This is a genomic window from Alphaproteobacteria bacterium (assembly GCA_040905865.1).
Taxonomy (GTDB): Bacteria; Pseudomonadota; Alphaproteobacteria; order UBA8366.
In genome coordinates this window covers 57,672-114,498 of sequence record JBBDQU010000040.1, presented here as the reverse complement: position 1 = coordinate 114,498, position 56,827 = coordinate 57,672, and the positions used below count along the sequence as shown (strand labels likewise).

General features: G+C 63.4%; 51 protein-coding genes and 1 tRNA gene (1 of these 52 running past the window's edge). 21 read left to right on the top strand and 31 right to left on the bottom strand.

Going from position 1 to position 56,827, the window contains the following annotated elements:
• Positions 1-28: 28 nt before the first annotated feature.
• The 7 genes from WD767_08375 to WD767_08345 all read right to left on the bottom strand — a co-directional run bounded on the left by WD767_08375 (position 29) and on the right by WD767_08345 (position 5,674).
• Entirely contained in the window at positions 29-565 is a 537-nt protein-coding gene (locus WD767_08375) for a DUF2937 family protein (GenBank protein MEX2616095.1), read from the bottom strand.
• A 233-nt stretch (positions 566-798) separates the two neighbouring features.
• The gene (locus WD767_08370) at positions 799-1,224 is read right to left on the bottom strand and encodes a VOC family protein (GenBank protein MEX2616094.1); all 426 of its coding nucleotides are present in this window, start codon (positions 1,222-1,224) and stop codon (positions 799-801) included.
• Between the two features lie 29 nt (positions 1,225-1,253).
• On the bottom strand, positions 1,254-1,538 hold the full coding sequence (locus tag WD767_08365; protein MEX2616093.1) for an FAD-binding protein: 285 nt from the start codon (positions 1,536-1,538) through the stop codon (positions 1,254-1,256).
• A gap of 5 nt (positions 1,539-1,543) precedes the next feature.
• Entirely contained in the window at positions 1,544-2,335 is a 792-nt protein-coding gene (locus WD767_08360) for an SDR family oxidoreductase (GenBank protein MEX2616092.1), read from the bottom strand.
• A 99-nt stretch (positions 2,336-2,434) separates the two neighbouring features.
• A complete protein-coding gene (locus tag WD767_08355; GenBank protein ID MEX2616091.1) occupies positions 2,435-3,481 on the bottom strand; it encodes a 2-oxoglutarate and iron-dependent oxygenase domain-containing protein in 1,047 nt (348 codons plus the stop codon).
• A 24-nt stretch (positions 3,482-3,505) separates the two neighbouring features.
• Positions 3,506-4,678 (bottom strand): LLM class flavin-dependent oxidoreductase, encoded by a 1,173-nt coding sequence (locus WD767_08350; GenBank protein ID MEX2616090.1) that lies wholly within the window; start codon positions 4,676-4,678, stop codon positions 3,506-3,508.
• A gap of 30 nt (positions 4,679-4,708) precedes the next feature.
• On the bottom strand, positions 4,709-5,674 hold the full coding sequence (locus WD767_08345) for a 2-hydroxyacid dehydrogenase (GenBank protein MEX2616089.1): 966 nt from the start codon (positions 5,672-5,674) through the stop codon (positions 4,709-4,711).
• A gap of 183 nt (positions 5,675-5,857) precedes the next feature.
• On the opposite strand from WD767_08345, the gene WD767_08340 reads away from it, so the two are divergent.
• Positions 5,858-6,808 (top strand): NAD(P)-dependent oxidoreductase, encoded by a 951-nt coding sequence (locus WD767_08340; GenBank protein ID MEX2616088.1) that lies wholly within the window; start codon positions 5,858-5,860, stop codon positions 6,806-6,808.
• A 19-nt stretch (positions 6,809-6,827) separates the two neighbouring features.
• Here the strand turns inward: WD767_08340 and WD767_08335 are convergent, their stop codons facing one another.
• From WD767_08335 to WD767_08325, 3 genes are all read right to left on the bottom strand, one after another.
• Positions 6,828-8,171: a hypothetical protein gene (locus WD767_08335; GenBank protein ID MEX2616087.1), complete on the bottom strand. Its 1,344-nt coding sequence runs from the start codon at positions 8,169-8,171 to the stop codon at positions 6,828-6,830.
• A gap of 93 nt (positions 8,172-8,264) precedes the next feature.
• Complete coding sequence (locus tag WD767_08330; GenBank protein MEX2616086.1) at positions 8,265-8,558, bottom strand: hypothetical protein; 294 nt, start codon at positions 8,556-8,558, stop codon at positions 8,265-8,267.
• Between the two features lie 45 nt (positions 8,559-8,603).
• Positions 8,604-10,226 carry a choline dehydrogenase gene (locus WD767_08325; GenBank protein MEX2616085.1) on the bottom strand — a complete coding sequence of 541 codons (1,623 nt, stop codon included), beginning with the start codon at positions 10,224-10,226 and terminating at the stop codon, positions 8,604-8,606.
• 96 nt (positions 10,227-10,322) lie between these two features.
• Here WD767_08325 and WD767_08320 point away from each other — a divergent pair, with 96 nt between their 5' ends.
• Together WD767_08320 and WD767_08315 are read left to right on the top strand one after the other, a co-directional pair.
• Positions 10,323-13,451 (top strand): efflux RND transporter permease subunit, encoded by a 3,129-nt coding sequence (locus tag WD767_08320; protein ID MEX2616084.1) that lies wholly within the window; start codon positions 10,323-10,325, stop codon positions 13,449-13,451.
• Complete coding sequence (locus WD767_08315) at positions 13,448-14,695, top strand: MFS transporter (protein ID MEX2616083.1); 1,248 nt, start codon at positions 13,448-13,450, stop codon at positions 14,693-14,695. The genes WD767_08320 and WD767_08315 overlap by 4 nt, the downstream gene beginning before the upstream one ends.
• A 37-nt stretch (positions 14,696-14,732) precedes the next feature.
• Here the strand turns inward: WD767_08315 and WD767_08310 are convergent, their stop codons facing one another.
• The 5 genes from WD767_08310 to WD767_08290 form a co-directional block, all read right to left on the bottom strand.
• On the bottom strand, positions 14,733-15,053 hold the full coding sequence (locus WD767_08310) for a hypothetical protein (protein ID MEX2616082.1): 321 nt from the start codon (positions 15,051-15,053) through the stop codon (positions 14,733-14,735).
• Between the two features lie 76 nt (positions 15,054-15,129).
• Positions 15,130-16,353, bottom strand: a complete 1,224-nt coding sequence (locus WD767_08305) for a CCA tRNA nucleotidyltransferase (GenBank protein MEX2616081.1) — start codon at positions 16,351-16,353, stop codon at positions 15,130-15,132.
• A 10-nt stretch (positions 16,354-16,363) separates the two neighbouring features.
• Positions 16,364-16,660: a DUF6111 family protein gene (locus tag WD767_08300; GenBank protein ID MEX2616080.1), complete on the bottom strand. Its 297-nt coding sequence runs from the start codon at positions 16,658-16,660 to the stop codon at positions 16,364-16,366.
• Complete coding sequence (locus tag WD767_08295; GenBank protein ID MEX2616079.1) at positions 16,657-17,289, bottom strand: CoA pyrophosphatase; 633 nt, start codon at positions 17,287-17,289, stop codon at positions 16,657-16,659. The genes WD767_08300 and WD767_08295 overlap by 4 nt, the downstream gene beginning before the upstream one ends.
• 7 nt (positions 17,290-17,296) lie before the next feature.
• Positions 17,297-17,860, bottom strand: coding sequence for a DUF1285 domain-containing protein (locus tag WD767_08290; GenBank protein ID MEX2616078.1), 564 nt, complete (start codon positions 17,858-17,860; stop codon positions 17,297-17,299).
• Between the two features lie 63 nt (positions 17,861-17,923).
• On the opposite strand from WD767_08290, the gene WD767_08285 reads away from it, so the two are divergent.
• From WD767_08285 to WD767_08265, 5 genes are all read left to right on the top strand, one after another.
• On the top strand, positions 17,924-18,934 hold the full coding sequence (locus tag WD767_08285) for a MoxR family ATPase (GenBank protein MEX2616077.1): 1,011 nt from the start codon (positions 17,924-17,926) through the stop codon (positions 18,932-18,934).
• A 37-nt stretch (positions 18,935-18,971) separates the two neighbouring features.
• On the top strand, positions 18,972-19,862 hold the full coding sequence (locus WD767_08280) for a DUF58 domain-containing protein (GenBank protein MEX2616076.1): 891 nt from the start codon (positions 18,972-18,974) through the stop codon (positions 19,860-19,862).
• A 4-nt stretch (positions 19,863-19,866) separates the two neighbouring features.
• Complete coding sequence (locus WD767_08275) at positions 19,867-22,581, top strand: DUF4159 domain-containing protein (protein ID MEX2616075.1); 2,715 nt, start codon at positions 19,867-19,869, stop codon at positions 22,579-22,581.
• 3 nt (positions 22,582-22,584) lie between these two features.
• Entirely contained in the window at positions 22,585-24,678 is a 2,094-nt protein-coding gene (locus tag WD767_08270) for a hypothetical protein (protein ID MEX2616074.1), read from the top strand.
• Positions 24,679-24,909: 231 nt separating this feature from the next.
• Positions 24,910-25,125, top strand: coding sequence for a ribbon-helix-helix domain-containing protein (locus WD767_08265; GenBank protein MEX2616073.1), 216 nt, complete (start codon positions 24,910-24,912; stop codon positions 25,123-25,125).
• 30 nt (positions 25,126-25,155) lie between these two features.
• On the opposite strand, the gene WD767_08260 is transcribed toward WD767_08265, so the two are convergent.
• Together WD767_08260 and WD767_08255 are read right to left on the bottom strand one after the other, a co-directional pair.
• A complete protein-coding gene (locus tag WD767_08260) occupies positions 25,156-28,566 on the bottom strand; it encodes an AsmA family protein (GenBank protein MEX2616072.1) in 3,411 nt (1,136 codons plus the stop codon).
• A 144-nt stretch (positions 28,567-28,710) separates the two neighbouring features.
• Entirely contained in the window at positions 28,711-30,108 is a 1,398-nt protein-coding gene (locus WD767_08255; protein ID MEX2616071.1) for an FAD-linked oxidase C-terminal domain-containing protein, read from the bottom strand.
• A 335-nt stretch (positions 30,109-30,443) separates the two neighbouring features.
• Between WD767_08255 and WD767_08250 the strand changes: the two genes are divergently transcribed.
• Together WD767_08250 and WD767_08245 are read left to right on the top strand one after the other, a co-directional pair.
• Complete coding sequence (locus WD767_08250; protein ID MEX2616070.1) at positions 30,444-31,397, top strand: TAXI family TRAP transporter solute-binding subunit; 954 nt, start codon at positions 30,444-30,446, stop codon at positions 31,395-31,397.
• A 112-nt stretch (positions 31,398-31,509) separates the two neighbouring features.
• Positions 31,510-33,399, top strand: a complete 1,890-nt coding sequence (locus tag WD767_08245; protein ID MEX2616069.1) for a TRAP transporter permease — start codon at positions 31,510-31,512, stop codon at positions 33,397-33,399.
• 4 nt (positions 33,400-33,403) lie between these two features.
• Here WD767_08245 and WD767_08240 read toward each other — a convergent pair whose 3' ends face one another.
• From WD767_08240 to tldD, 3 genes are read right to left on the bottom strand one after another with little or no spacing between them, the layout of a single operon-like run.
• Positions 33,404-34,072 carry a DUF6134 family protein gene (locus WD767_08240; protein MEX2616068.1) on the bottom strand — a complete coding sequence of 223 codons (669 nt, stop codon included), beginning with the start codon at positions 34,070-34,072 and terminating at the stop codon, positions 33,404-33,406.
• A gap of 5 nt (positions 34,073-34,077) precedes the next feature.
• Positions 34,078-34,503 (bottom strand): hypothetical protein, encoded by a 426-nt coding sequence (locus WD767_08235; GenBank protein MEX2616067.1) that lies wholly within the window; start codon positions 34,501-34,503, stop codon positions 34,078-34,080.
• A gap of 7 nt (positions 34,504-34,510) precedes the next feature.
• Entirely contained in the window at positions 34,511-35,944 is a 1,434-nt protein-coding gene (tldD, locus tag WD767_08230) for a metalloprotease TldD (protein MEX2616066.1), read from the bottom strand.
• A gap of 303 nt (positions 35,945-36,247) precedes the next feature.
• Here tldD and WD767_08225 point away from each other — a divergent pair, with 303 nt between their 5' ends.
• Together WD767_08225 and WD767_08220 are read left to right on the top strand one after the other, a co-directional pair.
• Complete coding sequence (locus tag WD767_08225; protein MEX2616065.1) at positions 36,248-36,505, top strand: hypothetical protein; 258 nt, start codon at positions 36,248-36,250, stop codon at positions 36,503-36,505.
• Between the two features lie 120 nt (positions 36,506-36,625).
• A complete protein-coding gene (locus WD767_08220) occupies positions 36,626-37,093 on the top strand; it encodes an RT0821/Lpp0805 family surface protein (GenBank protein MEX2616064.1) in 468 nt (155 codons plus the stop codon).
• 14 nt (positions 37,094-37,107) lie between these two features.
• Here WD767_08220 and WD767_08215 read toward each other — a convergent pair.
• Positions 37,108-37,195: transfer RNA gene (locus WD767_08215), tRNA-Ser, on the bottom strand.
• 130 nt (positions 37,196-37,325) lie between these two features.
• On the opposite strand from WD767_08215, the gene WD767_08210 reads away from it, so the two are divergent.
• Positions 37,326-37,661 (top strand): hypothetical protein, encoded by a 336-nt coding sequence (locus WD767_08210; protein MEX2616063.1) that lies wholly within the window; start codon positions 37,326-37,328, stop codon positions 37,659-37,661.
• 1 nt (position 37,662) lies between these two features.
• Here WD767_08210 and lepA read toward each other — a convergent pair whose 3' ends face one another.
• From lepA to WD767_08195, 3 genes are all read right to left on the bottom strand, one after another.
• Positions 37,663-39,465: a translation elongation factor 4 gene (gene lepA, locus WD767_08205; GenBank protein ID MEX2616062.1), complete on the bottom strand. Its 1,803-nt coding sequence runs from the start codon at positions 39,463-39,465 to the stop codon at positions 37,663-37,665.
• A gap of 83 nt (positions 39,466-39,548) precedes the next feature.
• Positions 39,549-39,845, bottom strand: coding sequence for a hypothetical protein (locus tag WD767_08200; protein MEX2616061.1), 297 nt, complete (start codon positions 39,843-39,845; stop codon positions 39,549-39,551).
• 270 nt (positions 39,846-40,115) lie between these two features.
• Complete coding sequence (locus tag WD767_08195) at positions 40,116-40,592, bottom strand: pyridoxamine 5'-phosphate oxidase family protein (GenBank protein MEX2616060.1); 477 nt, start codon at positions 40,590-40,592, stop codon at positions 40,116-40,118.
• Positions 40,593-40,784: 192 nt separating this feature from the next.
• On the opposite strand from WD767_08195, the gene WD767_08190 reads away from it, so the two are divergent.
• The gene (locus tag WD767_08190) at positions 40,785-42,185 is read left to right on the top strand and encodes a sodium:proline symporter (protein MEX2616059.1); all 1,401 of its coding nucleotides are present in this window, start codon (positions 40,785-40,787) and stop codon (positions 42,183-42,185) included.
• 6 nt (positions 42,186-42,191) lie between these two features.
• On the opposite strand, the gene phoB is transcribed toward WD767_08190, so the two are convergent.
• The 5 genes from phoB to WD767_08165 all read right to left on the bottom strand — a co-directional run bounded on the left by phoB (position 42,192) and on the right by WD767_08165 (position 47,463).
• Positions 42,192-42,884 carry a phosphate regulon transcriptional regulator PhoB gene (phoB, locus tag WD767_08185; GenBank protein MEX2616058.1) on the bottom strand — a complete coding sequence of 231 codons (693 nt, stop codon included), beginning with the start codon at positions 42,882-42,884 and terminating at the stop codon, positions 42,192-42,194.
• Entirely contained in the window at positions 42,881-43,627 is a 747-nt protein-coding gene (gene phoU / locus WD767_08180) for a phosphate signaling complex protein PhoU (GenBank protein ID MEX2616057.1), read from the bottom strand. Before phoU ends, phoB begins: the two co-directional genes overlap by 4 nt.
• A 246-nt stretch (positions 43,628-43,873) precedes the next feature.
• Positions 43,874-44,971 (bottom strand): ATP-binding protein, encoded by a 1,098-nt coding sequence (locus WD767_08175; GenBank protein MEX2616056.1) that lies wholly within the window; start codon positions 44,969-44,971, stop codon positions 43,874-43,876.
• A 94-nt stretch (positions 44,972-45,065) separates the two neighbouring features.
• Positions 45,066-46,079 (bottom strand): amidohydrolase family protein, encoded by a 1,014-nt coding sequence (locus WD767_08170; GenBank protein MEX2616055.1) that lies wholly within the window; start codon positions 46,077-46,079, stop codon positions 45,066-45,068.
• 19 nt (positions 46,080-46,098) lie between these two features.
• A complete protein-coding gene (locus WD767_08165) occupies positions 46,099-47,463 on the bottom strand; it encodes an MmgE/PrpD family protein (protein ID MEX2616054.1) in 1,365 nt (454 codons plus the stop codon).
• A 368-nt stretch (positions 47,464-47,831) separates the two neighbouring features.
• Here WD767_08165 and WD767_08160 point away from each other — a divergent pair, with 368 nt between their 5' ends.
• The 3 genes from WD767_08160 to WD767_08150 are packed head-to-tail and all read left to right on the top strand — an operon-like array spanning position 47,832 to position 50,383.
• Positions 47,832-48,575: a dienelactone hydrolase family protein gene (locus WD767_08160; GenBank protein ID MEX2616053.1), complete on the top strand. Its 744-nt coding sequence runs from the start codon at positions 47,832-47,834 to the stop codon at positions 48,573-48,575.
• 12 nt (positions 48,576-48,587) lie between these two features.
• A complete protein-coding gene (locus WD767_08155; GenBank protein MEX2616052.1) occupies positions 48,588-48,911 on the top strand; it encodes a DUF6295 family protein in 324 nt (107 codons plus the stop codon).
• 38 nt (positions 48,912-48,949) lie between these two features.
• On the top strand, positions 48,950-50,383 hold the full coding sequence (locus tag WD767_08150; GenBank protein ID MEX2616051.1) for an amidohydrolase family protein: 1,434 nt from the start codon (positions 48,950-48,952) through the stop codon (positions 50,381-50,383).
• Between the two features lie 4 nt (positions 50,384-50,387).
• Here WD767_08150 and WD767_08145 read toward each other — a convergent pair whose 3' ends face one another.
• Complete coding sequence (locus tag WD767_08145) at positions 50,388-51,152, bottom strand: slipin family protein (protein ID MEX2616050.1); 765 nt, start codon at positions 51,150-51,152, stop codon at positions 50,388-50,390.
• A gap of 2 nt (positions 51,153-51,154) precedes the next feature.
• Positions 51,155-52,648, bottom strand: a complete 1,494-nt coding sequence (locus WD767_08140) for a nodulation protein NfeD (protein MEX2616049.1) — start codon at positions 52,646-52,648, stop codon at positions 51,155-51,157.
• 225 nt (positions 52,649-52,873) lie between these two features.
• Between WD767_08140 and WD767_08135 the strand changes: the two genes are divergently transcribed.
• The 4 genes from WD767_08135 to WD767_08120 all read left to right on the top strand — a co-directional run.
• Positions 52,874-53,734, top strand: coding sequence for an SDR family oxidoreductase (locus WD767_08135; GenBank protein ID MEX2616048.1), 861 nt, complete (start codon positions 52,874-52,876; stop codon positions 53,732-53,734).
• A gap of 80 nt (positions 53,735-53,814) precedes the next feature.
• Positions 53,815-54,372, top strand: a complete 558-nt coding sequence (locus WD767_08130; protein ID MEX2616047.1) for an RNA polymerase sigma factor — start codon at positions 53,815-53,817, stop codon at positions 54,370-54,372.
• 91 nt (positions 54,373-54,463) lie between these two features.
• The gene (locus WD767_08125) at positions 54,464-55,531 is read left to right on the top strand and encodes a FecR family protein (GenBank protein MEX2616046.1); all 1,068 of its coding nucleotides are present in this window, start codon (positions 54,464-54,466) and stop codon (positions 55,529-55,531) included.
• A 205-nt stretch (positions 55,532-55,736) separates the two neighbouring features.
• On the top strand, positions 55,737-56,827 hold the beginning of the coding sequence (locus WD767_08120) for a TonB-dependent receptor (protein ID MEX2616045.1). It continues 1,348 nt past the right edge of the window; 1,091 of the gene's 2,439 nt are visible here — the first part of the coding sequence; its start codon is at positions 55,737-55,739; its stop codon lies off the right edge, out of view.

The following is a 56,827-nucleotide window of genomic DNA, read 5'->3' as shown; positions in this document are numbered from 1 at the left end:
TTATCGCCGATTCAGAGCCCCGATGCACCTATCCTTCGTGAGAAATTCGGACTAATCGCGGAAAATCCGGATCCCGGCGGGGCGGTTTCGGCGCGGGCGGCGGGCGGCGGGCGACCATCGCAAAGGGCGATTTCACGAGTTCCCACAGGAGCCACCCCAGTACGATACCCGCGAAGCCATACACCAGGCTGGGCAAATCCAGCGGCAGCGCCGGCACGAAACGCTGCGCCGTGGCGGCGGCAATGTCGTAGTCGAAATGCCGGAAAAACACGAAGGGTTTCGTAAACCCGCCGGCCTGGTCGATGGCCCGGTAGGCCTGATCCAGCGCATCTATGCGCGCTTGGGTCAGCGCGGTAACCTGACTGCGTAAGGCCTCGTCCCGGATCACCGCACCCGTCTGACCGTTCAGCAGGGCGCCCTGCCCATGGCGCGCCTCGTCCAGATGCCCGCCAAGCCGCTGCAGATAGGCATGGATGAAGGCGAATATCTGCGCTGCCGCGAGGCCGAAAACCGCGGCGATCAGTGTGCCGGCCAGGTTGTCGATCTTCGCCAGGAACCAGTTCATTCTGCCTCGTCATGATCAAGCGCATTTGCCATATAGCACATCAGGTTTGAATGGAACCGCAACAGGCTCCATTCAAACCTGCGAAGGTGTTATTTTTTCAACAAGATAGATCGGATTCACACGTTGGTTGGATCGCCAGAGGCGATTCCAGGCAAACACCATCCGATCCAGTCCGCGCACCGATCTATTCCCGGAATGCGGCAAAATAGCGGCGCGCGCCGGTCAGTATCAGATCAGCACTGCATGATCTCGATGCTCACGCCGTCCGGGGCCGAGACATAGCACAGGCGCATGCCGTTCACGCCTTCCTTCAGCGGCACGGGAAACTGTACGCCCTTGGCTGCCAGTTCGCCGCAATAGGCCTTCAGGTCGCCTTCATACAGAAATCCGAAATGGTCGGTGCCCCATTCGTTATGGCTGGCGTAGTCGGCAAATTCGCCGATCGGGTTGGTCTTCGTCGGGGCCTCGCCAGGGCGTTTGCCGCGGATGATGATATTCGCCCCGCCCAGTTCGACGAAGATCTGCGGCGCGCCGCGCGCCATCGTGTCGGCGGCGATCACCGCGCCGAAGGTGTCCACATACCACTGCGCCGATTCATGCGGGGTTTCACTGATGATATGCACATGGTCGAATTTAAATGCCGGGTTGCTGCCACTCATGGTCTTTCTCCTCCGTTAATCCGTCACCCTCAGCCCCAAACCGTTTCCGCCACCGCTTCGCGTGCGGCGATGCGGCCGAAGGCGAGGCATTCGCCGATATTGCCCGTGCCCTGATACAGGTAGCTGTATATCGAACCCAACTCGCCCGCGCTGTACAGCCGGGGGATCGGCGTGCCGCCTTCGCGCCCTTCCGGCGCCTTTTCCAGGATTACGACATCCGCGCCCGGTTCGCAGGCGGTGACCGATGCGGCCACGCCCGCCGCGCCGAAGCCGACGACGACGATATCGGCTTCGATATCCCGGTTGTCCGGCATGGGCATCAGCTGGCGGGCAATGCGGCGGTCGAGCCGCCATCGACCGGCATGGTGATGCCGGTGATGTAGGACGACGCGGCGGAACTCAGGAACAGGCAGGCATCGGCGATATCGGCCGGCTGCGCGATGCGGCCCATCGGCGAAGTACCGGTCAGGCGGTAGCCGTGATTGCCGGCGGTCCGGCCCATGTAGGGGGCGACCATCGGCGTATCCACCGTAGCCGGGGCGATGGCGTTGACGGTGATCCCGCTTGCCGCCAGTTCGACTGAAAACACCCGCACCAGATGCGACAGCGCGGCCTTCGAGGCGGCATAGGCGCCGCTGGACGCCTTCGGCCGGATCGCGGCGGCGGAGGAGATGGCGGTAACGGCGCGCCGCCGCGCCGGCCCGCCCTGCAGCAGGGGCAGCGCCGCCCGCATGGCGATCCAGAAACCGCGCATGTTGACGGCGAAGACATCGTCGAAATCGCTTTCCGACATATCGGTCAGCTGTCCGACCCGCAGGATGCCGGCGGTAAATGCCAGATGATCCAGACCGCCCAGTTCGGCCGCCGCCATTTGCAGGACGGGTGCCACGGATGCGCTGTCGCGCACATCGGCGGCGGCGGTCAGCGCCATCGCCGCACCCGCGGCGCGCATTTCATCGGCTAACCCTTCAAGAAGCGTTGCATTGACGTCAAGCGCCGCAACACGGGCGCCCCGCGCCGCGAAGGCCAGCGCGGTTGCCCGTCCGATTCCCGACGCGGCGCCAAACACGGCCACCGGCCGGTCACGGAATTCCTCATTCTCAGCTCGCAAAATCGGCTCCCCAACCCTTTGTTTCTGCCGCCAATTATGCGGGGCAGGCGCGGCGCGCACAAGCGGGCCGGGGGCGGTGGTTTTCAAACGGCGGAACGCCTACTTGTAGCGATGCCGGATTTCACCCTGGCCAAAGCCGTCCTGGTGGAAATAGTTGGCCCTGGAGTATTCGGTGATGAGTTCCCGATAGGGCGTCGGCTCATATTTTGCCGGGTTGCCGGCATCGATGCAGGAATCGGCGACGCGGATGATGCGGTCCACATTGGGGCTGTGAAAATAGGCCATGGCGTAGCGGTCGGTTTCGCCGTCCACGATGACGCCGTGCGGCGTGGACAGGAACCGGTCGTTCGACATGCGCCGCAGGATATTACCGATATTGACCAGGAACGTGCCGGGCAGCACCGGCGGTTCCAGCCATTCGCCCGACGGCAGGCGGATCGCCAGCCCCGGCACGCTGTCGCGCGCCAGGATGGTCAGGAAGGAATTGTCCGTATGCGGCCCGGTGCCGAAATCATTGTCCTCGATCCGGGTCGGCGGGTAGTGCAGCATGCGCAGTTTCGCATTGTTTTCATCGGCGAAATCGTCGTCCAGCCAGTCCCGCGGCATGCCCAGCGCGACGGCGAATGCGGGCACCAGTCGCTGCCCCAGCGCGTTCAGGGCGTTGAAATAGGCCATTACGCCCGCGCGGAATCCCGGCAGGTTCTCCGGCCAGTAATTGCCGCCGCGCAGGGGCGTCTTGTTAATGACGTCGGGGTGCTCCGGCCCCCGGTCATGGGTCACGAAATAGGATTCGTTCTGGTTCGGCCGGGTTGCCTGATGCACGGTGGAGTGCCGCTGCATGCTGGCGTTGATCGGCAGGTAACCGATGTTGTGCGCGTCCTGCGGAATTTTCCGCTTTTCCGCCAGCGGCAGGGCGTGGAAGCGCCGGGACTGCGCGAAGGCGTTGTCGATCAGGTCATCCGGCACACCGTGATTTTCAATGTAGAAAAACCCGGTGGCCTCGCAGGCGCGGCGGATGTCATCCGCCAGCCGCTCCAGGGCGCCGTTCTCGCCCCGCAGAAACGGCGCGAGATCCAGCACCGGCAATCCCGCCAGCGCCGCCGCCGGATCCCGCGGCGCATTCTCCCGAAACAGATGTGTAGCCATCTCCCGCTCCGTTTTCAGTTCCTGTCAATCGATCCGCAACCCGGCCTGCTTCATCAGCGGCAGGACGCGCGCGGCGAAATATTCCATATCCGGTTCGTAGTCGAAGAAGTTGATCTGCACGCCATCGCAGCCGGCCGCCTTCAACTTCACGAATTGTTCGACGACCTGTTCCGGCGTGCCGAAGACATGGACATTGCCGCCGATGATGCGCTGCTGGCGCTGATGGCCCCGCCAGGACTGCGCGTCGCTCTGCTTCTGGCTGCCGACCATCGCGTCGACGGCTTCGGCGTCCTCGCCGTCCAGGATCGCCTGCACGATCTGCCGGACTTCGGCTTCGGTGTCGCGGCAGATCACATGCGGGTTGATGATCGTGCGGACCTCGCGCCCCTCCGCTGCCGCCAGTTCCTTGATCCGCTTCGTATGCGGCGGCAGGGATTCGACGGCGGCGTCGATATCCGCGCCGCCGGGGCTGGTGATGAAGATCAGGTCGGAATGCTTCGCCGCATAGGCAAGGCCGACATCGGAGGCGCTGGCATTGACCATGATAGGCCGGCCGTTGACCGGCTTTGGCGAGGCGTAGGCGTCCTTCAGCCGCCAGTATTTGCCGTTCCAGGTAAGATTTGTGTCTTCGCGCCACAGGGCTTCCATGATTTCGGTGAATTCCTCGGCCATGGCGTAGCGGTCGTCATGCGGGATCGGAGCCAGCCCGAACATGCCGACCTCGTTCGGGCGGAAGCCGGCCACGAGGTTGAGCCCCCAGCGGCCGCGCGACATGTGGTCCAGCGTCGCCGCCATCTTGGCCAGTTGCAGCGGGTGCCAGCCATACAGCACATGCACCGTGGAAATCAGGATGATGTTGCGGGTCAGGGCGGCCACGCCGGAGGTGACCAGCAGCGGATCGATGGTGTTCTTGCGGTATTTGATTCGCCCGCCATGGCCGTCCGCGCCCAGCCACTGCGCCAGCCCAAAGGCGAGATCGAAGCCGATTTCCTCCGCCCGCACCACCAGCCGGGCGTTATAGTCGAACGTCCAGTCCGTCCCGCGCGGCGCGGATGACGGCGTCCAGCCGCCATTCTGGATCGGCAGGAACAATCCCATCATGAGCGGTTGCCGCATGGCGCGCTGCAGGGCGCTCAACCCGTCCCTGGCCGCGAGATCCGGCGCGGTACTGGGAAGGACGGGCGAAACGGCGTTCATGCTGGCTGCCTCTTCAGGTTTCCCGGCGGTTTATTCCGACAGTTCGGGCGCAATCCACAGCGGTTCCTCGCCCCGGGCGACGCGCTGCACGTTGTCGAAGGAATTGCGCACCCGCGCCGTGTTGCTTTCGAAGGTCGGCCCGGCCAGATGCGCGGTCAGGATAACGTTGTCCAGCGTGAACAGCGGGTTGTCGGGCTTCGGCGGCTCCTGGTCGAACACGTCCAGCCCGGCGGCGGTGATGGTGCCGTCGGTTAGCGCCGTGTACAGCGCGTCCTCGTCGATCACGGGGCCGCGCGCGGTGTTGACCAGGATCGCATGGGGCTGCATCAGCTTCAGTTCCTCGGCCCCGATCAGGTGATGGGTGGAGGCGTTCAGCGGCGTGTGCAGCGACACGATATCGGAGGTGCGCAGCAGTTCCCGCAGCAGCCGGAAGCGCACGCCCAGCGCGTCTTCCTGGTCGGCGGTCAGCCGCGCGATGTCGTAATAGTTGACCTGCATGCCGAAGGCCCGGGCCAGCCGCGCGGTCTTCTTGCCGATGGTGCCCAGCCCGATGATGCCCAGAGTCTTGCCGCCGACCTCATGCACGCGGGGCGTGCTGTTGCCGCGCCAGTTGCCGCTGGACACGCTCTTGTGCTGGCGGACGAGCTGGCGGGAGACCGCCAGCATCAGCAGGATCGCATGTTCCGACACCGCCGGGGAATTGGCGCCGCCATTGTTGCACAGCGGCACGCCAGCGCGTTTTGTCGCTTCCAGGTCGGCGCTGTCATACCCGGCGCTGAGCAACTGGATCAGCTTCAGCTTCGGCCCGTCCCTGAACAGCTGTTCATCGACAAGGCTGTCGACGAAACCGACCAGGTATTCGGCATCCTTCATCGCTTCCTTGTATTCCGGGCTGCGCGCCGGCACGATCGACAGTTCGAAGCCGGACGGCGCCATCTCGCGCGCCACATCGGCCGCATCCGGAAAATTGGTGACAAAAACGATCCTCGGATCCATGGACTTCCCCCAAATGTTGATTTTGTTTCCGCGCACGATGAAACTCGGTCGCAACCCTAAAGACAGGCGCGGCTTCCGCGCAAGGGGAACGGTGAATAGTCACCCCTGCTGTCGGCGCATCCGCCCTTGACTCCGTTGCGGAAGGCATGCGGCAGTAGGAGCCAATTTCGGGGAGGGGAATGCATGCCGATACTGGTAACGGGGGCCGCCGGGCTCATCGGGTCGCGCATCGTGCGGCAACTGCTGGATCGCGGCGAGACAGTCATCGGCTTCGACCGCACGTTACGGACCGGGCGGCTTGACGACGTGATGTCGGAAGGGAGGATTATTGCGCTGGAGGGCGATATCACCGATATAGCCGCTGTCACGACGGCGATTGCGGAAAATGGCGTCGACCGGGTCATCCACACTGCCGCCGTCCTGCCGCCAGTGACCGAGGAAGACCCCGTCCTGGGTTACAGCATCAATATCGGCGGCACGAACAACCTGTTCGAGGCGGCGCGGCGGAACGGGGTCCGGCGGGTGGTTTATCCGAGTTCCATTGCGACCTATAGAGACCAGTCCGATTATGGCGACGTCGTGCTCGACGAAGAGTCCCGGCAGCAGCCGTTCTCCCTGTACGGGGTTTCCAAGCTGGCCAATGAATTCGCCGCAAGGGCGTTTACGGCGCGGCACGGGTTGGACTGCCGGGGCCTTCGGATCGGCACGGTGTTCGGTCATGGCCGCGCGACGGGCCGCAGCGCGGCGGCCTCCGCGATGATTTCACGCGCCGCGGCCGGCGAGGCCTATGTCAGCCCGGTTCCGCCGGAACAGACATCCGCCTATATCTATGTCGACGATGTCGCGGCATTGATGGTCCGCACGGCCTTCGCCGAAATACTGACCCGGGATGTGTATTGTGCCAGCGCGCACACGGCGTCGCTTGGCGAAATTGCGGATATCGTCCGCGAGTTGCTGCCGGATGGAGACATATCGTTCAGCCCCGAGGCCAGGGGATTTGTGCAGGTCAACCGGATTAGCGGGGCGCGACTGGAGCGCGACGTGGCTTATACGCCTCCGCCCCTGCGGCAGCGGATCCGCGACCAGATCGACATGGTGCGCCGCCAACGGCAATTGCCGCCGTCCGGCGAATAGTCCCTATCGTTTCGTTTCCTCAGATCAGGCACATATCGCCGCTTGGGCCGAGATCGTCGTCCGCCTGCGCCAGCAGCCCGTACCAGTCCTTCGGCACATCAATCGCCGCGGTGGCGACTTTCGGTGTCGCGCCCTGCATCCAGAAATTATGCGTCGGATGCGCCCCGCCCGCGACCGCCAGGACGATCTGCGACGGATCGCGGCAGATCGGCCACATCGGATCGTTCGAGGATGCCACCGTTGCCGGATCGACCCCGGTTTCGATCCATTGCAGCAGGCCGGTGCGGACGACCTCCTCATGCGGGATTTTCGAGTTATCCCACAGGAACTGCTTGATCTTCTGCTTGGTCCAGCCGAGCGACGCCAATTGCCCCGCCACGACCCGCGGCATCAAAAGCGCGCCCGGCGTGCCCTTGGCATGGCCCCAGACGTAATGCGCCGACGGGCTGCGCAGATAGGCTGCCACCCGGTACAGGCTCTGCAGCGCCTCGTCTTCCAGCGTTTCCTTGCCGACGCCGCGGCGCACGATATTGGAAGCCCCCGTCGATACGAGCACCGTAACGCCGTTCCTGCCAGGCCCGACACCGCCGAAATCGGCGCCAACCGGCCCCCAGCCTTCGGGCAGGCCTTCCTCGTCCTCGGCGATGACCACATTGGTCGTGCGCATCGCGCCATAGATCGACATGGTGCCGACCCCGGGCAGCGCCCCGCCGACATTCTGCTGGATCAGCCGGATGGCGCGGCCGATGGCGACGCCAGCCGGATGCTGCGGGTCGGGACCCAGCAGGCCAAAGCCGGAATTGAGCCGGATATCCTTGCCGATCGGCCCGTTGACGATCACCACCGGGTAGGTGCTGCCGGATGTCGCCTGGAACTTGTCGTGCTCCATTTCCGGATCGAGGATGCATTCGATCGCCGCGATCATGACCGGCAGGTATTCCGGCCGTCCGCCGGACATGGCCAGCGACACCGCGAGGGTTTCCACCGTGGCGATGCCGCCGCGCGGCATCACCTTGCCGATCAGAGAATCCCGTGGCCGGTCGGTCCCCTGCAGGATCCAGGACACCCGCTCTTCAGTCGGCGGGTTCAGGGGCAGGCCGTCGCCCCAGGTGCTGGTGATGAACTGCCGGTTCATCTTGTCATAGGCGGCTTCGTAGCCATTGGCTTCGATCCGCACCCTGGGCGGGTACTGGATACCGGTTTCGGTACTCGCGGGCTTCCACTCGGTCAGCCCCTCGGCGAATTTATGGACGTCGCGTTCGACCGGCGAAATATCGCTGTCGACGAGGAAGGGCGAAATCGGAAAGATCACCATGGACGCATCCTGGTCGAAGCCTAGTCCGGCCACGGAATTGCGCACCACGCCCACGAAATCCTCGCGGGTCAGAATAACGGTCGGGATACCCCTGCTTTCGATACGAGCGGCGACACGGCCGCATGCTGTCGCGCAGGCGCCTCAGGAGGCGTTTCCGACAATGACCGCTTCGACGCCCCGTTCGATCAGCATGTCCACGGTTTCCTCGGTATCCATCTGCCGCGTTCCCATCGGGAATTCGGTTTCGGGTATGAAGGTCGCGTCCGGGTAAAGCGCCTGCAGCTTCTCACGGATCATCGGCAGCATGCGGTGCGCCTGCCACATATCGTCGCTGAGCAACGCCACGGTCTTGCCATTCAGCGACTGCAGCCGGGGCGCGTGCAACACGCTGACCTCCGTCGCGCCGCTGGGATCGAATACTTCCAGTGCGTCCATTGTCCCAATCTCCCTGTGGTCTGACCTGACTATAGCCAAAGCCGGCTATGCCGCGCTACGGGCATCCTCCAGGATCATGTCGGCGGCTTTTTCGGCGATCATGATCGTCGGCGCGTTCGTATTGCCGGAATTCAGCGTCGGCATGATCGAGGCATCGACAACCCGCAGCCCCCGCATGCCGTGTACGCGCAGCCGTTCATCGACCACGGCCATGGAATCCGGGCCCATCTTGCAGGTGCTGACCGGGTGATAGACGGTCAACCCCGTATCGCGCGCGAACTGCAGCAACTGTTCATCGGTCTGCGCGGCCGGACCGGGGGCGAATTCCTCGATCACCAGCTTCTTCATGGTCGGCGTCGACATGATCTTCCGCGACAGCTTGAGCCCGTCCACGATTGTCTGCTGGTCGGTCACCGTCGACAGGTAGTTCGGATGGATCGCCGGATCGACGGACGGGTCCGTCGACCGTATCACCACATAGCCGCGCGATTCGGGGCGCAACTGGCAAACGGATGCGGTAAACGCGGCAAACTTGTGCAATGCCTTGCCGACGCCGGTAATGCTGAGCGGGATGACGTGGAACTGCACATCCGGCGTTTCGAGATCCGGCCGCGTCCTGGCGAACATCCCCACATGGCCGGCCGCGATGGTCATTGGCCCCTTGCGGAACAGCGCGTATTCCAGCCCGATGCGCATCTTGCCGAGAATGCTGTTGACCTCGTTGTTGAGCGACGGTTCGTTGGTCTTGTAAACGGAGCGCGCCGCAAGGTGATCCTGCAGGTTCATGCCGACTCCCGGCAGTTCGTGCACGATGTCGATGCCGAATTCCCGCAGCACTGGCGCCGGCCCGACGCCGGAAAGCTGCAATACCTTGGGCGAGGCAACGGCGCCGCAGGACAGCAGCACCTCGCCGCCATCCTGCGTGACGCGCGCGACGCGCTTCTGCCCGCCAACCGAAAACTCGACGCCGGTGGCGCGTTTGCCGTCGAAGATCACCCGGTGGACCAGTGCTTCCGTCGTGATGGTCAAGTTGCTCCGGTGCTTCACGGGATTCAGGTAACCGACGGCGGCGCTGCAGCGGCGTCCGTTGCGGGTCGTCAACTGATAAAAGCCCACGCCCTCCTGGTCGCCCGAATTGAAATCATCGGTCCGCCGAATGCCGACCTCTTCCGCCGCGGCGATGAAGGCGCTGGAAAAGCCGCGCGTGAAGGAGATATCCGACACCGCAATCGGTCCCCCGACACCGTGGGTTTCGCTTTCCCCGCGCTGCTGGTCTTCCGACTTCCTGAAATAGGGCAGAACATCCTCCCAGGACCAGCCGGCATTGCCAAGCTGCCGCCACTGGTCGTAATCGCGGCTCTGTCCGCGGATATAGACCAGCCCATTGATGGAACTGGAGCCCCCCAGCACCTTGCCGCGCGGATAGGGAATGGATCGGCCGTTCAGCCCCGGGTCGATTTCGGTTTCGAAGCACCAGTCCGTTTTCGGGTTCATCGCGGTCTTGAAATAGCCGACCGGAATGTGAATCCACGGATAGCTGTCCCTGGTGCCCGCTTCCAGCAGCAACACCCGGTTCTTCGGGTCCGCCGACAACCGGTTCGCCAGCACGCATCCCGCCGACCCCGCACCGGCGATGATATAGGTATATTCGTCTTCGCTCGCAGCCATTCAGTTCCTCCCGCAATGGCGTGTCACAACAGGATAGCATCCCCGTCGCAAGTTCATCCATGCGACACCTGGGCCCGCCGGTAGTATATATTTGCCATGGACCTGATCCGGTACTCAATCGAGCGACCGATCGCAATCTTCGCGGCGGTGGCGTTAATCATGTTGTTCGGCTGGCTGGCCCTGTTATCGATCCCGATACAACTTTCCCCCAGCATCGCACAGCCCGCCATCCACATATGGACGGCATGGCCCGGCGCCGCGCCGGCAGAGGTTGAACGTGAAATCGTCAACCCCCAGGAAGAGGCGTTACGCGGCCTGACCGGGCTGGAAAGCCTGATCAGCACCTCTCAGGAAGGCGCCGGCAATGTCCGCCTCGGCTTCCCCGTCGGGCATGATATGGAAAAGGCGCTGCTGCTGGTCGCCAACCGCCTGGACAGGGTCACCGATTATCCGGAGGAAGCCAGGGCGCCGTCGTTCCGTGCCGAGGAGCCGCGCGGCAGTTATATCGCCTGGCTATATTTACGGACGGCCGAAGGGAACGCCCGCCCGATCGGCGATTACGGCGACTTTGCCCGCGATGTCATTCGCGAGCGGCTGGAACGGGTTCCGGGCATTCGACATATAGCCATAGGTGGCGGACGGAACCGGGAAATTCGGATCGCTTTCGATCCTGCCAGACTGGTTCGGTATGGCTTCACGATCTCCGAACTTCTCGACCGGCTGCGGTCGGCGCGAGTGGCGATTACGGCCGGCGACATTATCGAAGGAAAGCGCCGCTACGTCGTTCGCGCGGAATGGCAGTTGAATACAATTGAAAATATCAACCGCATCGTTCTGCGCAGCGCGACGGACGCCGCCGGCGGCGGGATCGGCCGGGTGACGGTCGCCGACGTCGCCGATGTCGCCTTTCACTACCGCCAGAAGGAATCGATTGTCCGGATGAACGGCCGCCCGGCAATCGATATCGGAATCCAGAACCAGACGGACACCAATGTCATCGAGACCATGCGGGAAGTCCGGGAGGCCATCGCGGAGCTTCAGTCCGGCCCCGTCGCCCGGGAAGGCCTGGTCCTGGAACAGAAATATGGCGAAACGGGCTATATCGATTCGGCCATCGACCTCGTGCTGCGGAATATCTGGCTGGGCGGCACGGTTGCCGTCGTAATCCTGCTGCTCTTTCTGCGCTCCGCCCGTGCGACGGTCATCGTCGCACTGGCCATTCCGACATCCGTCGTGGCTTCGTTCGTGGCGATGGCGGCATCGGGCGGATCCATCAATGTACTGTCGCTGGCCGGGATCGCCTTTGCCGTTGGCATGGTCGTAGATGCGGCAATCATTGTGCTGGAAAACATATACCGGTTGCGGCAACAGGGGGAATCGGCGCGTCAGGCGGCGCTGCACGGCACGCACCAGGTCTGGGGCGCTATCTTGATATCCTCCCTGACAACGGTGCTCGTCTTCATTCCCCTGCTGCTCATGGATCTCGCCGTGGGCAAGCTGTTTCGCGACATCGCAGTCGCCATCACGGTTGCCGTCAGCATGTCCCTGCTGGTTTCGGTCACGGTTATTCCCGCCCTCGCCAGCCGGATGCTGACGGGCGACAGCCCGCCGAAGAAACGCAATGTCTTCATCATTGACGACCTCGCCCGCGCCTTCGTCGCCGGAACCATCCGGTCTACCCGGATAATCGTCAACAGCCGCCGCAGGGCCATCGCCGTCGCGACCGCGATCACGGCAAGCTGGTGGCTGATGCCGCCGCTCGAGTACCTGCCGGAAGGCGACCGGAACCTGATTATCGGCGTTGCCGCGCCATCATCGGGCTACAATTTTGAAACCGCGCAACTGCTGGGAGACAGGATCGAAAAGAAACTGCTGCCGTTGCTGGCGACGAAGACGGCACGGGCGCCCCTTTCGCATGACGCCCCTGCCGCGGACTATGTTGCGCTCAATATCCAGCGCGACAGAATTCGCGTCATGGCACGAAGCGTAGAGCCGGACCGCGCCGGAAACCTGAAGTTCCTGATCCGGGACGCCATGCTGGGCATCCCGGACGTCACGGCGTACTCATACAGACCATCGCTGTTTCCCAATGTCGATGGCGGGCGCACCATCCGGCTGACCGTCAGCGGAACGGAATTCGAAACCATCTTCAACGTCATAGAGCGCGCCCGAAACCATGTGTCCGAAATCCTGCCCCAAAGCGGCGGGACGAACACAACCACGACCCCGCGGCTCGTGTTTGGCGCGCCGGAAATCCGCGTGCGGCCCGATGCGGCGCGTTTGGCGGATAACGGCATCAGCGCCCGCGAACTCGGCCTTACGATCGACGCCTATAATGACGGTATCCGGGTGGATGAAATTTACGTCGATGGCCGGCTTATGAACCTGACCCTGGCGGGTCAAACGGCAGAATTGCCGCGTACCCAGGGCATTGGAGACCTGCCGATCATTACCCGGAACGGCAGTATCGTGCCCGTATCGCTGCTGGCGACAGTAGGGTTGACCGCCGGCCCGACCGCTATCCGGCATGAGGAAGGGCTGCGCGCGGCGGTCCTCCGCATCGGCCCGCCACCGGAAATCGCCATGGAAACCGCCCTGGACCTGCTGCGCGGCAAGGTCGTAGACAGGTTGCGCGCGGATGGACTGCCGGACGATATACAGCTTCGGCTTGGCGGCGTCGCAGACGCACTTACGGCCGCGGCCGCGGAAATCCGGCTCGACCTGGTTTTCGCCTTTGTCATCGTCTTCCTGGTGATGGCGGTGCTGTTCGAGAATTTCATATATCCGCTGATCATCGTCCTCTCGGTTCCGGTCGCGGTTGCGGGTGGGTTTGTCGGCTTTACGATATTGAATTTGTACAGCTTTCAGCCCATGGATATGCTCACGCTCCTGGGCTTCGTGATCCTGGTCGGTATTGTCGTCAATAATGCGATACTTCTGGTTCACCAGACGCTTCATCACGTCCGGGTCGATAAAATGCCGCCGACCGAAGCCGTCGTCGAGGCGACCGGCAATCGGATCAGGCCCATTTTCATGTCGACCCTGACGAGCATAGGCGGCATGCTGCCGCTTGTCCTGTTTTCGGGGGCGGGTTCTGAACTGTATCGGGGATTGGGGTCGGTTGTGGTAGGGGGGCTGTCACTTTCGGCGGTATTGACGCTGGCTATCGTACCGCCGCTGCTTATCGTTGTTGTCGGAACGCTGGAGCGCAGAGGCTTCCGGTGACCAAACCTGTGTCGCAGAAGGATACGGCGGAGTCCGGTGTCCGCAGCCTGTTCGGCGACTCCAATTTTGTCCGCCTGTGGCTGACCGGCAGCGCGTCCGGCAGCATGCGCTGGCTGGAAACGCTGGCGGTCAGCGTCTATGTGTTCGAGGTTACCGAATCGGCCTTCCTGGTCGCGGTGATGATGGCGGCCCGGATGGCGCCGATGCTGCTGGGCGCCGCGGTCGGCGCGCTGGCCGAGCGGTTCAACCGCCGGACCATCCTGCTATCCGGCCTGGCGATCATGACGACGGTATCGGCCATAATGGGCGCCCTCGCCCTCAGCGGGGCGATAGAAATCTGGCAAATCGCCATCGGAGCTTTCCTTACGGGGCTGTTTTTTGCCTCCGAATTTCCGGTCCGCCGGACGATCCTGGGGGAAATCGCCGGGCAGGAACGGATCGGCGCCGCCCTGTCGCTCGATTCCGCATCGAACAATGCCACCCGCATGATCGGGCCGGTCATCGGCGGCATACTGTTCGAAACGGTCGGTTTGCATGGCGCCTATTTCATGGCCGCAGGCTTTTATGCAACCGGCTTTTTGCTGATTACCGGGGTCCGCTACAGGCGGGTGAGCCCCACCAGCGCAATCGGGCTGTTTACCTCGATCGCGGAAGGCCTGCGCTATATCCGAACGAACCGGCGGCTTGTCGGTATCCTGCTCGTCACCGTTTTTGTCAATCTGTTCGGCTTCCCGTTCACCAGCATGGTGCCGGTCATCGGCAAGGATGTCCTGGGACTGAGCCCGATCCCGGTCGGGTTCCTGATGTCGGCCGAAGGGATGGGGTCGTTTACCGGCGCCCTGCTGCTGACGGTCGCCGCACGCCCCCGGTATTTTGCGCGAATCTATATGGGCGGTGCGGTGATTTTCCTGAGTATGACGATCATGTTCTCCCTGTCGTCCCAGTTCGGCATTTCGATGGCGTTGCTGTTGACCGCGGGATTAGGCGTGTCCGGATTCGCTGCAATGCAGAGCGTCCTGATTTTTTCCACGGCGCCGCCGGAAATCCGGTCGCGCGTGATGGGCGTCCTTACCATGTGCATCGGCGCCGGACCAATCGGCGTCCTGCATGTTGGACTCATGGCAAAATGGTTCGGCGCGCAGAATGCGCTGACCATCATCGGGCTGGAAGGCCTGGCCTGTGTCGTTGCCTGCGCCCTGATCTGGCCGGAACTCTGGCGACGGAACCGGCCCGCCGCGCCCTGATGCGGAGAACTGGCCTTTACAGGAAAATAATCCGGCGTCAATTCCAGTTCTGCATGATGTATTCCATGGTCGCCACTCGGTTATACGCCTCCACATCGAAAACCCGGTCGACGTGGAAGAATTTTGACATATGCGGAAAGGATGTATCCATCACCCGCGCCAGATAGGGTTGCGACAGGAAGTACGGGAAAGTCGCCGGCTTGCGGTGCCGGATCCGGTAGCTGTATTTGCGCAACCAGATCGGACGGTAGCTCGACTCCAGATATGACAGCCGGTATTTCAGGGTGGGCTCCTGGTCGAATGCGAAGCCGTAATCGCTTTTCACGGAAGCCAGCATCGGGTGCAGTATCCGGATCATTTCCGCTTCCATCCGTCCCATGGATTTGTATATCAAGGGTATGGTGTAGGTTGGCCGCAGAAGCCTGGACCGCGCGTCAGCGGCGCGACGCAATTTCCTGGTCGAGCCGCGTCAGACAGGCCTGCCGGTCCGCCTGGAAATCGCCGGCGATCCACCAGTCCTCCACCGCCGTCAGCAGCGCGCCGATATCGGGTCCCCGCGGCACATCCCGCGCCAGGACATCCTTGCCCGTCAGCGGGAACACGACCGGCCGCCAGTCCTCAGCGGCCGCCAGGAGATCGCGCCAGTCGGCGTCCACCGGATCCGGTGCATCGGCCCAGCCCAGCAGAACCCGCTCGCGAAACACCGATACGCCGAACCGGTACAGATAGCGGCGGCGCGCGGCGGGATCGAGCGGCGGCACAATATCCAGCCGTACGCTCATCGCCAGATAGTCGCGTTCCGCATTGGACAGGCGCAGGCGGCCGGCAATGGCCTTGACCCCCTCAAGACCCACCCGCAGCAATGCCGCCAGACGCCGCAGCGGATCGGCCGGCGCCATTATCGCCTCGATTCGCAGCAGCCGCGTCAGGCGGTCGATATTCGATGCCTCGGGCAGGAAATGCGCCAGGACGCCAAGGTCGCGCATCAGCGTCAGCGTCGCCACCGGGTCAGGTGCGTCCAGCAGCTTCAGCAATTCCGCGCGAACACGCTCCGCGGACAGGGTCTTCAGCATCGGCGCCATGTTCCGGCAGGCGGCGAGCGCCGCGTCATCCGGCGGCATCTTTCCGTAATGGGCCTGAAACCGGAAGAACCGCAATAGCCGCAGCACGTCTTCCGTGATCCGCAGGACGGGATCGCCGACAAACCGCACCCGCCCGGCCAGCAGATCCGCGCGGCCGCCGAAGGGATCGTGCAGCGTGCCGTCGGCTTCGAGCGACAGCGCATTCATCGTCAGGTCGCGGCGGGCGGCGTCCGCCTCCCAGTCGCCGGTAAAGGCAACCGTGGCGTGGCGGCCATCGGTTTCGACGTCATGCCGCAGCGTCGTGACCTCGAATGCCACGCCGCCGATAACGGCCGTGACCGTGCCATGCGCCACGCCCGTCGGCACAGCCGCGTAACCCGCCTCACGCATCAGGGACATCACCCGTTCCGGGGGGGCATCTGTGGCGATATCGATATCGCGAATGGGGCGATGAAGCAAAGCATCGCGCACGCAACCGCCGACGAAACGCGCCGCCGCGCCGCCATCATGCAGCACCTTCATGACAGCAAGCGTTTCCGGCGCGCGCATCCAGGATTGCGGTTCAATCCTGTCCACGGTCAAGGGATCAACGCTCGATCCGGCCCGGTACGAGGACGCCGTTTTCCATATGCGGGGTCCGGTAGGTACCGCCGACATTCGAACCGTCCAGATCCATGCTGAAAATCGCCAGCAGGACGAAGACAATGGAAACCAGCACCGCCCCCGAAATGATCAGCCATGTCCAGGGCAGTTCCTGCCACTGCGGTATCCTGCGTCCTTCCGCTTCGGCCAGCTGGTGGCGCCGGTAGAACCAGTGCCAGATGTAATACACCACGAAGGGGGTCAGCAGCGGCAGGACTATGGTGAGGACCTGACGGGTCATCGGTCCGCCAGCACTTCGCAGAAATTGACCAGCATGCCCGCCGTGGCGCCCCAGATATACCGGTTTTCATACGGCAATACGTAGAAGGACCGCTCCTGCCCGTTATGCAAGCGCGTGCCGGTTTCATGGTTCCGCTTATCCAGCACGAAGCTGAGCGGTACCTCGAACACCTCCGCCACCTCGAAGGGGTCGGCCTTCACCTCGAAGGGCGGATTGACGAAACCCACGACCGGCGTCACCTGGTAACCGCTGCGCACCACGTAATAATCCAGCCGACCAACGATATCGACCCGGCCGGGCGACAGACCGACTTCTTCTTCCGCCTCGCGCAGCGCGGCGGCCTCGTGGCTGAGGTCTTCGGGTTCGACGCGCCCGCCGGGGAAACTGATCTGCCCGGCATGGGCGTTCAGATGCGCGGTACGCTGCGTCAGCAGCACCGTCAATCCGCCGGGCCGGTCAACCAGCGGCACCAGGACCGCGGCGGGAATCAGCGTGTCATGCTTCGCCATGTCGGGATTGAGGTCATGATCGCCCCGGAACCCCGACCAGCGAACGGCCTTGTCCTCGCCCGCCGGGCGTTTGGCGGCGTTCAGCGCCGCAAACCGCTCGGTAATCCGTTGACGCATCATTCCGGCGTCACCCTTCCCCGTTTTCATCATCCGCCGGTCCCAGGACAAAGGGGATACCGCCGCTCCACACGACCATTTCCGGACCTTCATCACCGGCCCGTTCCTCGGCCAGTTCCGCCAGTTCGTAGAATACAGAACGTACGATCAACGCTTCAAGATTGTCGCGCACCAGAACATAGGGCGCGGGCTCCCCGGTCGCCGTGTCTTCCGCCACCCTGATCGGGTGCGCCGCATCCACGGTCACCATTTGGTCGAGATTGGTGCGAAAGGTCAACATCATGTCCCGACCGCTGCCTTCCGCCTGCAACTCGACCGCGGTAAAGGGCACGTCCTCCACCTCGATCCGGCCCTGTTCGACAGGCGTAACCAGCCAGTACCCTCCGGATTCATCGCGCCGCAACACGGTGGAGAACAGTTTTACCAGCGCCATGCGGCGGATTGGCCTGCCCTGATGGTACCAGGTGCCGTCGCGCGCAATCCGCATCTCAAAATTGCCGCATTCCTGTGCATCATCCGGGCGAAATCCGCCCGCGATCATTTTTTCGAGAACGCCCGGATTACGTGATTGCATGCTGCACCTACCCCCGCCATGTTATCATTTGGCTGACATATTCATAGGAGATAAGCCTTGAGCCTGTCCGATGCCAGTACTACAGACAGTAGCGAGCCCGAAAACCTTGCCGGCGAGATCGAAAAACTGGGCGAAAAGCTGACTTCCGCCCGCGAAAATATTGGCCGCATCATCTACGGCCAGACAAATGTCATCGATCTGACCCTCACAACCTTGCTATCCGGCGGCCATGCGCTTCTGATCGGTGTACCCGGCTTGGGGAAAACCCTGCTGGTGGAAACGCTGGGAACGGTGCTCGGCCTGAACGACAACCGTGTCCAGTTCACCCCGGACCTGATGCCGGCCGATATCTTGGGGTCCGAAGTCCTGGAAGAGGATGAAACGGGCAAGCGCGCCTTCCGGTTTATCGAAGGACCCGTTTTCTGCCAGCTTCTCATGGCGGATGAAATCAACCGCGCCAGTCCGCGAACCCAGTCCGCGCTGCTGCAGGCGATGCAGGAGCGCAAGGTATCCATCGCGGGCAAGAATCTGCCGCTGCCGGAACCGTTCCACGTACTGGCGACGCAGAATCCGCTGGAACTGGAAGGCACCTATCCGCTGCCGGAAGCGCAACTCGACCGCTTCCTGCTGGAAATCGATGTGGGCTATCCCGGCGACGCGGACGAACGCCAGATGCTGCTGGCGACAACCGGTGTTTCCCACAACAGGGCGGAGGCGGTATTTTCCGCGAAATCGCTGATGGACGCGCAGCGGCTGGTCCGCCGCCTGCCGGTTGGCGAACACGTGGTCGACGCCATCCTGCGGGTTGTCCGCGCCGGACGCCCGGAAATCAGCAGCATCCCGGCGGTGGTCGACCATGTGTCCTGGGGGCCGGGGCCCCGCGCCAGCCAGGCGCTGATGCTGGCCTGCCGCGCCCGCGCGCTGATCGACGGGCGGCTGGCCCCGTCGGTGGACGATGTCCTGGCGCTGGCGAACCCGGTGCTGCGCCACCGCATGGCGCTGAACTTCGCCGCCCGCGCCGAAGGAGTCACGCTGGATTCGGTAATCGACCTTTTATGCGCGCCGCTGCGCTGACACGAACCGGACGCCGAGACCCGTGCCGCAAAGCGACATGACAGCCACCGAACGGCAACTTCGGTTACAGCACGAGGCGGAACGCGCGTCGGGCCGGCTGCCGCCCTTGCAGATTGCGGCGGAACGGGTTGCCGCAACGGTGGCGCAAGGCGTCCACGGTCGACGACGTGTCGGCCAGGGCGAGACTTTCTGGCAGTTCCGCCGCTACCAGAATGGCGATACGGCAACGTCCATCGACTGGCGACAATCGGCAAAGTCGCGGCATTATTTTGTCCGGGAGAACGAATGGGAAGCCGCGCAGACAGCCTGGCTGTGGCGCGACACTTCGCCGTCGATGCATTACAGTTCGGACCGGCGCCTGCCGACCAAGGCGGAGCGCGCCGACCTGCTGCTGCTTGCCGCCGCGTCGTTGCTGATGCGGGCCGGCGAACGATTTACGCTGCTTGGCGGCGGCGGACGCGCCGGCATAGGACGCCGGGGCTACGACCAGCTGGCGGAGATGATCGCGCGCAACACGGGCAGCGAAACCGGGCTGCCGCCCTTCGAACCCTTGCCGCGTTATTCCCAGGTCATTCTGTTCGGCGATTTCCTGGCCACCCCGGAAGAAGTTCATGACCGGGTAGCGGCGCTGGCGTCACGCGGCGTTTCGGGACTGCTTGTACAGGTGATCGACCCGGCGGAACGCAGCCTGCCGTTTCGCGGCCGGGTCCGCTTCGAGGGATTCGAGAATGAAGGCGATACGCTGCTCGGCCGTGTCGAGACGACGCGCGAGGAATACCGGTCGCGGTTCGAACGGCATTGCGACAGCCTTCGGGAATTGACGCGGCGGGCCGGCTGGGTCTATCTGCGCCATGAAACGGATCATTCGCCGGAATCGGCCCTGCTGACGCTTTACGCGGCGCTGGCGCCCAACACGCAAAGGATCTGAGACGGTGCTGGAATTTGGCGCCTTCGCATTTGCATCCCCCTGGCTGCTGACCGCGCTGGCTTCGCTGCCCGTTCTCTGGTGGCTCCTGCGCTTCACGCCGCCATCGCCGAAATCGGTGAGGTTTCCCGCGATCCGGCTGCTGTTCGGCCTGCGCAGCGAAGACGAGACGCCCGATACCGCGCCGCTATGGCTCATTATCCTGCGCCTGCTCGCCGCGGCGCTGCTGATCCTGGGATTGGCGCACCCGCTGTTGCACCCGGGCGCCAATCTGGCGCGGCAGGGACCGATCGTGCTGGTTATCGACGATGGCTGGGCTGCGGCCCGTGACTGGCCTGCGCGCCAGGCGATAGCGGATCAGGCGATCATTCAGGCGGACCGCGAAGGACGCGCGGTCATCATCCTGACGACGGCGGCGGACACGCGCGGCGCGGCGCCGGAAGCCAGCGGTCTGTTGCGCCCCGACGAGGCCCGCAACACGGTCGGGGCAATCGCGCCCAAGCCGTGGCCGACGGACCGGGAGGCCGCCCTGCAGGCGGTGCAGTCAATCGGTGTGGAAAGCGCCGCGGCGGTATACTGGCTGAGCGACGGGCTGGATGACGGTAGCGTCGCCGAACTGGCCGGGCAGTTGCAGCGGCTGGGCCCGCTGACAATACGGATCCCGGATACCTTGCCGCGCCTCCTTCTGCCGCCGGAACCGGGTGACAGCCAGTTCACTGTGGCCGTGCAACGTGCCCCGGGCGACGGATCCGCGCCCGCAACGGTTCGCGCGCTCGGCGAAGATGGCCGGCTCATCGCCCGCCAGACCCTTGCCTTCGACCCGGATCGTACGTCGGCGGCGGTGGCGCTCGACCTGCCGCTGGAACTGCGCAACGCGGTGGCCCGGCTGGAGATTGAAAGCGAATCCACTGCAGGCGCGACGGCGCTGCTGGATACCCGCTGGCGCCGCCGGCCGGTCGGGCTGGTGTCGGAAACGCCGCTGGACGACGGTCCGTCCCTGTTGTCGGAACTGTATTATGTGGAGCGCGCGTTGCTGCCGTACAGCGATATCCGACGCGGCACGGTCGATACGCTGCTGGACGGCACGCTTGCGGTCATTATCCTGCCGGACGGCGTACCGCTGGAAACGGCGGAGCGCCAGCGGCTCGAAGCGTGGGCGTCGGCGGGCGGGCTGCTGCTTCGCTTCGCCGGCCCGCGGCTGGCGCAGAACACCGACGACCAGCTGGTGCCGGTCCTGCTGCGCCGCGGCGGAAGGACGCTTGGCGGGGCGATGCTGTGGTCGGAGCCCGCGCGTCTGGCCCCGTTTGAGGCGGCAAGTCCGTTCCACGATCTGGAACTTCCGGACGACGTGACGATATTCCGGCAGGTCCTGGCCGAGCCGTCCCTGACCCTTGGCGAAAAGACATGGGCGCGACTGACCGACGGTACCCCGCTGGTAACCGCGACCCGGCAGGGGGATGGCTGGCTGGTTCTCGTGCACACAACCTCGAACGCGGCGTGGTCGAACCTGGCGCTGTCGGGCCTGTTCGTCGAAATGATGCAGCGGATCGTCTCGACGAGCCGCGGGGTGTCGGGCGCCGCACTGGGCGAGCGCCTGCTGGCGCCGCTGGAACTGCTTGATGGATTCGGCCGCCCCGCCGACGCCGGTCCCGCGACCCGCGCCATCAGCGCCGGCCAGTTCGCCGAAGCCCGCGTCGGGCCCGCTAATCCGCCAGGGCTGTATGGCGACGCCTCGACGCGCCGCGCCCTGAATTTAGGGCCACAGGCCGGGCCCATCGCCGTTCTGGGCGCCGTGCCGGACGGGGTTTCCAAAGAGGGATACGCCCGGACGGACGAATTCGATTTCAAGCCCTGGCTGCTCGCCGCCGCACTTGTCCTGCTCCTGATCGATGCTATCGCGACCCTTATAATGCGCGGCCTGCTGCCGCGCCGCCGGGGCGCTGCCGCCGGGATCGCCATTGCCGCGGCACTGGTCGCCGCGTTCCTGCCGGGACACGAGGCGCGGGCGCAGGATGCGGCGGATGACTTTGCCCTGAAGGCAACTCTGGACACGCGGCTCGCCTATGTGATCACAGGCGACGCGGCGATTGATCAAGCCAGTGAGCGCGGACTGGTCGGGCTTACCGAAATGCTGAACCGCCGAACCGCCATCGAGGCCTCGTCGCCCATCGGCGTCGACCTCGAACGCAATCCCATGGTGTTCTTTCCGCTGATCTACTGGCCTGTCACGGCGCGACAGGCGCCCCTGTCGCCCGAAGCCAACAGCCGCGTGAACCGTTACCTTGCAACGGGCGGGACAATCCTGTTCGATCTGCAGGATCCCTCCGGCAGCGGCGCCAATACCGAGATCCTGCAGCAACTGACCCGGGACATCGCGATTCCGCCGCTGACGCCCGTGCCGCCGGATCATGTGCTGACCAAGGCTTTCTACCTGATGCAGGATTTCCCCGGCCGCTGGACGGGAGGCCGGGTCTGGGTCGAGCAGCCGGGCAGCAGCGTCAATGACGGTGTATCGAGTATCGTGATCGGCGGCCATGACTGGGCATCCGCCTGGGCCGTGGACGACAGGGGCCAGGCGATGTTCGCCGTCGTCCCCGGCGGCGCGCGGCAGCGAGAAATGGCCTACCGGTTCGGCGTCAACCTTGTGATGTACACGCTGACCGGTAACTACAAGTCGGATCAGGTCCATGTGCCGGCGATCCTCGAACGGCTGGGGAACTGACCGATGGCGGGAACCAGCATCGAATTCGCGCCATTGCTGCCCTGGTTCCTGATTGCGGGGCTGGGCGGCATGGCCCTGCTCGTCGCCGGCGCCGGTTTTTATGCCCGCGCCCGAGGCGCGCTGTGGCGAAGCATCGCCTTTGCCGCGTTGATCGCAACCCTGCTGAATCCGTCGCTGGTCAACGAACAACGCGAACCGTTGCGCGACGTCGCCGTCGTCGTCGTCGATGAATCGGCCAGCCAGCGCATCGGCGACCGGCCGGAGCGGACGGCGGCCGCGCTGGAAAAAATCCGGGCCGAAGCGGATGCCCTGCGGGCCACGCTGGACCTGCGTGTCATCCATGTCGGCCGGGAAGGGCTGGATACGGAAAACCAGGGTACGCGGCTTCTGGAACCGCTGCAGCGCGCCCTGAGCGACGTGCCGGAGCGCCGCGTTGCCGGTGCTATCCTGCTGACCGACGGCCAGGTGCACGATGCGCTGCCGAATCCGGAAGCCGAGTCCCTGCCGCGCCCGCTGCACGTACTGCTGACCGGCCGGCGCGACGAAGTGGACCGGCGACTCGTCATCGTAAAGGCGCCGACCTTCGGCATCGTCGGCAAGAAAATGCAGATGACGGTCCGGATCGAGGACAGCACTGCCGCGCCCGACCCCGCGGCGAACCTGCGCATCCGGCGCAACGGCGGCGACGAACTGGTGCTGTCGGCGCCGGTGGGCGAGGAGCATACGCTCGAATTCACGCTGGACCATGCTGGACAGACGGTCTTCGAACTCGCGGTCGACCCCATTCCGGACGAATTGACTGAGATCAATAACCGTGCGGTCGTTTCGATCAATGGCGTCCGCGACCGATTGCGGGTGCTGCTGGTTTCCGGCGAACCGCATGAGGGCGAGCGAACCTGGCGCAACCTGCTGAAATCCGATCCGTCGGTGGATCTGGTGCATTTCACGATCCTGCGGCCGCCGGAAAAGCAGGACGGCACGCCGATTGACGAATTGTCGCTGATTTCGTTTCCGACCCGGGAACTGTTCGAGGTCAAGCTCGCGGAATTCGACCTGGTGATTCTGGACCGATATCGCCGCCGCGGCGTACTGCCGTCGATTTACCTGCAGAATATCGTCGATTACGTCACCGCAGGCGGCGCATTGCTGGAAGCGGCAGGCCCCAGTTTCGCCGGGCCGTTCAGTATCTACCGCACGCCCCTCGGCGCCATGCTGCCCGGAGAACCCACTGGCGAGATCATCACCCGGGGCTACAGGCCCGCCACGACCCGGCTTGGATTGCGTCATCCCGTGACCGCGGACCTGCCCGGCGGCGTTGAGACAATCGGCCCTGACGCGACATCCGGTGAGGGTAACTGGGGCCGCTGGTTCCGTCAGATCGACGTCACGGTCAAGCAGGGGCATGTCCTGATGGACGGCGCGGACGGCCGGCCGCTGTTGATCCTCGACCGGGTCGGCACCGGCCGGGTCGCGCAGATCAACAGCGACCATATCTGGCTGTGGGCGCGCGGGTTCGAAGGGGGTGGCCCCCAGGCGGAATTGTTGCGCCGCGTCTCGCACTGGCTGATGAAGGAACCGGAGTTGGAGGAAAACGACCTTCGCGCCGCCACACGCGGCGACGTTCTGGAGGTCACCCGGCGGAATATCGACGACGAATTGACCCCGGTGGAAGTCACGGGACCGGATGGCAGCACCGTCACGGTACCGATGGAGCGCACAGGAGAGGGCGTCTTCACGGGATCGATTACCGTATCCGAGAGCGGGTTGTATCGGGTCAGCGACGGCGCGGCGGTGTTCATGGCTGCAGTCGGGGCGCTGAATCCGCTGGAATTCAGCAATGTCCTCGCATCGCCGGAACCGCTGCAACCCACAGTCGAAGCAACCGGAAGCGCCATTCACTGGCTCGCGGACAGTGTTCCGAACCTCCGCCTCGTCGCGCCCGAACGCGATACATCGGGCCGCGGCTGGATCGGCCTCGTGGCCAATGGCGATTACATCGTTACCGGACTGACGACACTCCCGCTGTTACCCGCGTTGCTGGTCCTTTTGCTCGCGCTCGGCGCAACCGCCATCGCCTGGCGACGCGAAGGCGATTGACCGCCGGCCACGCGGCCATCGCAAGCGCGTAAAATACATGGACATATGACAATCGGCGCCTAAAATACCGCGATCAACAATTCGTGATACAGCCATTTGTTGATAAACAGCATTTGTCCCGTATTTTTTCCTTCGATATATTCAAATATCTGAAATTAAAAACCAACATGGGCAATGAAAGAACTCGATTTAGACAAATCGACTGGGGAGACCCCTGCGCTTGATGTCGACGTGGCCCCGTGGAAGATGCAGAAACGGTCGGTTGTCATTGCGGGGCATCGCACCAGTGTATCGCTGGAAAACGCTTTTTGGGCGGAATTGAAGGCGATCGCCGTCACGAGCGGCAGTACGGTCAACCAGATTGTCACCGAAATAGACGGGAAACGATCCGGAAACCTTTCCAGCGCCATCCGTCTTTATGTCCTGTATTCACTTCAGGCGTCGTAGCGCAGGGAGTTCCGCCATAGCGCCGGAAGGCTATCTGCCGAGTCCTTTCAGCAATCCCTTCAGCACATCTTCCGGCTTTACTTTTTCCTGCGACTGGCCGTCGCCGCCCGTCACACCCTGCAAAATCTTGCCAATCGGATCCGACGGTTCCGCTGCACCGGCATTGTCGCGGCTCAGAAAGGTGCCGCCGGCACGCACATTCGGCGAGTCCAACGGGCCGCTGAGACCGATACTGATATAGGGCTCGGCCGCCGCGTCGCCGCCGCGCAATACCGATGTCGTCGAATCAATCGTCCAGCGGGGAAGGTCAGCCGTCGCCACGGTGATCGCACGCGCCCCCGCGCCGGTCAGGACGGTGTCCTGAGTCCGCAGAACGCCCTGCTGAATCTCGAAATTGCCCGACAGGTCGGCGGGCGCATCGCCGAAGGCCCGGACGAGAACCGTGGCCAGCCCGCCGATCTGCTGTATTTCCCTGACCTTGTCCCCGAACAGCGCCGCGGCGATACCAACCGCGCCGATGGCCTGCTGTTCGTTCCCGGTCGCCAGCACACGGAGCTTTCCGGCTATATCGCCCTGGCCGGACAGCGCGGAGACCAGCGCGGCCTCCGATGTGCCGGCGGCGGTTACAGTCGCGTTCACCGACACGGGCCCGGAGACGCGAGGCTCCCCGCCGAACGCCGTTGCCGCGCGCGCGGTGTCTATCCCGGCTGCCGTCAGCGTTATATCGACTTTCGGGCCGCCGGTGGCGGAGTCGATACTTCCCTTGCCGGAAACGGTGCCGCCGAAAAACCCCGCCGTCACCTGCTTCAGGTCGAGGCGCCCCGCCGTCAGCGCCACATCCAGTTGCGGCTTGTCGAACTGAAAATTGCCGGAGATCAGCTTACCCATCACCAGGCGGATATTCGCATCCAGCGCCTGCATTGCGGAAAGATCGATCGGTTCCCGCGACCAGCGGTCGGCGGCGGCGTTGCCGGCATCCGCCCCGCCCGGAGCCGACCCCACGGCACGTTGCTGGCGGCCGCGCGCCGTGGCGGACCCCGTCGGTTGCCGAACCGGCTGAAACAGGTCCATCAGAACCTCGCTGGTGGCGAGGTCAGCCGTGATATTCGGCCGGGGACCATCGAGCGCCAGCGACAGTTTTCCCTTTACCGCGACAGGTCCCGCCGCCATGTCAAGCGACGAGAGGTCCAGCGCAGCCGGCGTACCCTTCACGGCGAAACCGCCCTTCAGCGCGCCCAGCTTTTCCGCTGCAGGATGAAAATCGGGCATGAACAGGCGTACAAAATCCGACAATTCGGGATGGCTCAGCGCTACCCTGAAGTCGAAACCCGGCGCGGCGGCGGCCATATCCAGCGGACCCTGAAGATGAACGGCCGCCCCGGCGCCCGTCAGGTTCGTGTCCAGCGTCACCGCCGAAAGATTGCCCGCGACCCGGCCCCTGGCGGTTGGCTTGCCCAACTGCGCCAGTGGGATCGGTGGCGGCATGTCGAGGAAGAGAAACAGGCGCTCCGGATCGGCGACGGCGATGTCGAAATCGACGGCAAAACCCGGGGTTGACGCAAATCCCTGAACTGTTCCCGTTGCGCCGAGGCTGGCGCCGGCAATATCGGCAATGCCGAACTTCCGGATCGTCAGGGCGCCGCCGACAAGCTGCCCGTCGAAGGCAAATTTTCGCGCGATAGACTTCCGATAGGTGATGCGGTCCAGCCGCAAATCGACATTCGCATCGAATTTTTCCAGAAAAGCGAGCGGCGCAGCAGCTGCAGTGGCGGCGCCCGATGGCGCCGGACGGGCCGCCGTCGCAGCGCCATCGCCCGCTTTCGGCGCGGCGGCGGTTGATTCCGGAAAATAGGCATCAAGATTGAGCTGATCGATATCCAGCCGCAGACCGAATCCCAGCCGGTCGCGCAACGCCACAACCAGCCCGCCATGCATTGTGCTCGCGTCGAGGCGAACGTTGAAATCGGGCGCCTGAACGGCATCCGGCGTAGCTGATATCTTGCCCGTGTAGGAAAAGCCCCGCAGCCTGTCCGCCGGCAGCGCGGCGGTATCGACGCCGATCCACTGCAGCAGGGAGCGCAGGCTGTCGGACGCAATGGCGACATCGCCATCGAATTTCGGCTGCCCCTTGACCGGCTGCAGAAACCCGACGAGGGAGATATCCGAACCGCCGGGCAACAGTGCCGAGGCATGGTCGAGCGTTACAGCGCCGTTGGCCAGGCCGCCCCGGATTCCGGCCTGACGGATCACCCCGCCATTGTACTGGATCGCCTCGATCCCGAGATCGAGCGATGCATCGACATTCTGCGGCAGGGTAAACCCGGTCGGCGCCGCCGGCGTGCCCGGTGCGGCTGGCGATGCGGCCCCATCGCTTTGCGCAGCCGGTGTGGACGCCTTGCCGGGGCCGGCGGCATAATCCGCCAGCATCTTGTCCAGATCGATCCGGTTCATGGAAATGGCGACATCGACGCCGATGACATCGCCCAGCACAATACTGACCGCACCGTTGCCCAGCGTTTCGCCAAACCGGATCCTGGCGTCATTCAGCGTTACCGAGTTGCGGGATGCGGAAAGCGCGGCCTCGACGGAAACCGGCCGATTCAGTATCGGCGAGACGCCCGCCCCCGTCGCCATCGCCGCGAGGCGGTCTGCATTGTCACCGGTCATGACGAACTCGCCGGTAATCTGCGCGTCCGGGCCGGTATCCGAAGCCGCACCGTTGAACGAGACCGACGCGCCGGCTTCCGGCAGCTCCAGATTCAGGGCAACGCTGATCGGGCGCCCTTCGATGACGGGGCCGGTTTTCAGGTCCACCGTAACCGGTAACCCGCGATACTGCGCGTCGCCGGAGACGGTGAACGGGCCATACAGCGACGGCGCGGATATCGCCATGTCCAATCCGGTAATGGCGTCCGTTTGTGCCGCGCCGGCGTTGTGATAGGTGACGGATCCGTTTCGGATGGTAACGCTGGCAAGCGAGATATCGACCGCCGACTCCCCGTCCCCTGTCGTCCCCGCCACGCCGCTATCCGGGCCCGGGGTGGCGCCGGAAGGCTGGAAATCCCAACTCGCCCGGCCGTCCGCGGCAACTTCCAGCGCAATGACCGGTTCCACCAGGTCAAGCTGTTCGATCACGATACGGCCTCCAAGCAGCGCACCGATGGAAAGACGAAGGTGGACTTCCTTCAGGCGCAGCATGTCCGGCGTGGCGGCGCCCTCGAAATTGGCGAGCCGTACGCCCGCAACGCGCAGCGCCGGCGCCGGCAGGATTGCCAGATCGATATCGCCCTCTATGGCGGCGCTTCGGCCGGTTTTTTCCTGGATGACGGACACGATACGCCCCTTATGGGCATTCCAGTCTATGAAGCCCGGTACAATCAGTACCGCCGCAACCAGCAGGACGATCAATCCGCCCAGCGAAGAAAGGACAATTTTTTTCACGCGAATGCTCCGATGGCCGGCTGGACCGCGCCGGACAAGGCAATAAGACCGAAAGTAGTCAACGTCAGCCTGCTATTGTAACTGGTGCGTCTACGGATCGGTGTCAAATTATGAGTCACGCGGTGCGGCGTGATTCAGAACTGCTCATTTACGCAATATTTTTCCGGGATTCATGATATTCGCGGGGTCCAGCGCGAACTTGATCGCGCGCATGACGCTGACGGCCTCGCCATGTTCGGCGGTCAGGAAGTCGCGTTTGCCGAGCCCGATACCGTGTTCTCCCGTACAGGTTCCGCCCATGGCGATGGCGCGGTGGTTCATCCGCTCGATTAGCGCCTTGGCGTTCTTCAGTTCCTCGGGCCTTTCCGGATCGATCAGGATCACGAGATGGAAGTTCCCGTCGCCGACATGACCGACAATTGGCGCGATCATGCCGGTTTCCTGGATGTCGCGCTGGGTGTCGAGCAGGCACTCGGCAAGGCGGGAAATCGGTACGCAGGCATCGGTCGCGATTCCCTTCTTGCCCGGCTGCAGGGCCAGGGCAGCGAAATAGGCGTCGTGACGCGCCTGCCAGAGCTGGTTGCGTTCCTCACTGCGGGTCGTCCACTGAAAGCGGCCGCCGTCGAAATCCGCAGCTATGGCGCCGACCATTTCCGATTGTTCCTTGACCGACGCCTCGGTCCCGTGAAATTCGAACCACAGGGTCGGTTTTGCTTCGTAGCCTTCCAGCCTGGAATATCTGATGCAGGCATCCATCTGTACATCGTCGAGCAGTTCGATGCGCGCCACGGGAATGCCGGACTGGATCGTCAGGATCACGGTATTCACCGCATCCGCCAGGGTCGGAAACTGGCAGACCGCCGTCGACATCGCCTCGGGTATGCCATACAGGCGCAACTGCACCTCGGTGATGACGCCAAGCGTTCCTTCCGAACCGACGAAAACGCGCGTCAGGTCGTAACCGGCTGCGGATTTGCGCGCCCGGCCGCCGGTACGGATAACCCGGCCATCCGCCAGGACCACCGTCAGCCCCAGAACGTTTTCGCGCATCGTGCCGTACCGCACCGCGTTCGTGCCGCTGGCCCGCGTCGCCGCCATGCCGCCCAGTGAGGCGTCCGCGCCGGGATCGATGGGAAAGAACAGCCCGGTATCGCGCAGGTGTTCGTTGATCTGCTTGCGGGTGACGCCGGCCTGAACCCGGCAGTCCAGGTCTTCCGCGTTCACTTCCAGCACGGCGTTCATCCGGGACAGGTCGAGACAGACGCCCCCATGCAGCGCGATGACATGCCCTTCCAGCGACGTTCCCGTGCCGTACGGAATGACCGGTATCCCGTATGCGGCGCAAATCCGGACGATGGCGCTGGCTTCTTCGGTCGACTGCGCGAAGCATACGGCATCGGGCGGCATGGGCGTCATATAGTCTTCGCCGCTGGCATGGTGATCGCGCACGGCAGCCGCGGTCGATACCCGGTCGCCGATGACGGCGCGCAGCTGTTCAAGAACCGTCGGCGCGATCTGGTTTGCCGTATTTTCAGGGGCCATGAAATTTTCTCCGGACGGCGCACGTTCAGCCCGTAACCTACTCCGCGCAGGTTCCCCCTTCAACTACACGTACTGGCCGCAAAATACCCGGTCATGCGCTAGAATTTCGCCTATTTATTGCAACCGAACCCTATTTATCCCTTTGATCGAGCCACATAATTTTCCCTTCCCTTGACCAAGCGCCAAGGGTACGCTCCGTTGGGTTTCGCACCGGCGCCTGTCATGTCCGGAGCATGGGAGCGCGGGCTGATCGCAGTGCCCGGCAAGCCGGAAATACAGCGAATTCCGCCAATTTAACGGGCCAGCAGAACTGGCCTTTCACGGGAGGAACAAAAATGTTCAAGAAACCAACATTATCCATTGCAGCCCTTGCACTTGCCGGTTCGCTGGGTGTGACCGCCGCACCAGCCGTGGCGGAAGATATCGTATTCATGACCGGCCCGGCCGGCGGCAGCTGGTACCCGCTGGGCGGCGCCATCAAGAATATTCTGGAAGCCGAAGTTCCCGGGATGAACGTCACTATCCGCCCCGGCGCCGGCCTGATCAACCTGAAGGGCGTATCCGGCGGGAAGGCGCATATGGGCTTCAGCCTGGTCATGTCCGCGGTCGACGGCCTGAATGGGAAGCCGCCATTCGAAGAGAAACTGGGAGACATCTGCAATCTGGGTTCCCTGTACAATAACTTCCTGCAGATTCCGACGACGGATTTTTCGTTCAACTCCGCCGCCGACCTGAAGGGCAAGAAACTTGTCACCCTGCCGCGCGGCAACACAACCGAACTTGGCGCCCGGGCGCTGCTCAAGGCCGCCGGTCTCGGCTATGACGACATGAGCAAGGTGAATTTCGCGTCCATCAGCGATGGCGTGAACATGTTGAAGGACGGCCAGGCCGATGTGATGATGACGATCACCTCTGTGCCGAACGGCTCGCTGCTCGACCTCACCAATTCGCGCAAGATCAAGTTTCTGTCGATCACGGACGAACAGTTCGCCGCGATGAAAAAGGAAAATGCCGGCTGGGGCCGCCTGACGATTCCGGCAAACAGCTATCCGAACCAGACGGAACCGGTTGAGATTGCCGGCTTCCCCGCGCATCTGATCCTGAACTGCTCAACGGTTTCGGAAGAGTCGGCCTATAACATGACCAAGGCGCTTATCAATCGCGGTCAGGAACTCGGCGCCATCGTGAAGACGCTGAGCAACATTACGGCGAAGGACATGGCTACCGATATCGGCGTGCCGCTGCATCCCGGTTCGGCCAAGGCCTACAAGGAAGCCGGCGCGCTCTAGAGCCGGGCGACCATCGATATCGGGTCCGGGCCGTTAGCCCGGACCCGAATTCATAGCCGAACCGGGCCCCGAAAAAAATGGAACCGGACGGCACCGGGAGGAGTGTCTGTTCATGCTGGCCAGCAACAAGATCGGTATCGCCGTTTCATCCGCCATCGCGCTTGCGATGTTGGGATTCCATCTCTGGGTCGTCTTCACCGGTGCGCCGGAGGTCTTTCATTTTCGCGGCACGCATCTGCTGTTTGCGCTGGTCCTGATCTATCTCTGGTTTCCGACGCTGGCCGACGCCACGCGCGGCAAGGCAATCTTCGGCGCCCTGTGGGATACGGCACTTCTCGCCGGATCCGTCGCGGTCATCTCCTACCTTTTTGTGGAGCACGATTACATTCTGGACCGCTTCGCCTATGTCGATGAATTGCGGCCGACAGACTTCACCTTCGGTGTCTTGATCATTGTCATTGTCCTGGAGGCGACCCGCCGCACCATTGGTCTGGCGCTGCCGATCACGTCCCTGATATTTCTCGGCTACGGCTTTTTTGTCGCCGGCCTGCGACCCGGCGAAGTCATCGATCAGATGTACCTGACGACGGAAGGCATTTTCGGCATCCCGCTGAATGTGTCCGCCACATATCTCGTCCTGTTTATCGTATTCGGCGCCCTGGTTGAAAAAACCGGCACCGGCAAACTGTTCATGGATTTCGCGCTGGCACTTGCCGGGCACACCGCCGGCGGACCCGCCAAGGTCGCCTGCATGACCAGCGCCATGTTCGGCACGATTTCCGGCAGTTCCACCGCCAATGTCATGACCACGGGTACATTCACGATTCCGCTGATGAAACGGATCGGATACCGGCCCGCCTTTGCCGGCGCGGTCGAAGCGGTTGCATCGACCGGCGGGCAGATCATGCCGCCGATTATGGGCGCCGCCGCCTTCGTCATGGCCGAATTCATGGCCGTGAGTTACCTGACGGTTATCTCGCTCGCCATCCTGCCGGCGCTGCTCTATTTCCTTGCGGTTTTTATCGCGGTCCATTTCGAAGCGAAACGCGTCGGCCTGAAGGGGCTGCCGCGCGCCGACCTTCCCGCAATGGGCAAGGTCCTGCGCGACCGTGGCCATCAGTTTCTCCCCCTGGCAATCATCATTGGCGTTCTGGTCGCCGGATACAGCGCGCCCTATGCGGCGACATGCGGTTTGTTTTCCGTCGTTCCGGTTGCCCTGATGCGCAAGACGACACGTTCCGAGATCAGCTTCATGGGCGTCATCAACGCCCTTATCGAAGGCATTCGCAACTCGCTGCAGGTCGCCGTCGCCTGCGCCTGCTCCGGTATCGTCATCGGCATTATTTCCCTCAGCGGCATCGGCATCGAGTTCACCTCCTTCGTCATTCAACTGTCGCAGGAGACCCTGTTGCTGGCGCTGATCCTGACCGCGATCGCCGGCATCATCCTGGGCATGGGCCTGCCGACGACGCCCGCCTATATCGTACAGGTGGCGTTGCTGGTGCCGGCGCTGATCAAGCTGGGGGTCCCGCTTGAAGCCGCGCATATGTTCGTGTTCTATTTCGCCATCCTCTCGGCCATTACGCCGCCGGTGGCGATCACGCTTTACGCGGCGAACGGCCTGTCCGGCGCGGGGATCTGGGATGGTGGCCTCGCTGCGATGAAACTGGCCGCGACCGGCTACATAATACCGTTCATGTTTGTCTACGGACCGTCGCTGCTGATGATCGGCGACGCCGTCACGGTCGCAATTTCCTGCGTGACCTCGGTTATCGGCGTTTGCTGCCTTGCCGCCGGCTTGCACGGATACTTCCTGCGCCGCGCCAATGTAATCGAGCGCCTGCTGCTGGCGGCGGCGGCCTTTACGCTGATCAAGCCCGGCCTGACAACGGATATCGTCGGCGGCTGCATCATCACCGGCATCATCGCATTGCAGCTGTTCATCTGGCCGCGCTCGGCGACGGAAACGGAAACCGCCGCACCGGTGACCGTTCGGGACTAACCATCTAACGCAGATCGTAGCGGATTTCCGATCCGTCATCGCCGTGGAAGCGAACCTGCATCAGCACGCCCCGGCTGTCGTACCAGAGGTCGCGTTCGAAATCGCCGGTCATCACATAGTGCCGGGCCTGGATATCGCGCCCCGCGACCCGGATTGATTCCATGCCGGCGTCGGCGATTTCGACCGACATCAATTCGCCATCGGCCGGATCCAGAATGCGGCGTTGCGTCACGATCGCGACACTCCACAGGCTCGCCGGCTGGAGATCCGGGTCCTCCGCCGTTTCGACGCCATTGATCGCCAGCACCATGCCGCCCTCTTCGCGATGCAGGGCAATCTGGTATGGCGCACCGTTATCGTTCGTCGTGGCTGCCATCCGCTGTAGACTGCCGTCGCGCCAGACTTCCAGCGCCTGATGCTCGAACCGGTAAAGCGGTATGAAGCCGAAGCGGTAATCGACCTTTGCCTCGATGCGCACCTCCAGGTCGCTCCCGTTCCTTTCGAAGCGGATGACATGCGAGCCGATTGCCTCGCCGTTCCGCAGGATGGCGAAATTCAACATCCCGCCATCGGGCACGCCGGTAATATCGGACGCCAAGGCCGGCGCTATGCGGCACGATACCGCGATCAGCGCCGCGGCAATCAGGGCTACGGACAAACACCGTCGCGCCATTGTTGTTATTCCGAAACGGCAATCCGGCCGTCGGTCGTCACAATTTTCGTGAATTCGAACCTGTTGCCGGCGTCGTCCTCGGCCCAGTATTGCAGCGTAATCCGGTCTTTTCCCACCGGGGTCGCAACGTAGTGGCCCTTCTGTTCCAGGGTCTGCAATGCTTCGATCCGGTAATTGACAAGCGCATCGGCGCACTCTTCGCCATTCAGGACGCACACCTTGCCGCGCGTGACGGTGACGCCGGTGCCGGCGGTCTCCGTAAACAGCCGGCGATGGTTGTAGCGGTGCCGCCCCGCGGCGAATTCATAGGTAAATTCGATCAGGTCCAGGCGCACCTGTGCCTTCTCGGCGGCCTCGGCGACCGGTTCGGCGCCATCACAGGCACTCAGTGCCAGCAGGGTCGTGCAGAATATCGTCGCATACCGGTTCATGTGATTGTCACGCCGCTGTGCCGCCGACTGTCAGCCCGTCAATCCGCAGGGTTGGCTGGCCGACGCCGACCGGCACGCCCTGACCGTCCTTGCCGCAGGTGCCGATGCCGGGATCGAGCTTCGTGTCGTTGCCTATCATGGAAACACGGGTCAACACGTCCGGGCCGTTGCCGATCAGCGTCGCCCCTTTTACCGGCGCGCCAATTTTTCCATTCTCAATCTTGTAGGCCTCGGTGCAGGAAAAGACGAACTTGCCGCTGGTGATATCGACCTGGCCGCCGCCGAAGGACACGGCGTACAGCCCGTTCTTGACCGAGCGCAGGATCTCCTCCGGATCGGCGTTACCGTTGGGCATGTAGGTATTGGTCATCCGCGGCATCGGCGCATGGGCAAAGGATTGCCGCCGCCCGTTGCCGGTCGGTGCGGCGCCCATCAGGCGGGCGTTCAGCCGGTCCTGCATATAGCCGACGAGAATGCCGTCTTCGATCAGGACCGTGCGGGAGGTCGCGGTTCCCTCGTCATCGATCGTCAGCGAACCGCGGCGGTCGTTGAGCGTGCCGTCGTCGACCACCGTCACGCCGGGGGACGCGACGCGTTCGCCCAGCAGGCCGGCGAAAGCCGAGGTCTTCTTGCGGTTGAAATCGCCTTCCAGCCCGTGCCCGACCGCTTCATGCAGCAGGATACCGGGCCAGCCGGGGCCGAGCACGACGGTCATTTCGCCGGCGGGCGCGGCGACGGATTCCAGGTTCACCAGCGCCTGCCGCAACGCCTCGTCGGTCTGCGCCTGCCAGGCTGCCGGGTCGACGAAGGCGTCGTAGGACACCCGGCCGCCAACGCCATGGCTGCCGCTTTCCATGCGGTCGCCCTCACCGACGATGACGGAGACATTGAGCCGGACCAGTGGCCGGATATCGGCAGCGCGGAAACCGCCCAACCTGATGATCTGCACCGCCTGCCATTCGCCCGATATCGACGCAGACACCTGCCGCACACGGGAATCGCGGGACCTGGCATATTCATCGATATCGGCCAGCAGCTTTACCTTGGCGGCGAAATCCATCTGGCCGAGCGGGTTTTCGTCGCTGTACAGGCTCTGGTTTCGGCCAACGGGCGCGCCGGCCATCGTGCCGCCATGGCCCGACTGCACCGCGCGAACCGTATCGCCCGCCCGTTTGATGGCGTCTTCATTCAGTTCCGCCGAATGCGAATATCCCGTCGCCTCGTCGGCGATGGCGCGCAGGCCAAACCCCTGCATCGTATCGAAGCTGGCGTTGCGGACGCGGCCGTCATCATAGGAAATGCTCTCCGCCTGACAGTACTCCAGGTAGAGTTCACCATCATCGGCCCCGGTCAGGGCGTCATCGACGATCTTCTGCGTTCGCGACTGGTTGAGCCCAGCCTTTTCGAAAAACAGGTTGTCTGTCGTCGCAAGGTCGGACACAGCAGCCCTCCTTTTTCAGTTCGGTCGGTACCCGCCTTCTCCGGCGTACCCGGACCACGGAACCCATTGAATATGACAGAACTGTGGCAAAAAGACAGCCAATATGCATCACGGTTCCATGACCGGAATATTCTCCTGCGCAGGAAACGACTCCGGTCAACGCGATGTTCCCCACTATTCGCGTGCGGCCGGAAGATATCGTTACGGGCGGGGCATGTCGCTGCCGCATCCGGCGCCGACGATTCTTGCCTTCCGGCGCCGGTAATGTTAGGTAGCCTGTCTCATCGATAGGGATATTCGATCATGACTACGTCTGGTAAGGATATCGCAAGCGACGAACCCGAACTCGTGCGCGTGCAACATGCGGTCATTATCCAAAAAGCGGCTGACATTCGGGCACTGAACGATCTGCTGTCGGTCGGCTGGCGCGCCGCCTCGACATCGCCGATGAATGACGCCGTCCTCGTCATTCTGGAGCGCGCGGGATCCCGGAAGGATATCGAGGAAATGCGGACCGCGCTCGGATACAGCCCCCTGGCCGGCAACTCCGCCAACACGTAAGACGCCGGCGGCGCCCGGCGTGTCCGGCGACATGACCCTTTCAATAGTTTGTTAACCTTTCGATGCGAGCCTCGCGCGACTGCGCCGTCAACGCAACGGGCCCGATGGGGATGTAATTTCATGAAGCGTATCGCCGTGCTTGTCCTGCTTGCCGGCCTCACCGCCTGTCAGACCGGCGACCCCGCCAACCAGCGGGCCAGCGCGACGCTTTCCGGCATGTTTCTGGGCGCCTTCGTCGGTTACAACATCCTGGGCAGCGGCACCGGGCAGACCGTCATGACCATCCTCGGCGCGGCGGCCGGCGGCGCCGGCGGCTATTACGCGGCCGACTACATCATCCGGATGGACAAGCAGAAGATGGAGCGCGCGGCCTTTCTGAGCCTGGACAGCGCGGCTGAGGGATCGACGGTCTATTGGGAGAACGAGGACACCGGTTCGGCCGGCAGTTTCCGGATTCTGCGCAGCTTCCAGGCGTCCGACGGCCGCGACTGCCGGGAATTCATCGCCAGTGCCATGGGCGAAAGCGCAACCGTCGAACGGCAGAGCACGGCCTGCCGGATCCGCAACGGCGCCTGGGAAATTGGCTGATGATACGGGAGGAATGGCGGAAGGAGCGGGATTCGAACCCGCGTTAGGTTTCCCTAAACACGCTTTCCAAGCGTGCGCCTTAAGCCACTCGGCCACCCTTCCACGGCCGAACCGTCCCGGTCGGCGCGGCGGACACTACATTCTTGCTTTCCCGTACGCAAGCCAGTGGTTCCCGCCGAAACCCATGCGTGTTAGGGTGCCCCGCATTGCTTGAAACAGGATGGTATTCCGCGTGTCGATTTTGCGTTTTCTGGGCCGTCTGTTCGTCGCACTGTCGTTGATTACCCTGCTGTCGGGGGTGGCGATCTGGCTGGTGGGCACGGATGTCACGGCGGTCGCGGGGCAGGCTTGGGCCAGCGCGGATATCGAGAGCCTGAACATGATACAGGTCGTCATCCAGCGTCACCTGCACCTGCCGGCGCTGTGGGACTCGGTCATCGTCCCGTATCTTCTGCTGCGGCCGACCTGGGAATCGTTCACGATCCTGTTCGTGCTGTTCCTGATGCTTGGCGGGCTGTTCCTGCGTCTCGGCCGGCGGCCGCCGCGACCCAGGGGCCTGCGGCGCTGATCTAGCGGTCCTCCATCCGCAGCGCTTCGAGGAAGGCCGATTGCGGGATTTCCACCTGGCCGAACTGGCGCATCCGCTTCTTGCCCTTCTTCTGCTTTTCCAGCAGCTTGCGCTTGCGGGTAATGTCGCCGCCATAGCATTTCGCGGTCACGTCCTTGCGCAGCGCGCTGACGGTTTCCCGGGCAATCACCTTGCCGCCGATCGAGGCCTGGATGGCGATCTTGAACAACTGGCGCGGGATCAGAGTCTTCAATCGTTCGCAGAGCTGCCGGCCGCGCCGTTCCGACTGCGATTTATGGGTGATCAGCGCCAGCGCATCGACCGGTTCGTTGTTCACCAGAATGCCGACCTTGACCAGGTCGCCTTCGCGGTATCCGGAAATTTCATAATCGAAGCTGGCGTAGCCGCGGCTGATCGATTTCAGCCGGTCGTAGAAATCGAACACGACCTCGTTCAGCGGTAGCCTGTAAACGACCATGGCCCGGTCGCCGACATAGGTCAGTTCCACCTGCTCCCCGCGCCGTTCCGTGCACAGCGACAGAATCCCGCCGAGATATTCGTCCGGCGCCATGATCGTCGCCTTGATCCAGGGTTCGGCGATGGTGTCGATCCGCATCGGTTCGGGATAATCCGCCGGGTTGTGCAGTTCGATCTGTTCGCCATTGGTCAGCGCGATCCGGTAGACGACGGAGGGGGCGGTGGTGATGAGGTCAAGGTCGAATTCCCGCTCCAGCCGTTCCTGGACGATTTCCAGATGCAGCAGGCCGAGGCAGCCGCAGCGGAACCCGAAGCCCAGCGCGGCGGAGGTTTCCGGTTCGTAATGGAAGCTCGAATCGTTCAGCGCGAGCCGCGCCAGGCTCTCGCGCAGATCGTCGTAATCCGCCGCGTCGACGGGAAACAGCCCGCAGAACACGACCGGCACCGACGGCTTGAACCCGGCCAGCACCTTGAGCGCCGGCACGCGGTCGTCGGTCAGCGTATCGCCGACCTTGCAATCCGCGACCGATTTGATCGAGGCGGTGATAAAGCCGATCTCGCCGGGGCCCAGCGCGTCGATCATGACGCCCTTCGGCGTGAAGATGCCGACGCGCTCCACCGGATGGGCGGTACCGGTGGCCATCATGCGGATACGCTGGCCCTTGGTCAGGGTGCCGTCGACGACGCGAACCAGCGCCACGACGCCGAGATAGGCGTCATACCAGCTGTCGACCAGCAAGGCGCGCAGCGGCGCTTTCGGATCGCCGGCGGGCGGCGGCAGATGCTTCACCAGCGCCTCCAGCACGTCGTCCACGCCCTGCCCCGTTTTGGCGGAAACGGCAATGGCGTCGCTGGCGTCCAGCCCGATCACATCCTCGATCTGCTGGCGGATCCGGTCCGGCTCCGCGGAGGGCAGGTCGACCTTGTTCAGGACGGTGACGATTTCATGGTCGGCGTCCAGCGCCAGATAGACATTCGCCAGCGTCTGCGCCTCGACTCCCTGGCTGGCGTCGACCAGCAGGATCGATCCCTCGCAGGCGGCCAGGCTGCGGCTCACCTCATAGGCGAAATCGACATGGCCCGGCGTGTCCATCAGGTTGAGGATATAGGTCTCGCCGTCCTTCGCCCTGTATTCCAGGCGGACCGCATGCGCCTTGATGGTGATGCCGCGTTCGCGCTCCAGATCCATCGAATCGAGGAACTGTTCCTTCATCTCGCGCGCCGCCAGCGACCCGGCCTTCTCGATCAGCCGGTCGGCCAGCGTCGATTTGCCATGGTCGATATGGGCAATGATCGCAAAATTGCGGATATGGCTTTGATCAGTCATCGATTTCTTACCGGATACGGCCTAATTCCGGGCGGAACATAGGCGTGGATCGGGTTCGAAGCAATCGCGGAGAACGCCACCGGTCAATGGGCCTGGCCGAAGCCCGGCACAGACGCCACGCTGTTCGCCTGGTCCAGCGTCAGAAGGCCCCTGGCGAAGCGGTCCATGGCCGGTTTCGACATATAATGCCCGCATAATGTATTGAATTCATCCATGAATTCGGATTCATCCATGAAATTTCCGGGCCCGCCTTTTGGCGCTTCGACAAAGGCCTCATGGGTTTCGCCCCGCACCGTCACCCGCGCGACAATCGCCGCCGGCAGGTCCTCGAACCCGGTCTCCGCCACGAATCCGGCCAGCCGCCCCGTTACACCATCCATCGGTCGATTCCTCCCGGCATAAAAATTACGCGCGGATTAACATCCCTTAACATCCCTTAACATCGGTTAACATCGATTGGCGGTGCTGCCCCTGGCGATATCCTGATTTCATTGGCAATGGTTGGCTTTTATTTGCATTTTCCGATATCGGGCGGCGGATCATGGCCACAACCGAATAATAGGAATATAATGCTTTCACTTCCAGTTTCAAGTACCCGCCACCGGAGCTCATCCAAGATTTTCCGGGTACGCCGCGCATTCGGTAAGCGCCTAAACGCCCGTGTCGAAGATACCGCCGGGCTGCATGTCGCGGAATTTCCGGGTCCAGTCCTGTCGCAGGGAATGTTCGGTCGCCCCCCGGTCATAGGCGGGGGAAATCAGGGCGTCGGCTTCCTCAAGGTCGATGCGCACGACCGCGCGCACCGCCTCCGCCAGTCCGCCCAGATCGCCGAACCGGGCGAACAGCGCATCGAAGCCGTCGGCGCCCCGCATCACGGCGGTGGCGCGCCCCTGGAACCGGTAGCCCTTGCGCACGAAGGGATCGACGAAATTCAGCGCCACCGAGGGATTGCGCGCAAGGTTGCGCATCGTGTTCGGCGACCGCAGTTCGACGAAGGCAATCGTGGTATCGTCGAGGACGATATAGGTCGCCTTGGGCGAAAGGTTGGGCGTGCCGTCCGCATTGACGCTCGCCAGGAAGCCCAGTTTCTGTTCGCGGATCACGCGTTTCATGTCGTCGGTCAGCATCCGTTTCCTCCGCTAATAAACCTTTCTCTTCTTTAGACTATCGAACGTACCCCCGCAGGGTCCAAACGCGCCATTCGAACGGCACCAATCCCGTCACGCGGAACGGCGGCGGAATCGCGCGAATGTGAGGCGACAGATAACCCGTGCACGGGTTATCTGTGATCCTCAGTTCTGCTTCAGAAAGTTGTTGTCTTGTCCTATTTTGCCGATCCCCTGGCGCTCGTCGCCTTTGTGACCGTCATCGCCGTGGTCAGCCTTGTGCTGTCGCCGCGGGTAACGGGCGTGGACGGTTTCTTTTCCGGACGCGACGAAACCGGCCGTGCGCCTGGGTTGTGGACGCTGGTGCTCAGCCAGGTCACGACCTGGATATTCGCCCGATCGCTGATGAACGCGGCGATCCTGGGATTCTATTACGGCATCGCCGGCGTGCTGGCCTATACGACCTATTACGCATCCTTCCTGACTGGCGCCGTCATCGTCGACCGCGTCCGGTTCCGCCATGGCGCCGCGTCGCTGCAGGACTTCCTGCGCGACCGGTTCGGCGCGGCCGGCGTCGCCTGCTACAACGCCGTGGTCGCCCTGCGGCTGATGTCGGAAGTCTTCGCCAACCTGCTGGTGGTCGGCGTGATCTTCGCCGCCGCCTTTTCCGGCTACGCCTATGCCCGCGAACTCGCCATCACCGCATTCGTGCTGGTCGGGCTGACCTATTCGATGATGGGCGGGCTGCGCGCCTCCCTGCGGACCGATGTCGCGCAGATGCTGCTGTTCCTCGTTGTTCTGGCGGTCGCGGCGGTAGCCCTGTTCGCCGCACCCGAATTCGAACTGGCGACGGCGCTGTCCGCGCCCGGCGTATCGGGCCCGGCCCCTGGCTGGATATTGCTGGCCGTCGCCGCGCTGCAGGTGCTCAGCTACCCGGCGCATGACCCGGTGATGATCGACCGGGGCTTCCTGGCGGACCGGCGGACGACAAGGCTGTCGTTTCTGCATGCGTTCTGGATTTCCGCCGGCTGCATCTTCCTGTTCGGGCTGTTCGGCGCGCAGGCCGGGCTTGTCGCGCAGGAAGGCGAGGCGATGGCGGCGGTCTGGATGCGCATGTTCAACCCCGCCGTCATCTTCTGTCTGAATGCCGCATTGCTGGTATCGGCCATGTCCACGCTCGATTCCGCGCTGTCCTCGGCGGCGCGGCTGGCGGTTGTCGAAATGCGGCTGGGCGCGGTCACCGCCGCCAACGGGCGGATCGCGATGGCGCTGTTCATGCTGGGCGGGCTGCTGTTCCTGCTGGCCGGGACGGAAGACCTCTATGCGGCGGTCGCCGTTTCGGGCACCGCGTCGATGTTCCTGGCCCCGGTGATCGTCTTCTCGCTGTTCGGCGGGCGGGATATCCCGCTATGGAGTTACCTGATCGCCTTCGCCGTGGCGATTGCCGGGGCGGCGCTGTATTTCCTCAACGGGCACCCGGCGGTGCAGGCCCTGAGCGGCGGGATCCACAAATACACGCTGCTGCTGTGGATATGCGGCGCGGTGCTGGGGCTCGGTTTCGCCGCCTTCGCGCTGGGCGCGATGACCCGGACAACCCGGCTGCAACACTCCTGACGACAATCAGCAATTATCGGTGTCGAGCGAATATCCCGCGCCGCGAACGGTGCGAATCAGGTCCTCGCTGCCGGCATCGGACAGCGCCTTGCGCAGCCGCCGGATATGTACGTCCACCGTGCGCTGCTCCACATAGATTTCCCGGCCCCAGGCCAGGTCCAGCAACTGCTCGCGCGAGAACACCCGGCCGGGACGTTCGATCAGGGTCAGCAGCAGCCGGTATTCCGTCGGGCCCAGCCGCACCGGTTTACCGTTACAGGTGACCTTGTGGGCCGCCAGGTCCATGACGACGCCGCCATATTCCAGCGTCTCGTCGCTGAACCCGGGGCGGGTGCGGCGCAGCAATGCGCGGATCCGCGCCACCATTTCACCCGGCGAATAGGGTTTCACCATGTAGTCGTCGGCGCCGGAATCGAGCCCGCGAACGCGGTCCGCTTCCTCGCCGCGCGCCGTCAGCATGATGATCGGCAGGTTTTTCGCATCGGCCCGCCGGCGCAACTGACGGCAGACCTCGATACCGGATATTTCCGGCATCATCCAGTCCAGCACGATCAGGTCCGGCGGGTCCTCCGACGCCAGCGCGAGCGCCTCGTCGCCGTCGCTGGCGACGCGGGTCCGATACCCCTCGCGCTCCAGGTTATAGGACAGCAGTTCCGCCTGGGGCGGTTCGTCCTCGACAATCAGGATAAAGGGTTTCATGGGGATTCCGTACTTTTCCTGGCGTCAACCGCATCCGATGAAATGACCGTCATGCTGCTCTGGTCATCCTTGGGCCGCATTTCATCATGCATTTCGCCCAGGACCATCATCCGGATGTATTCGGCGATATTCGTCACGTGGTCACCCATGCGTTCGACGTTCTTGGCAATGAACAGCAGATGCGTGCATGCGGTGATATTGCGCGGATCTTCCATCATATAGGTCAGCAATTCGCGGAACAGGCTGGTATGCAACTGGTCGACTTCCTGGTCGCGGGCCCAGACGTCGTTCGCCATATCGACATCCCGCTTGATATAGGCGTCCAGCACGTTACGGATCATTTCCTGCACCAGACGGCTCATCCGGGCGACCGTATTCATGGCGCTGCCCATCGGCGGAGTCCGCGCCAGCGCCATGGTCCGCTTGCAGATATTGCGGGACAGATCGCCGATCCGCTCCAGATCGTTCGCCGCCTTCAGGGCGGAAATCACCAGCCGAAGGTCGGCCGCCATCGGCTGCCGTCGGGCCAGCACGTCGACGGTAAAGATATCCACTTCGCGTTCCAGCGCGTCGATCCGGGCATCGCCCGCGGCGACCGATTCGGCCAGATTCACGTCGCGGCGCACCAGCGCCTCGATTGCCTGCGACAGCTGCATTTCCGCGAGACCGCCCATTTCGACGATCATGTTATCGAGCCTGGTCAGATCCTCGTCGAACGAGCGGACAATATGATCTGCTGCCATTTCTGCTTCTTTCCTTCTGGACGATCCGGCCGGTATTACAGGATGCGGTTCGTTTGTCTTCGGGCTTCTTGATCGGGCGCGAGGCATTGGTGATGTCAGGCGTGTCGACACCGGCGCCCGAGTTGATTGCTCTTTCCTTGCTCCTGCCGGATGGCCTGTCCAAACGCAGGGTAACCTAGATCTGACTCACTGCTCTTTTATAACACTTTTGTTACCGTAATATGACAAGCGCCGGCTTGACGCGGGTCACGGGGCGTTGGCGGGTTTCGATCGCGCGCCGGTCCCGTCATGCGGCAGATACACGGTAAACCGGCTGCCGACGCCCAGCTTGCTTTCGATGGCAAGACGGCCGCGATGGCGGCTGACGATATGCTTCACGATCGCCAGACCCAGCCCGGTGCCGCCCATCGACCGCGACCGCCCCTTGTCCACCCGGTAGAACCGTTCGGTCAGGCGCGGAATCTGGTCCGGCGCAATGCCTTCGCCGATATCGGCGACGCAGACCGCCACGCCAGGGTCGCCGAGATTGGGGATGCGGTCAACGGTTTTCGCCGTCACCGAAATCCGGGTCCCTTCGCGCCCGTAACTGATCGCGTTGGTCACGAGGTTCTGGAAGACCATCACCAGTTCATCCTGCTCGCCGATGACGGCGGGCAGGTTGGGCTGGATTTCGAGATCGATCCCCATGCGATGCTTTGCCGCGCGGACCGACAGGGAATCGACGACGCTGCCCAGCAGGTCGGAAAGCCGGACATAGTCTTCCGGCGGGATATGCTCGTCGGCTTCGACCCGGGACAGCGACAGCAGGTCGCCGATCAGCCGCGTCATCCGCTGCGCCTCGCTTTCCATGATGGTGAGAAACCGCTTCTGCGCCGCGGGGTCGTCGCTGGCGACGCCGCGCAGCGTCTCGATAAACCCGACCAGCGACGACAGCGGCGAGCGCAGCTCGTGGCTGACATTGGCGACGAAATCCGCGCGCATCTCCTCCGCGTTCCGGGCGGCCGTGACATCATGCATCGCCACCATCGCGCCCAGCCCATCGGTGTGCCTTTCAATCCGCATCGGCGAAACATGCACCGTAAACTGCCGCGTCACGTCCTGCGCGATGGAGATATCCTCGCGCTGCGCCCCGCCGCCGGACAGCGTGGCGTCCACCGCCGACAGGACATTCGGGTGCCGGATCAGAAACGCCAGGTCGCGGCCCTGAAACGCCATGTCGAAGAAATTCAGCGCGGCGCGGTTGATCCGCACAACCCGCCGCTTCGAATTCAACAGAATGACGGGATCGGGAATGCCGTCGAGGACATCCAGGTCCGACATTGTCTTTCGGGTATCTTCCGGCACGGCGTTCCACCCTGTTGCGCTGAACGGTCTGAAATTCGCGCCGCACTCTGCTGCGAACCCCGCTTCCCTGTCAAACCTCGCGGGATAACCGGCCTCAGCCCAGCCGATACACCCGCACCGCCGTGTCGTGAAACAGCTTCGCCTTTTCACCGGCCGTGTATCCTTCGGTGACGCGCTTGAAGGAATTCCACAGCACGCCGTAGCCGCAACTGATCTTGTCGACCGGAAAGTTGGACTCGAACATGCAGCGATCGGGGCCGAACAACTCGATGGCCGCCTCGAAATACGGGCGCTGCGCCCCGGCAAGCGCCGCGCTGTCCGGCGGCGCCGGATTGCACTGCCAGTTGAAGCCGCAGTAGTCCATACACAATCCACCCAGCTTGACGACGACATTGGGGCAGGACGCGACCCCGGTCAGGCCTGTTTTCCAGGCATCGAAAATCTCATCCCGCCGTCCGGCATATTCGCCAATCCCGACAATGCCGCCGACATGGTTCAGGATGACCGCCGTTTCCGGAAACGCCCGCGCCAAATCCGCCACTTCGCCAAGCTGGCGGTAGCGGCAGGGCAGGTCGAAACTCAGGCCCAGCGGCGCCAGTTCCGCAAACCCGGCGCGGAACCCGGCATCCATATACAGCCCCGGCCGTTCCGACCGGGCGATGCGCGGGTCCGGGTCCCAGGCGCCTGTGCAGCGGATTCCTTTCATCCGCGCGGGCGCGGCGGCGATTTCCGCTTCCAGCACGGCCTTCACCCGGGCGCCGGCGGACAGGTCCGCATAGCCGACGATCCCGGCCGCGACCCGCGTTTTCCCGTATAGCCCTGATGCCGCCATCGCCGCGATGCCGTTGGCGAATTCGACCTCGCCGACATATTTCATTTCGTCGGGGCCATCGGCGCGGAACATGGAGAGGTGTTCGATGAAGACGGTCGAGACGATATTATGGCCGGAATCGAGGTCGCTTTTGATCTCGTCGATCATGTAACGGCGCGCCACCTGCCCGTCCCGGGCATCCCAGAGGTGATGATGCGGATCGCAGATCGGCAGTCCCGGTTCCAGCGCGTCTTCGGTCACCTGGGCCAGCCAGCCGGCATTCGATGGCTCGATCATGATATCCCTCCCCCGCCCCTTAACGTTTCGTGCACAGCGCCATGACCGCGCCCGCATCCGCCGCCGTATCCAGCGACCAGACGGCATCCGCCAGCGGCGTCACATCCGCGCCGAAGCCGCCATATTCCGCCAGCATGGCCAGCTTCCCGTTCAGGCCCGCGTCGCTCATCGGGTTGCGCGAACCGCCCTGGGTGTCGGCGATTTCCACCATGTGCTCCGCGCCCTGTTTCGTGCGGACCAGCATCTTCACCCCTTCGATATCGTAGCTGTCGTCATCGACGAAGCGCACGGTCGGGCGGATCCCGTCCCGCAGGGTTTCGGCCACGGCCTCGTCGCTGAATTCCGACAGGCCCGCGCGGCCCCGCCGCAGCGCGATGGCGATGGCGTGCTGGGCGCTGACCTGCGATTCGCGGCCGGTGGCGACGTCGGGCCGGTCCGTCCGCTGCTGCAGGAACGGGTGCCCGGTCAGCGTCACCTCGGCCACATCCTCGACCGCGAAGGCGCCCGCGCCGTGCAGCCTGATGCAGGCCTCCATCACCGGGTTGAGGACGATGCCGGTCGGATAGGGCTTGTAGGTGTTCCGGGCGATTTCCCAAACCTCGCCCAGCCCGTCGAACAGGGCATCGGTTTTCGGGTCATCCGCATAGACCGGCAGGAACCCGCGCGCGCCTTCCAGCGGCGCCGCCGGGCCGGAAAATCCTTCCGCCGCCAGCAGGGCGGAGGCCATCCCGTTGCGCGCCGCATTGCCGACGCTGATGCTCTTGGACATGGTGCCCAGGGTTTCGACCAGCCCGGAGGCCTGCGCGGAGGCGTTGCCCAGCGCCCAGCCGAACTGTTCCTCCGTGAGGCCGGCCAGCGCGCCAACGCCCACCGCCGCGCCGAAAATGCCGCAGGTCGAGGTGATGTGCCAGCCGCGCCCGTAATGATAGGGCGACACCGCATTGCCGATCCGGCATTCGATCTCGCCGCCGAGAATGAACGCCCGCAGCAGGTCCGCGCCGCTGCACCGCGCGATTTCCGCATGGGCGAACAGGGCCGGCGCGACCGGCGCGGTCGGGTGGATGATCGTGTTCGGATGGGTATCGTCGTAGTCGAAGATATTGGCGCTCATGGCGTTCACACAGGCCGCGAGCAGCATGTCGACACGTTCCGCCCGCCCGATGATCCCGGCCCCCCGGCTCCCGGCAAACGGGCCCAGCACGGCAAGGTACTTGTCGATTGCCGGCTCGCGGCAGCCGCCCAGCGCCGTCGCGAACCCGTTCAGCAGCGACCGCTTCGCCTCATGCCGCACCGCTTCGGGTATGTCGCGCCACCGCGTGTCGTGGACGAAACGGGCCAGCCGGCGGGTTACCGCACCGGCGGCAGGAGGATTGGCATCTGGCATGGCGGCTTGTCCTGATTGTAGGGGGAACGACGGAAGTCTAGGCTATAGCACATCAGGTTTGAATGGAACCGCAACAGGTTCCATTCAAACCTGTGAAGGTGCTATATCTTCAATAGGATAGATCAGATTCACGTATTCGGTTGGATCGCCGGAGGCGATTCCAATCGAATACGATCTGATCTAGCATTCCGGTAACCCCAACCTCAACGGGACCGGTCAGCGATACAAAAACGTCCGAAACCCTTGCCACGGAACGCCGTGATGCAAGAGGCTTTGCCGCGGGCGCTGTTGTGCTAGTCTTTCGTCATGCGCGCGTCCCGAAGGGGCGGCGGCGCCCACATAATCCACTCCAGGGGAGGAAATGAAAAATGGCGTATGAAAGCATGATCTGCGAGATGATCACCATCCGGGGCGACAATAACGATCCGGTCTCGGCCTATACGGCGCGGCCCATGGGCCCGGGGCCGTTTCCCTGCGTCGTACTGATCCATCACCTGCCGGGCTGGGGCGAATTCTACCGCGAACAGACCCGCAAGTTTGCCCATCACGGCTATGCCGCGATCAGCCACAACCTGTATGAGCGCGTCGGCCAGGGCGATGCGGACGATGTCGCCGCCAAGGCGCGGGCCGAAGGCGGCGTCGCCGACAGCCAGGTGATCGCCGATACCGAAGCCGCCGTGCAGTGGATCAAGGCGCAGCCCTACAGCAATGGCAAGGTCGGCGTGATCGGCAGCTGTTCCGGCGGGCGGCAGGCCTTCATGTATGCCTGCAACACGAAAAGCATCGATGCCGTCGTCGAACAATGGGGCGGCCGCGTGGTGCAGGCGGAAGACGACCGGCCGGAGAAACAGCCGGTGCAGCCGCTCGACATGACGAAGGACCTGTCCTGCCCGATCCTGGGGCTGTTCGGTAATGACGACCGCGCGCCGAGCCCGGAACAGGTCGACCTGCATGAAGCCGAGTTGAAGAAGCACGGCAAGGATTACGAATTCCACCGCTATGACGGCGCCGGGCACGGTTTCTTCTACTACCACCGTCCCCTGTACCGCGTGGAGCAGGCGCTGGATGGCTGGGAAAAGATCTTCGCCTTCTTCGGCAAGCACCTGAAATAGGAGGGTCGGTTCATGTGCACCTCTATCGTTGAAATCGCCGAAGCGGAGGGCGCGGCCCGCGACCGGGACGGCTGGTTCAGGCTGACCCATTCGGTCGTCGCCTATGACCACCCGCAACGCGCGCTGGATGAGGACGCGGTTCTCCTCGACTTCACCAACCGGGACATGGACCCCGGCGCGCGGGCGGCGGTGGAACTGAGCCTCGATTCCGCAAAGGCGCTTTATGCCGCGCTGGGCAAGGTGATCGCGGAGGCCGATGCGGAGGAAGGGATGCGGGTCGAATATGCCGGCCCGGCCCATCCGCGCTTCCGCAGACAGGCCCTCGCCGCCGAATAGAAATCGGGCGGCGGCGCGGCGCACAGGGGGGATACATCATGTTTGACCTGATCGTTCGCGGCGACCGGGTGGTCACGTCCGAAGGAACGGGGCGGTGGGATATCTGCATCGCCGGCGAGACCATCGCCGCGATCGCCGCGCCCGGCGCCTTCGATGACAGCCAGGCGGGGCGTGTAATTGACGCCACCGGGAAGATAGTCATTCCCGGCGGCATCGACCCGCATATCCATTCGCTGTGGCATATCCCGGCGGTTGGCGAAGGCGGCGTGGCCGGACTGACCGACGGCCCCGACGTGGTGAGCCGCGCCGCCATCCACGGCGGCACCACGACCCTGCTTGACTTCGCCACCTGGCAGCCCGGCCAGACGGTCGAGGAGGCGATCAACATCCGCAAGCAGGACTGGTCCGGCAAGTGTTATGCCGATTACGGCTACCACGTCATGCTGCAGGGCGCGATCCCGCCGGAGATCCTGCCGCAGGTCGGCGAGGCGATCCAGGACGGCTACCCCTCGATCAAGATATTCACCACCGACATCACCCCGTCCCGCCGGGGCCGCAAGATCACCCACGGCCATATCTGGGAAATCTTCAAGGTGCTGAAACGCGAGGGCGGCATCGGCGCCATCCATGCCGAGGACGACGAGATCGTCATGCATATGTATGACGTGCTGACGCGGGAAGGCCGCACCGGCTTCGAGAACATGGCGGAAGTGCATAATTCGATGTCGGAGGATCTGTCCTTCCGCCGCATCATCCGGCTGGCGGAGCATGTCGACGGCACGCCGCTGTACATGATGCATGTTTCCGCCGCCACCGGCGTTGCCGCCATTGAATCGTCCCGCGCCAGGGGATTCCCGATCTATGGCGAAACCCTCCACCAGTACCTGATGTTCACCCATGACCATTACAAACGGCCCAACGGCCAGATCTATCACACCTATCCCAGCCTGAAGGAAACTTCGGACCAGGAAGCGCTGTGGCGCGGGCAACTCAACGGGTCGATCAGCACGATCGCCACCGATGAAATCTGCTGCACCCTGTCGACCAAGACCCAGGGGCATCGCATCGACGATGTCACCGGCGGCAATGCGGGCTGCGAGCCGCGGGTTTCGGTGATGTATACGGAAATGGTGACGAAACGCGGCTACAGCCTGCGCAAGTTCACCGACATGGTCTCGACCAACGCGGCGAAACTGATGGGCCTGTACCCGAAGAAGGGCGTGCTGGCGGCGGGCAGCGACGCGGATATCACGGTGCTGGACCCGGCGGCGCGGCGCACCGTCACCGCCGCCCGGCTGCACGAGACCGATTACACGCCCTGGGAGGGCTACGAAGCGGAGGTCTGGCCAAGCCTGACAATCCTGCGCGGCAAGGTGATGATGGAAGACGGCGCCTTCCACGGCGATGTGAAGGACGGCAGGCTGCTCAAGCGAAAAATCGCCGAGGACATCCGGAACCGGCCGGCACTTTGATACATCACCCTGACTTCGTATCGCGCGGGGTGCCCACCGGCAGCAGACTGGCGGGGAAGGGAATGACAACGGTCGACGCGGCGTTGGCGGAAACGTCCTGTAGCGCCGCATAGAAACGCAATTGCATCGCGCCGGGCTCCTTCATCAGGAGTTCGCCGGCCTCAACCAGTTTCTGCGCCGCCTGCTGCTCGCCCTCGGCGTTGATGATGCGGGCGCGACGGTCGCGTTCCGCCTCCGCCTGGCGGGCGATGGCCCGGATCATGCTGTCGTCCAGATCGACATGCTTGATTTCCACATTGGCGACCTTGATGCCCCAGGCGTCCGTCTGGCGGTCGAGGATTTCCTGGATGTCCGCGTTCAGTTTGTCGCGCTCGGCCAGCATCTCGTCCAGTTCGTGCTTGCCCAGCACGGAACGCAGCGTCGTCTGCGCCAGCTGGCTGGTCGCGTCGCGGAAATTTTCCACGTTGACGATGGCGTGCTCCGCGTCGACGACCCGGTAATAGATCACGGCATTCACTTTCACCGACACGTTGTCGCGCGAGATGACGTCCTGGGTGGGTACGTCCTCGACAAAGGTGCGCAGGTCGGTGCGCACGACCTGCTGGATGAAGGGAATGATCATGACGAAGCCGGGCCCGGCTACCTTGGTATAACGGCCGAGCGTGAATACGACGCCGCGCTCGTACTCGCGAAAAATCCGGATCGCGAGGACAAGGAACCCGATGACCAGAGCGAGAATGGCGACATAGGCTATTGAATCGAAAAACATGGTTAGTCTCCCTTGTTCGGCAGAGCGCCTTCATTTGATGTTCCGGCGGCGGCGCCATCCTTGTCGACAGGCTCGACGATCAGGGTAAGCCCGTCCATATCGACAACGCGTATCGCCCCGCTTCCGGATTCCGCGACGGCGCCACGCGCGGACCAGCGCTCGCCATGCGCCCAGACATGGCCTTCACCACCGGCCCAGTCGAGAACCTCGCCTTCGACGCCGACCATCTTCGGCGCATCGCGCCGGCCGGGTCGGCGATAGACCTTCCACATATAACCGACGATAAAGATCAGGAAGGCGGCGCTGAGCGCGCCCATGATCCCGATCATCCACCAGGACAGCTGGAACGCCGGCACGTCGGTATCGACCAGCATCGCGGCGCCGATCACGAAGGCGGCGAGCCCGCCGGCGCCCAGCACCCCGAAGGTGGGGGTAAAGGCCTCCGCAAGCATGAAGACGATACCAAGAATAACCAGCGCCAGCCCGGCATAGTTGAGCGGCAGCTGGTTCAGCGAGTACAGGCCAAGCACCAGGCAGATCGCGCCCGCCACACCCGGCCCGATACTGCCGGGATTGATGAACTCGAAGATGATCCCGTAGACGCCGATCAGCATCAGTATCATGGCGACATTCGGATTCGTCAGGATGGACAGCGCCTCTGTGACGAAGTCCTGGTCGATGTGCTCGACGGTCAGATCCCGGGTCGCCAGCGTCACCTCCCTGCCGCCGGCGGTGACGGTACGGCCGTCCATCGCATCCAGCAGCGCGGCGGTATCCGGCGCGACGATATCGACGACATTCCTGTCCCGCGCCTCAATGGCCGACAGGCTTGCCGCTTCGCGCACCGCTTCCTCGGCCCATTCCGCGTTGCGGCCGTGCATGTGGGCGAGGCTGCGGATGAAGGCAACGGCGTCATTGACCGCCTTCCTCGACATGGTCCCGCCGGCCGGCGCCGGGTCTTTCGGGCCCTTGTCGCCGGATTCGGAACCCTGCCCCGTGTCGCCGGATTCGGAACCCTTCTCCGTTTCGCCGTTCTCGCGCGGCGGATCGGAAGGTAGGCCGGGCAGACCGCCGCCGCCAATCTGTACCGGCGTCGCCGCGCCAAGATTGGTCCCGGGCGCCATCGCCGCAATATGCGTCGCATAGAGGATATAGGTGCCGGCGCTTGCCGCGTGCGCGCCCGACGGCGCCACATATCCGGCCACCGGCACGGTAGAAGCAAGGATAGCGGAGATAACTTCGCGCATGCTGGTGGCCAGACCGCCGGGCGTATCCAGCCGCAGAATCAGGACGGCCGCCTCGCGTTCCCGCGCGATGTCGACAACCCGCTCGACATGGCGCAAGGTGGCGGGGCCGATAGGCCCCTCTACCGCGGCGAGCAGGGCAACCCGTTGGGCGCTCGATCCGTCCGGGGAGGTCTGGCCCCAGACAAGGCCGGCCATTCCCATGACAAGAAACAGCCCTGCCGTCAGGCGCCGAAAGGCGATACCGGTCATTATGGACATACCAGTTAGATAAGCCGCAACGCGGTTCAGGCAACCTGTGGTAGCCCTTCGGCCGGGCCGCGGGCGACCGGTTGACGCTACGCGGTGGGCTTCCGCGGCAATGGGAAGGATGGCATGCTGCCGGAACGCAATCCGGTCGGGATACCCGCCAGGCGGACGGCCCGATAGGCGCGCCGTGAACAATTCCGCATCAACAGTAAAGACAGGGAGTTTCCGGTGAACGACAGCAGCAGGGCGAACGCGACGGGCAAGCCGGTCGCGGTGGTGATCGGCGCCACCTCCAAGTGGCAGTCCGACGGGCGTAACACGAAACTGGCGCATGGCCATGACCTCGACGACAGCGCCCTGCCGGTCGGCATCCGCTGGGGAATCGGCGGCGCCATCGCGCAGAAGTTTGCAGGCGAGGGCTTCTTCACCGTGCTGACGACGCGCAGGGCGGCCAATGCCGCGGCGCTGGCGGAGGCGATCCGCGCGCAGGGCGGGGACTGCCTGATCGTGGAGCTGGATCTCGCGTCCGACGCGTCGGTCAGGGACGCCTTCGCCACGATCCGCGCCGAGGCTGGCGACCCCGACGTGCTGGTCTATAACGCCGGTTACCTGGAGGGGCGCGACCTGCCGAAAGAAAAGGAACTGCTGGAGCACATCCCGGTGGAAATGTTCGACACCGCCCAGCACATCGCCAGCCGGGGGCCGTTCCTGGTGGCGAAGGAGGTGCTGCCCGCCATGCGCAGGAAGGGCGCGGGCACGTTCCTGTTTTCCAACAATTCAAAGTCGCTGCGCGGCACGAAGCGCAACACCGGCGAGTCGCTGTACTACCCGCGCGTGATGATGCGCACGCTGGCGCAGGTGCTGACCGAGGAATATTCCGAACACGGCATACATGTCGCCAATATCGTGATCGACGGCACGATCGACTCGCCCGGCACGCGGGCGCTGCCCAAGGCGCAGGCCAATCCCGACATCGTGATGAACCCGGTCAAGATCGCCGAGGCGTTCTACTACCTGCACACCCAGGACCGCAGTTGCTGGACGCACGAGTTGCAACTGACGCCGTTTGTGACGAAGCCGAGTCACTGAGGGCCCGCTTCGGCGCCGGGCGGTTTGCGGATTTACGACGCGAGCGCGGTTCATTATTGCGAATGGTTCGCAAATAAACTATGGTCGGCGTCCTGTCAGAATGTGCAAACGTGTACCGGACCTCTTCATTGTCGAGCATAGACATCAAGGCATTGTTTCTCGCACATCGGCGAGAGTTGCAGGCATACCTGATGGGCAAGTTGCGGAATGCGGAGGTCGCAGCCGACTTGACGCAGGAAACATTTTTACGATTTTCGGAGTACAGCCGGGGCCATCCGGCGACCGTTATCGTCCATCACCGGTCCTATCTCTATCGCACGGCACATAACCTCGCCATCGATCATCTGCGCCGGGAATCGCATGAGGAGACGGATCCGGTAGCGGCTGACGTACTGGATGGAATTCGGGATGACAGACCTTCCGCCGAGCAAACCATCGGCGGACAGGACGAACTGGACCGATTGCGAGCCGCCCTGCTGGAATTGCCCGAGCGGACAAGGCAGGTTTTTGCGCTAGCCCGGATAGAAGGGCTGACCTATCGGGCGGTAGCGGTTCGGCTCGAAATCTCAGACAGTTCGGTACAGAAGCATTTGGCAAAGGCGGTAAAACACGTCATGCAACGGATGCGCACGCCGTGATTATTTTAAACTATCTTGTGGAATCGTTACCGAATCGCCGCCACCTTTCCGTCCTATTCCATACCGGGATTACAGGTCAGCGGAACCTCCCATGATATCGGGCCAGGGATCGGATCCTAAAGTGATCGGTGCACAGTACCAGCGAAACGACACAGACGGGATCGCTGCGGCATGGGCAGCCCGACTTGGCGGCGACCCGTTGAGCGATACCGAACGGCGGGAACTGGCAAACTGGCTGGATGAATCCCCGTCACATGGCGCTGCCTTTGATGAAGCGCGCAGGATCTGGGACAGGTTGAGTGCATTGCGTCGGGCACCCGGCGCACTGGCGAAGGATATCCCTCCACTGCGCCGACCTCCCGCGCGGGTTCCGGCTTTCCGCACCGGAACCGGTGGCACCCGCCGCCGCGGCTGGTTTCAGGTCACTGCAGTCGCCGCCTGTTTGCTGCTGCTGATTGGCGGCACCGGATTCTGGCAAGGGAACCCGGCACTTTCGCTGTTCGCCGATTACCGTACCGGGCCCGGCGAGCACCGGTCCATCGACCTTTCCGACGGCAGCGCCGTGGAACTTGGCCCGGACAGCGCGTTTGCCGTTTCCTTCACCGCGGATGAGCGCCGCATCAAGCTGCTGTCCGGTCAGGCATATTTTCTGGCCGCGCCCATGGCTCCGGCGACTTCCGGCGGGGAGACCCGTCCCTTTATTGTCGAGGCCGCCGGCGGGACGACGCGGGCGCTGGGGACCCGTTTCGTTGTCGATCGCCTGTCAGGCGATACTGTCGAAGTGACGGTAGCGGAACATGACGTAGACGTTGCGATTTCGACGGAGACGGGCGACGTGAAACACATAGTCGTATCGCCCGGACAGTCCGTGCGCTACGGACATTCCGGACTTGGCCCTATCCGAACAGGCAACCCCGATCAGGTTACGGCATGGCGGCGCAACCGCATCATTTTCGATCACCGTTCACTCGGCGACGTTGTCACGGCGTTGAACAGGTATCGTCGTGGTTTGATTGTGATCACCGATTCCGCACTGGCCGCCCGCCAGGTCAGCGGTGTTTTTGAAACGGGCGACCCCGACACGACACTCGCCACAATCATCCGAAATCTCAATATCCGGGCCGTTTCCGTGCCCCCTTTCGTAACTCTGCTGTATTAGACCAGGAGCCGCGAAGCCGCGCGGCGGCCCCTTGATGCCCGCCTTGGGAATTGACCGGGGAACGGCAAAAACGGACGTCTGCAATGTTTTTCAAAAAACAAACACGGCCCCGTTACTGGATTACCGCTGCAATCCCGTCCCATACATAGAAACGTTTTAAGACGCATTCGCAATAAATGCGTCACACAAATTGAAGGGGTGGGGGATGCACGGGAAATTTACGAACCACGGTACAGCGGCGCACTCGCGCGGCAGTCGTCTGGGCCTGGCAATCGGTACCGCGGCCATGCTGACCGGCAGCGTGTTTCAACCGGATTTTGCAAGGGCGCAGGCGCCATCGGCGGCAGTAACGCAGAACGAAATGGAATTCGATATTCCGGCCCAAGGGTTAAACGGGGCGCTGCTTGCATTTTCGGAACGCGCGGGCCTGCAACTGATCTATGACGTGGGGCTTGTCGGGTCGCTTCGCAGCGCCGTATTGAACGGCAGATTCACGCCGCAGCAAGGGCTGAACCAACTGCTAGCCAATACCGGAATGACCTACCGTTTCACGGGAACAAATACAGTGACCCTGGCCAGGATGGAAGAAGACACCAGGGTGCTGGGTCCGATTACGGTGGAAGGCCGCTACGAATCCGCCTATGGGCCGGTGGTCGGTTATGCGGCATCGCGCAGCGCATCTGCGACAAAGACAGACACGCCGATTTCCGAAACGCCGGTTTCGGTTCAGGTCATACCGCGCGACCTGATCGAGGACCAGGGGGCGCAGAACCTCAAGGACGTTTATGAAAATGTCAGCGGAGTCTATCAGGCCGGCAACACCCTGAATGCACAGACGGAAGTACTGCCGATCATCCGCGGATTTGAGTCCCCCCTGCTGTACCGCAACGGTATGCGGTCAAGCCTGGCCGGCGCGGTTGACCTGAGCAACGTGGAGCGTGTCGAGGTTCTGAAAGGGCCGGCGTCGATCCTGTATGGCGCGCTGGATCCCGGCGGGATCGTCAACTACGTCACCAAGCGGCCTAAACCGGTCGCCGAGTACGTCCTGCAACAGGAAGCGGGCAGCTACAACCATTTGCGTTCGACAGCGGATGCAACCGGGCCGGTCACCGAAAATGGCGCTTTGATGTACCGCGTCAATTTTGGATATACCAATAGCGATTCCTTCCGCGATGAAATCGAATTGGAGCGTGTTTCCCTGTCGCCAAGCCTCTTGTGGAAACCGCACCCCGGTACGGAACTGCTGTTTGAAACCTCCTATCTGCGTGAGAAACAGCCCTATGACACCGGCGTGCC

Coding starts and splice junctions, on each gene's coding strand:
- WD767_08375 (MEX2616095.1), bottom strand. CDS start 565: ATGAACTGGTTCCTGGCGAAGATCGACAACCTGGCCGGCACACTGATC.
- WD767_08370 (MEX2616094.1), bottom strand. CDS start 1,224: ATGAGTGGCAGCAACCCGGCATTTAAATTCGACCATGTGCATATCATC.
- WD767_08365 (MEX2616093.1), bottom strand. CDS start 1,538: ATGCCGGACAACCGGGATATCGAAGCCGATATCGTCGTCGTCGGCTTC.
- WD767_08355 (MEX2616091.1), bottom strand. CDS start 3,481: ATGGCTACACATCTGTTTCGGGAGAATGCGCCGCGGGATCCGGCGGCG.
- WD767_08350 (MEX2616090.1), bottom strand. CDS start 4,678: ATGAACGCCGTTTCGCCCGTCCTTCCCAGTACCGCGCCGGATCTCGCG.
- WD767_08345 (MEX2616089.1), bottom strand. CDS start 5,674: ATGGATCCGAGGATCGTTTTTGTCACCAATTTTCCGGATGCGGCCGAT.
- WD767_08340 (MEX2616088.1), top strand. CDS start 5,858: ATGCCGATACTGGTAACGGGGGCCGCCGGGCTCATCGGGTCGCGCATC.
- WD767_08330 (MEX2616086.1), bottom strand. CDS start 8,558: ATGGACGCACTGGAAGTATTCGATCCCAGCGGCGCGACGGAGGTCAGC.
- WD767_08325 (MEX2616085.1), bottom strand. CDS start 10,226: ATGGCTGCGAGCGAAGACGAATATACCTATATCATCGCCGGTGCGGGG.
- WD767_08320 (MEX2616084.1), top strand. CDS start 10,323: ATGGACCTGATCCGGTACTCAATCGAGCGACCGATCGCAATCTTCGCG.
- WD767_08310 (MEX2616082.1), bottom strand. CDS start 15,053: ATGATCCGGATACTGCACCCGATGCTGGCTTCCGTGAAAAGCGATTAC.
- WD767_08300 (MEX2616080.1), bottom strand. CDS start 16,660: ATGACCCGTCAGGTCCTCACCATAGTCCTGCCGCTGCTGACCCCCTTC.
- WD767_08295 (MEX2616079.1), bottom strand. CDS start 17,289: ATGATGCGTCAACGGATTACCGAGCGGTTTGCGGCGCTGAACGCCGCC.
- WD767_08290 (MEX2616078.1), bottom strand. CDS start 17,860: ATGCAATCACGTAATCCGGGCGTTCTCGAAAAAATGATCGCGGGCGGA.
- WD767_08280 (MEX2616076.1), top strand. CDS start 18,972: ATGACAGCCACCGAACGGCAACTTCGGTTACAGCACGAGGCGGAACGC.
- WD767_08270 (MEX2616074.1), top strand. CDS start 22,585: ATGGCGGGAACCAGCATCGAATTCGCGCCATTGCTGCCCTGGTTCCTG.
- WD767_08255 (MEX2616071.1), bottom strand. CDS start 30,108: ATGGCCCCTGAAAATACGGCAAACCAGATCGCGCCGACGGTTCTTGAA.
- WD767_08250 (MEX2616070.1), top strand. CDS start 30,444: ATGTTCAAGAAACCAACATTATCCATTGCAGCCCTTGCACTTGCCGGT.
- WD767_08245 (MEX2616069.1), top strand. CDS start 31,510: ATGCTGGCCAGCAACAAGATCGGTATCGCCGTTTCATCCGCCATCGCG.
- WD767_08240 (MEX2616068.1), bottom strand. CDS start 34,072: ATGGCGCGACGGTGTTTGTCCGTAGCCCTGATTGCCGCGGCGCTGATC.
- WD767_08235 (MEX2616067.1), bottom strand. CDS start 34,503: ATGAACCGGTATGCGACGATATTCTGCACGACCCTGCTGGCACTGAGT.
- WD767_08225 (MEX2616065.1), top strand. CDS start 36,248: ATGACTACGTCTGGTAAGGATATCGCAAGCGACGAACCCGAACTCGTG.
- WD767_08220 (MEX2616064.1), top strand. CDS start 36,626: ATGAAGCGTATCGCCGTGCTTGTCCTGCTTGCCGGCCTCACCGCCTGT.
- lepA (MEX2616062.1), bottom strand. CDS start 39,465: ATGACTGATCAAAGCCATATCCGCAATTTTGCGATCATTGCCCATATC.
- WD767_08200 (MEX2616061.1), bottom strand. CDS start 39,845: ATGGATGGTGTAACGGGGCGGCTGGCCGGATTCGTGGCGGAGACCGGG.
- WD767_08195 (MEX2616060.1), bottom strand. CDS start 40,592: ATGCTGACCGACGACATGAAACGCGTGATCCGCGAACAGAAACTGGGC.
- phoB (MEX2616058.1), bottom strand. CDS start 42,884: ATGAAACCCTTTATCCTGATTGTCGAGGACGAACCGCCCCAGGCGGAA.
- phoU (MEX2616057.1), bottom strand. CDS start 43,627: ATGGCAGCAGATCATATTGTCCGCTCGTTCGACGAGGATCTGACCAGG.
- WD767_08170 (MEX2616055.1), bottom strand. CDS start 46,079: ATGATCGAGCCATCGAATGCCGGCTGGCTGGCCCAGGTGACCGAAGAC.
- WD767_08165 (MEX2616054.1), bottom strand. CDS start 47,463: ATGCCAGATGCCAATCCTCCTGCCGCCGGTGCGGTAACCCGCCGGCTG.
- WD767_08160 (MEX2616053.1), top strand. CDS start 47,832: ATGGCGTATGAAAGCATGATCTGCGAGATGATCACCATCCGGGGCGAC.
- WD767_08155 (MEX2616052.1), top strand. CDS start 48,588: ATGTGCACCTCTATCGTTGAAATCGCCGAAGCGGAGGGCGCGGCCCGC.
- WD767_08150 (MEX2616051.1), top strand. CDS start 48,950: ATGTTTGACCTGATCGTTCGCGGCGACCGGGTGGTCACGTCCGAAGGA.
- WD767_08145 (MEX2616050.1), bottom strand. CDS start 51,152: ATGTTTTTCGATTCAATAGCCTATGTCGCCATTCTCGCTCTGGTCATC.
- WD767_08140 (MEX2616049.1), bottom strand. CDS start 52,648: ATGACCGGTATCGCCTTTCGGCGCCTGACGGCAGGGCTGTTTCTTGTC.
- WD767_08130 (MEX2616047.1), top strand. CDS start 53,815: ATGGTCGGCGTCCTGTCAGAATGTGCAAACGTGTACCGGACCTCTTCA.
- WD767_08125 (MEX2616046.1), top strand. CDS start 54,464: ATGATATCGGGCCAGGGATCGGATCCTAAAGTGATCGGTGCACAGTAC.